The organism is Fructilactobacillus sp. X7R7C1 (genome assembly GCF_059901065.1).
On sequence record NZ_JBWXVF010000002.1, the window covers coordinates 230,687 to 288,357 of the forward strand.

At 37.1% G+C, this 57,671-nt stretch carries 59 protein-coding genes, 1 tRNA gene and 1 pseudogene (2 of these 61 running past the window's edge); 10 read left to right on the forward strand and 51 right to left on the reverse strand.

The features are described from left to right. Both AC6UDC_RS04115 and AC6UDC_RS04120 read right to left on the reverse strand, forming a co-directional pair. On the reverse strand, positions 1 to 10 hold the beginning of the coding sequence (locus AC6UDC_RS04115) for an acetyl-CoA carboxylase (RefSeq protein ID WP_500707076.1). 305 nt of this gene lie to the left of the window's left edge; 10 of the gene's 315 nt are visible here — the first part of the coding sequence; its start codon is at positions 8 to 10; its stop codon lies off the left edge, out of view. Further along, complete coding sequence (locus AC6UDC_RS04120) at positions 3 to 1,301, reverse strand: Y-family DNA polymerase (RefSeq protein WP_500707075.1); 1,299 nt, start codon at positions 1,299 to 1,301, stop codon at positions 3 to 5. The genes AC6UDC_RS04115 and AC6UDC_RS04120 overlap by 8 nt, the downstream gene beginning before the upstream one ends. 128 nt (positions 1,302 to 1,429) lie before the next feature. Between AC6UDC_RS04120 and AC6UDC_RS04125 the strand changes: the two genes are divergently transcribed. Both AC6UDC_RS04125 and AC6UDC_RS04130 read left to right on the forward strand, forming a co-directional pair. Further along, a complete protein-coding gene (locus AC6UDC_RS04125; protein WP_500695590.1) occupies positions 1,430 to 1,879 on the forward strand; it encodes a sunset domain-containing protein in 450 nt (149 codons plus the stop codon). Next, positions 1,876 to 2,658: a DNA/RNA non-specific endonuclease gene (locus AC6UDC_RS04130; protein ID WP_500721469.1), complete on the forward strand. Its 783-nt coding sequence runs from the start codon at positions 1,876 to 1,878 to the stop codon at positions 2,656 to 2,658. The genes AC6UDC_RS04125 and AC6UDC_RS04130 overlap by 4 nt, the downstream gene beginning before the upstream one ends. Positions 2,659 to 2,703: 45 nt before the next feature. Here AC6UDC_RS04130 and pnuC read toward each other — a convergent pair whose 3' ends face one another. Further along, the gene (pnuC, locus tag AC6UDC_RS04135; RefSeq protein WP_500693829.1) at positions 2,704 to 3,468 is read right to left on the reverse strand and encodes a nicotinamide riboside transporter PnuC; all 765 of its coding nucleotides are present in this window, start codon (positions 3,466 to 3,468) and stop codon (positions 2,704 to 2,706) included. A gap of 294 nt (positions 3,469 to 3,762) precedes the next feature. On the opposite strand from pnuC, the gene AC6UDC_RS04140 reads away from it, so the two are divergent. Continuing rightward, a complete protein-coding gene (locus tag AC6UDC_RS04140) occupies positions 3,763 to 4,032 on the forward strand; it encodes a hypothetical protein (RefSeq protein ID WP_500696632.1) in 270 nt (89 codons plus the stop codon). 812 nt (positions 4,033 to 4,844) lie between these two features. On the opposite strand, the gene AC6UDC_RS04145 is transcribed toward AC6UDC_RS04140, so the two are convergent. The 24 genes from AC6UDC_RS04145 to rpsB all read right to left on the reverse strand — a co-directional run bounded on the left by AC6UDC_RS04145 (position 4,845) and on the right by rpsB (position 31,882). After that, positions 4,845 to 5,288 (reverse strand): GNAT family N-acetyltransferase, encoded by a 444-nt coding sequence (locus AC6UDC_RS04145; protein WP_500721473.1) that lies wholly within the window; start codon positions 5,286 to 5,288, stop codon positions 4,845 to 4,847. Positions 5,289 to 5,359: 71 nt separating this feature from the next. Next, positions 5,360 to 7,198, reverse strand: a complete 1,839-nt coding sequence (gene lepA / locus AC6UDC_RS04150) for a translation elongation factor 4 (RefSeq protein WP_500693832.1) — start codon at positions 7,196 to 7,198, stop codon at positions 5,360 to 5,362. A 115-nt stretch (positions 7,199 to 7,313) separates the two neighbouring features. Continuing rightward, a complete protein-coding gene (gene dnaJ, locus AC6UDC_RS04155; protein ID WP_500707071.1) occupies positions 7,314 to 8,459 on the reverse strand; it encodes a molecular chaperone DnaJ in 1,146 nt (381 codons plus the stop codon). 97 nt (positions 8,460 to 8,556) lie between these two features. Beyond that, a complete protein-coding gene (dnaK, locus tag AC6UDC_RS04160; RefSeq protein ID WP_500707070.1) occupies positions 8,557 to 10,416 on the reverse strand; it encodes a molecular chaperone DnaK in 1,860 nt (619 codons plus the stop codon). A gap of 39 nt (positions 10,417 to 10,455) precedes the next feature. Beyond that, entirely contained in the window at positions 10,456 to 11,037 is a 582-nt protein-coding gene (gene grpE, locus AC6UDC_RS04165) for a nucleotide exchange factor GrpE (RefSeq protein WP_500707166.1), read from the reverse strand. Next, positions 11,034 to 12,077 carry a heat-inducible transcriptional repressor HrcA gene (hrcA, locus tag AC6UDC_RS04170; protein WP_500707069.1) on the reverse strand — a complete coding sequence of 348 codons (1,044 nt, stop codon included), beginning with the start codon at positions 12,075 to 12,077 and terminating at the stop codon, positions 11,034 to 11,036. The genes grpE and hrcA overlap by 4 nt, the downstream gene beginning before the upstream one ends. A gap of 90 nt (positions 12,078 to 12,167) precedes the next feature. Then, entirely contained in the window at positions 12,168 to 13,118 is a 951-nt protein-coding gene (gene ribF, locus AC6UDC_RS04175; RefSeq protein WP_500701131.1) for a riboflavin biosynthesis protein RibF, read from the reverse strand. An 8-nt stretch (positions 13,119 to 13,126) separates the two neighbouring features. Beyond that, entirely contained in the window at positions 13,127 to 14,038 is a 912-nt protein-coding gene (gene truB, locus AC6UDC_RS04180; protein ID WP_500695581.1) for a tRNA pseudouridine(55) synthase TruB, read from the reverse strand. A gap of 63 nt (positions 14,039 to 14,101) precedes the next feature. Continuing rightward, complete coding sequence (rbfA, locus tag AC6UDC_RS04185; protein ID WP_500693838.1) at positions 14,102 to 14,455, reverse strand: 30S ribosome-binding factor RbfA; 354 nt, start codon at positions 14,453 to 14,455, stop codon at positions 14,102 to 14,104. Between the two features lie 21 nt (positions 14,456 to 14,476). Next, positions 14,477 to 16,990: a translation initiation factor IF-2 gene (infB, locus tag AC6UDC_RS04190; RefSeq protein ID WP_500721477.1), complete on the reverse strand. Its 2,514-nt coding sequence runs from the start codon at positions 16,988 to 16,990 to the stop codon at positions 14,477 to 14,479. Positions 16,991 to 17,013: 23 nt separating this feature from the next. Further along, a complete protein-coding gene (locus AC6UDC_RS04195) occupies positions 17,014 to 17,313 on the reverse strand; it encodes a L7Ae/L30e/S12e/Gadd45 family ribosomal protein (RefSeq protein ID WP_500693840.1) in 300 nt (99 codons plus the stop codon). After that, entirely contained in the window at positions 17,300 to 17,602 is a 303-nt protein-coding gene (rnpM, locus tag AC6UDC_RS04200; RefSeq protein ID WP_500695579.1) for an RNase P modulator RnpM, read from the reverse strand. Before rnpM ends, AC6UDC_RS04195 begins: the two co-directional genes overlap by 14 nt. 19 nt (positions 17,603 to 17,621) lie before the next feature. Then, positions 17,622 to 18,734, reverse strand: coding sequence for a transcription termination factor NusA (gene nusA, locus AC6UDC_RS04205; RefSeq protein WP_500695578.1), 1,113 nt, complete (start codon positions 18,732 to 18,734; stop codon positions 17,622 to 17,624). A gap of 13 nt (positions 18,735 to 18,747) precedes the next feature. Continuing rightward, entirely contained in the window at positions 18,748 to 19,221 is a 474-nt protein-coding gene (gene rimP, locus AC6UDC_RS04210) for a ribosome maturation factor RimP (RefSeq protein ID WP_500695577.1), read from the reverse strand. Positions 19,222 to 19,338: 117 nt separating this feature from the next. Continuing rightward, on the reverse strand, positions 19,339 to 23,649 hold the full coding sequence (locus AC6UDC_RS04215; RefSeq protein WP_500721479.1) for a PolC-type DNA polymerase III: 4,311 nt from the start codon (positions 23,647 to 23,649) through the stop codon (positions 19,339 to 19,341). 55 nt (positions 23,650 to 23,704) lie between these two features. Continuing rightward, positions 23,705 to 25,411, reverse strand: a complete 1,707-nt coding sequence (locus tag AC6UDC_RS04220) for a proline--tRNA ligase (RefSeq protein ID WP_500721483.1) — start codon at positions 25,409 to 25,411, stop codon at positions 23,705 to 23,707. An 18-nt stretch (positions 25,412 to 25,429) separates the two neighbouring features. Next, positions 25,430 to 26,701: an RIP metalloprotease RseP gene (rseP, locus tag AC6UDC_RS04225; RefSeq protein ID WP_500707063.1), complete on the reverse strand. Its 1,272-nt coding sequence runs from the start codon at positions 26,699 to 26,701 to the stop codon at positions 25,430 to 25,432. A gap of 24 nt (positions 26,702 to 26,725) precedes the next feature. Beyond that, on the reverse strand, positions 26,726 to 27,514 hold the full coding sequence (locus tag AC6UDC_RS04230; protein ID WP_500693847.1) for a phosphatidate cytidylyltransferase: 789 nt from the start codon (positions 27,512 to 27,514) through the stop codon (positions 26,726 to 26,728). 10 nt (positions 27,515 to 27,524) lie between these two features. Beyond that, positions 27,525 to 28,262: an undecaprenyl pyrophosphate synthase gene (gene uppS / locus AC6UDC_RS04235; protein ID WP_500693848.1), complete on the reverse strand. Its 738-nt coding sequence runs from the start codon at positions 28,260 to 28,262 to the stop codon at positions 27,525 to 27,527. A gap of 53 nt (positions 28,263 to 28,315) precedes the next feature. After that, the gene (locus AC6UDC_RS04240; RefSeq protein ID WP_500711068.1) at positions 28,316 to 28,729 is read right to left on the reverse strand and encodes a hypothetical protein; all 414 of its coding nucleotides are present in this window, start codon (positions 28,727 to 28,729) and stop codon (positions 28,316 to 28,318) included. A gap of 20 nt (positions 28,730 to 28,749) precedes the next feature. After that, positions 28,750 to 29,313, reverse strand: coding sequence for a ribosome recycling factor (frr, locus tag AC6UDC_RS04245; RefSeq protein WP_500693850.1), 564 nt, complete (start codon positions 29,311 to 29,313; stop codon positions 28,750 to 28,752). A gap of 1 nt (position 29,314) precedes the next feature. Continuing rightward, positions 29,315 to 30,037 (reverse strand): UMP kinase, encoded by a 723-nt coding sequence (gene pyrH / locus AC6UDC_RS04250; protein WP_500695573.1) that lies wholly within the window; start codon positions 30,035 to 30,037, stop codon positions 29,315 to 29,317. A gap of 127 nt (positions 30,038 to 30,164) precedes the next feature. Continuing rightward, positions 30,165 to 31,046 (reverse strand): translation elongation factor Ts, encoded by an 882-nt coding sequence (gene tsf, locus AC6UDC_RS04255; protein ID WP_500693962.1) that lies wholly within the window; start codon positions 31,044 to 31,046, stop codon positions 30,165 to 30,167. Positions 31,047 to 31,126: 80 nt separating this feature from the next. Then, the gene (rpsB, locus tag AC6UDC_RS04260) at positions 31,127 to 31,882 is read right to left on the reverse strand and encodes a 30S ribosomal protein S2 (RefSeq protein WP_500693852.1); all 756 of its coding nucleotides are present in this window, start codon (positions 31,880 to 31,882) and stop codon (positions 31,127 to 31,129) included. 220 nt (positions 31,883 to 32,102) lie between these two features. Between rpsB and AC6UDC_RS04265 the strand changes: the two genes are divergently transcribed. After that, on the forward strand, positions 32,103 to 32,801 hold the full coding sequence (locus AC6UDC_RS04265; RefSeq protein WP_500696626.1) for an HAD family hydrolase: 699 nt from the start codon (positions 32,103 to 32,105) through the stop codon (positions 32,799 to 32,801). Between the two features lie 41 nt (positions 32,802 to 32,842). On the opposite strand, the gene AC6UDC_RS04270 is transcribed toward AC6UDC_RS04265, so the two are convergent. From AC6UDC_RS04270 to AC6UDC_RS04280, 3 genes are read right to left on the reverse strand one after another with little or no spacing between them, the layout of a single operon-like run. Beyond that, positions 32,843 to 33,844 carry a D-2-hydroxyacid dehydrogenase gene (locus AC6UDC_RS04270; protein ID WP_500693854.1) on the reverse strand — a complete coding sequence of 334 codons (1,002 nt, stop codon included), beginning with the start codon at positions 33,842 to 33,844 and terminating at the stop codon, positions 32,843 to 32,845. A gap of 46 nt (positions 33,845 to 33,890) precedes the next feature. Then, positions 33,891 to 34,172 (reverse strand): GIY-YIG nuclease family protein, encoded by a 282-nt coding sequence (locus AC6UDC_RS04275; RefSeq protein ID WP_500693855.1) that lies wholly within the window; start codon positions 34,170 to 34,172, stop codon positions 33,891 to 33,893. Next, positions 34,162 to 34,902 (reverse strand): tRNA1(Val) (adenine(37)-N6)-methyltransferase, encoded by a 741-nt coding sequence (locus tag AC6UDC_RS04280; RefSeq protein WP_500696625.1) that lies wholly within the window; start codon positions 34,900 to 34,902, stop codon positions 34,162 to 34,164. Before AC6UDC_RS04280 ends, AC6UDC_RS04275 begins: the two co-directional genes overlap by 11 nt. 96 nt (positions 34,903 to 34,998) lie before the next feature. Here AC6UDC_RS04280 and AC6UDC_RS04285 point away from each other — a divergent pair, with 96 nt between their 5' ends. Continuing rightward, a complete protein-coding gene (locus AC6UDC_RS04285) occupies positions 34,999 to 35,643 on the forward strand; it encodes a lysophospholipid acyltransferase family protein (protein WP_500693857.1) in 645 nt (214 codons plus the stop codon). A gap of 12 nt (positions 35,644 to 35,655) precedes the next feature. Here AC6UDC_RS04285 and AC6UDC_RS04290 read toward each other — a convergent pair whose 3' ends face one another. Then, on the reverse strand, positions 35,656 to 35,874 hold the full coding sequence (locus tag AC6UDC_RS04290) for a YneF family protein (protein ID WP_500693858.1): 219 nt from the start codon (positions 35,872 to 35,874) through the stop codon (positions 35,656 to 35,658). A 69-nt stretch (positions 35,875 to 35,943) separates the two neighbouring features. Then, positions 35,944 to 36,195: a DUF896 domain-containing protein gene (locus AC6UDC_RS04295; RefSeq protein ID WP_500707061.1), complete on the reverse strand. Its 252-nt coding sequence runs from the start codon at positions 36,193 to 36,195 to the stop codon at positions 35,944 to 35,946. 147 nt (positions 36,196 to 36,342) lie between these two features. Between AC6UDC_RS04295 and lexA the strand changes: the two genes are divergently transcribed. After that, positions 36,343 to 36,978: a transcriptional repressor LexA gene (lexA, locus tag AC6UDC_RS04300; protein WP_500695572.1), complete on the forward strand. Its 636-nt coding sequence runs from the start codon at positions 36,343 to 36,345 to the stop codon at positions 36,976 to 36,978. A gap of 12 nt (positions 36,979 to 36,990) precedes the next feature. On the opposite strand, the gene AC6UDC_RS04305 is transcribed toward lexA, so the two are convergent. From AC6UDC_RS04305 to AC6UDC_RS04350, 10 genes are all read right to left on the reverse strand, one after another. Next, entirely contained in the window at positions 36,991 to 38,175 is a 1,185-nt protein-coding gene (locus AC6UDC_RS04305; RefSeq protein ID WP_500699432.1) for a hydroxymethylglutaryl-CoA synthase, read from the reverse strand. 46 nt (positions 38,176 to 38,221) lie between these two features. Continuing rightward, positions 38,222 to 39,109 (reverse strand): triphosphoribosyl-dephospho-CoA synthase CitG, encoded by an 888-nt coding sequence (gene citG, locus AC6UDC_RS04310; protein ID WP_500699431.1) that lies wholly within the window; start codon positions 39,107 to 39,109, stop codon positions 38,222 to 38,224. After that, a complete protein-coding gene (gene citX / locus AC6UDC_RS04315; RefSeq protein ID WP_500707060.1) occupies positions 39,102 to 39,644 on the reverse strand; it encodes a citrate lyase holo-[acyl-carrier protein] synthase in 543 nt (180 codons plus the stop codon). The genes citG and citX overlap by 8 nt, the downstream gene beginning before the upstream one ends. Before the next feature lie 60 nt (positions 39,645 to 39,704). After that, a complete protein-coding gene (citF, locus tag AC6UDC_RS04320) occupies positions 39,705 to 41,204 on the reverse strand; it encodes a citrate lyase subunit alpha (protein ID WP_500721572.1) in 1,500 nt (499 codons plus the stop codon). Between the two features lie 28 nt (positions 41,205 to 41,232). Beyond that, the gene (gene citE / locus AC6UDC_RS04325; protein WP_500699429.1) at positions 41,233 to 42,147 is read right to left on the reverse strand and encodes a citrate (pro-3S)-lyase subunit beta; all 915 of its coding nucleotides are present in this window, start codon (positions 42,145 to 42,147) and stop codon (positions 41,233 to 41,235) included. Then, positions 42,147 to 42,440 (reverse strand): citrate lyase acyl carrier protein, encoded by a 294-nt coding sequence (citD, locus tag AC6UDC_RS04330; protein WP_500693865.1) that lies wholly within the window; start codon positions 42,438 to 42,440, stop codon positions 42,147 to 42,149. The genes citE and citD overlap by 1 nt, the downstream gene beginning before the upstream one ends. Beyond that, a complete protein-coding gene (citC, locus tag AC6UDC_RS04335) occupies positions 42,430 to 43,482 on the reverse strand; it encodes a [citrate (pro-3S)-lyase] ligase (protein WP_500693866.1) in 1,053 nt (350 codons plus the stop codon). Before citC ends, citD begins: the two co-directional genes overlap by 11 nt. 24 nt (positions 43,483 to 43,506) lie before the next feature. Then, the gene (locus AC6UDC_RS04340) at positions 43,507 to 44,475 is read right to left on the reverse strand and encodes an AEC family transporter (RefSeq protein ID WP_500693867.1); all 969 of its coding nucleotides are present in this window, start codon (positions 44,473 to 44,475) and stop codon (positions 43,507 to 43,509) included. Positions 44,476 to 44,486: 11 nt separating this feature from the next. Further along, complete coding sequence (locus AC6UDC_RS04345; protein WP_500695567.1) at positions 44,487 to 45,677, reverse strand: NAD(P)-dependent malic enzyme; 1,191 nt, start codon at positions 45,675 to 45,677, stop codon at positions 44,487 to 44,489. A gap of 161 nt (positions 45,678 to 45,838) precedes the next feature. Further along, positions 45,839 to 46,627: an alpha/beta fold hydrolase gene (locus AC6UDC_RS04350; RefSeq protein WP_500707059.1), complete on the reverse strand. Its 789-nt coding sequence runs from the start codon at positions 46,625 to 46,627 to the stop codon at positions 45,839 to 45,841. A gap of 118 nt (positions 46,628 to 46,745) precedes the next feature. On the opposite strand from AC6UDC_RS04350, the gene AC6UDC_RS04355 reads away from it, so the two are divergent. After that, positions 46,746 to 47,003: a hypothetical protein gene (locus tag AC6UDC_RS04355; protein WP_500693870.1), complete on the forward strand. Its 258-nt coding sequence runs from the start codon at positions 46,746 to 46,748 to the stop codon at positions 47,001 to 47,003. Between the two features lie 40 nt (positions 47,004 to 47,043). Here the strand turns inward: AC6UDC_RS04355 and AC6UDC_RS04360 are convergent, their stop codons facing one another. Next, positions 47,044 to 48,411, reverse strand: coding sequence for an FAD-dependent oxidoreductase (locus AC6UDC_RS04360; RefSeq protein WP_500693871.1), 1,368 nt, complete (start codon positions 48,409 to 48,411; stop codon positions 47,044 to 47,046). A gap of 235 nt (positions 48,412 to 48,646) precedes the next feature. Between AC6UDC_RS04360 and arsC the strand changes: the two are divergent. Beyond that, positions 48,647 to 49,064: pseudogene (arsC, locus tag AC6UDC_RS04365) on the forward strand (arsenate reductase (thioredoxin)). A 170-nt stretch (positions 49,065 to 49,234) separates the two neighbouring features. Here the strand turns inward: arsC and AC6UDC_RS04370 are convergent. Then, a complete protein-coding gene (locus AC6UDC_RS04370) occupies positions 49,235 to 49,447 on the reverse strand; it encodes a helix-turn-helix domain-containing protein (RefSeq protein ID WP_500693872.1) in 213 nt (70 codons plus the stop codon). Positions 49,448 to 49,723: 276 nt separating this feature from the next. Between AC6UDC_RS04370 and AC6UDC_RS04375 the strand changes: the two genes are divergently transcribed. Beyond that, positions 49,724 to 50,350, forward strand: a complete 627-nt coding sequence (locus AC6UDC_RS04375) for a helix-turn-helix domain-containing protein (protein WP_500695563.1) — start codon at positions 49,724 to 49,726, stop codon at positions 50,348 to 50,350. Between the two features lie 74 nt (positions 50,351 to 50,424). Here AC6UDC_RS04375 and AC6UDC_RS04380 read toward each other — a convergent pair. From AC6UDC_RS04380 to rnz, 5 genes are all read right to left on the reverse strand, one after another. Next, positions 50,425 to 50,513 (reverse strand) — tRNA-Ser (locus tag AC6UDC_RS04380). Positions 50,514 to 50,585: 72 nt separating this feature from the next. Continuing rightward, positions 50,586 to 51,107, reverse strand: coding sequence for an adenine phosphoribosyltransferase (locus tag AC6UDC_RS04385; RefSeq protein ID WP_500695562.1), 522 nt, complete (start codon positions 51,105 to 51,107; stop codon positions 50,586 to 50,588). A 23-nt stretch (positions 51,108 to 51,130) separates the two neighbouring features. Continuing rightward, complete coding sequence (gene recJ, locus AC6UDC_RS04390) at positions 51,131 to 53,446, reverse strand: single-stranded-DNA-specific exonuclease RecJ (protein ID WP_500707058.1); 2,316 nt, start codon at positions 53,444 to 53,446, stop codon at positions 51,131 to 51,133. Between the two features lie 18 nt (positions 53,447 to 53,464). Next, the gene (locus AC6UDC_RS04395) at positions 53,465 to 53,863 is read right to left on the reverse strand and encodes a LapA family protein (protein WP_500693882.1); all 399 of its coding nucleotides are present in this window, start codon (positions 53,861 to 53,863) and stop codon (positions 53,465 to 53,467) included. Further along, the gene (gene rnz / locus AC6UDC_RS04400; RefSeq protein WP_500695560.1) at positions 53,860 to 54,807 is read right to left on the reverse strand and encodes a ribonuclease Z; all 948 of its coding nucleotides are present in this window, start codon (positions 54,805 to 54,807) and stop codon (positions 53,860 to 53,862) included. Before rnz ends, AC6UDC_RS04395 begins: the two co-directional genes overlap by 4 nt. 106 nt (positions 54,808 to 54,913) lie before the next feature. Between rnz and AC6UDC_RS04405 the strand changes: the two genes are divergently transcribed. Then, the gene (locus AC6UDC_RS04405; protein ID WP_500693884.1) at positions 54,914 to 55,192 is read left to right on the forward strand and encodes a hypothetical protein; all 279 of its coding nucleotides are present in this window, start codon (positions 54,914 to 54,916) and stop codon (positions 55,190 to 55,192) included. A 33-nt stretch (positions 55,193 to 55,225) separates the two neighbouring features. Here the strand turns inward: AC6UDC_RS04405 and obgE are convergent, their stop codons facing one another. Together obgE and uvrC are read right to left on the reverse strand one after the other, a co-directional pair. Beyond that, positions 55,226 to 56,530, reverse strand: coding sequence for a GTPase ObgE (obgE, locus tag AC6UDC_RS04410; RefSeq protein WP_500701151.1), 1,305 nt, complete (start codon positions 56,528 to 56,530; stop codon positions 55,226 to 55,228). An 18-nt stretch (positions 56,531 to 56,548) separates the two neighbouring features. After that, positions 56,549 to 57,671, reverse strand: the 3' portion of a protein-coding gene (gene uvrC, locus AC6UDC_RS04415; protein ID WP_500696613.1) for an excinuclease ABC subunit UvrC. It continues 686 nt past the right edge of the window; only the last 1,123 of its 1,809 coding nucleotides appear in the window; the start codon falls outside the window, past its right edge — the gene reads right to left on this strand; the stop codon is at positions 56,549 to 56,551.

The window sequence follows — 57,671 nt, forward strand, 5'->3', positions numbered from 1 at the left end:
CATTACTCATAAGAATTGCCTCCATTGTGTCCGCCAACCAAATTAGATCTTGAAATTGCGGTAGCACCGACACACAAACTATTGGCATTTAATAAAGCCGTGTTACCAAACCGTTTTCGAATTTGATCACCGGTTTTATTTAACACATTTTGTTTAATCATATTTTGATTATCCTTAAATAGGTTTAATTGTTCTCCGCCCTTATTTGAGAGATGACTGTAGTAAACTCCAATATTTCGCACAACTTCACCGTGCCAGTTCCTTTCAAACAATTCAATTAAATAACGACCAAGGTCATGATCATCATCTGTTGGTTCAACTTTCATTGACTGAGAAAAACCATTGCTACCAGTAAGCTGTTTTATTGAAAAAGAAAAGCCAACCCATAACGTCACACATCCGACTTGTAGTCCATGATTACGAATTCGTGAAGCAACCTGACTCGCAATTTCTCTAATAACAACTTCAATCTCATCCCGTTTAACGTAATCACGTGGAAGTACCTGAGAATTACTGTAACTTTTTTCTTTAGTATGCAGGGGTTGTCTCAAGTTACTTCGATCAATTCCCCATGCAGTGGCAAATAGCTGTAATCCAATGACTCCCATTTTTTCTTTCAACAGATACGGGTTAGCATGCGCCAATTCATATATATTATTAATATGAAGTCGCTTTAGATGGACTTTGGTTCTTTTTCCAATTCCCCAAACATCCGTTAGTCTATTGATATTCCAAATCTTATCAGGAACATCTTCGTAATGAATCTCACCAATCAGGTCGTAATCATGCTTTGCATAAACGTCTAACGCTAGCTTAGCTTGAACGGGATTGTCACCAATCCCAACCGTTGTATACAGTCCTAAACGGCTTCTGACCTCCTCTTGAATTTTAAGAGCCACTTCCCTCAAACTACTACCAAACAATCTCCAAGTATGAGTCATATCCAATAATGACTCGTCAATTGAGTATGGCAAAATGTCATGTTCATCAGTAAATTCAGCAAAAATATCATTAATTTGTAGATTCTTTTTAATGTATAAGTTCATTCGTGGAGGAACAATCAACAACCTTTCATCATCAGGAAGATCACGCTGACGACTAACGTTGCTAATCCCAAATAACTTTTTTGCCATAGGAGAAGCTGCCAGTATTAATCCGCCATTTGTATTAGCTTGTTCCGACATAACCACCAAAATCGAACGAAGTGGATTAAGTCCACGTTTAACACTCTCACAACTTGCATAAAAAGACTTGTTATCAATGAAAAAGTAAACACCATGAGGTTCATCATCATAATTCAAAATATCACCTACCGAACATCTGTTCGTATTAAATATTACTATCTTTCATTTGCTTTGTAAATATAATTTTTTGCTTTTATTTTTTATGATATTCTAATTGTATTAAGTAGAAACGGAGCATAATAACCATGCATCGAATCAAGAAAGCAATAATATTAATCGGCTGTACCTCATTACTGTTCACTACTCCGGCAGTAATTCTGTCTGCTTCAAAATCTAGTAGATCAGAATTAATTTCCCAGAAAAAAGCACTCATTGAACAGAATCAACAACTATCAAAACAAATCAATCATACGGAAAATGATCTAAACAGTAGATATGTATCGATTAACCCAGTCTCAAATGTCAAAACAAACGACTCCGATACCTTAAAAACAAAACCTACACCAAATCATCAAGATCAAAGTAATAGCAATGACATCAATACTTCAAACGCTCAGCGAATCGTTGGAAATAAAAATTCACACATTTATCATGTCCCTGGCCAAACGGGTTACAAAATTAACAGCCAAAACGTCATCTACTTTAATTCGGAGGCAGACGCACAAGCAGCTGGATATCGGAGGGCTAAACGATGAAAAAGTTCCTGCTATTTCCAATCATGGTATTATCCTTATTACTTGCTGGATGTTCACAACAAACCAATTCAAAAGAACATAAAAGCCCCCATGATAATGAAAGTACCCAGCAACTTGAAAAAAGCATTAATCAACTTCAAGGGCAAGTTGATACTAAAAGATCAAAGCTTAAAAAACTTCAATACCAATTGAAGCATGCACCAGATTTAAAATTAAGTGACTTAAATTACGACGGAAATCAAGAAGTAGAAGTTGATCACAATAATCCTAATTTTTCTACTGAAGAATTGCGTAATGAACACCCCTGGTTACGATTTAGTAACCTTGATCATCTTAACCGAGCCACCGATGCTAACGGTATGTTAAACGTTAAAACAATGCCCACTAAGAAACGTGAACCACTTACCTTTAATCCCACTGGATGGCACAATAAACACACCAACAGTGGTTGGTTATATAACCGAAGTCATCTGATTGGTTACCAACTATGTGGTGAAAACAATAATCCCAAAAACTTAATAACTGGGACAAGGACGTTAAATTCCCCATTAATGCTTTATCATGAGGATGATATTGCTACTTATCTAAAAGAAAATCCAAATAACTACGTTAGATATCAGGTCACTCCGATTTATCGAAATAATGAATTATTTAGTCGTGGTGTCCAAATGAGAGCCCAATCAGTCGGAAGTAATCAAATTCACTTTAACGTGTACATTTTTAACGTCGAGCCAGGATACAATATTAATTATCAAACTGGATACAGTACCAAATCATAAAAAAAGGACAGTGACCATCTAGTCACTGTCCTTTCAATTTAAATATTAATGATTGGTTGGTTTCGTATGGAACCATGCAATGTTTTTGTCAAAAAAGCTTAACAAGTCATTACATAAGTACAAAATGTAAGTTAAGAATAACGTCCAATTGGCACCACCCTGATATGCAGTAATGCCCCACAGAATAATCGAGAAAATCCCCTGGGCAAGCCAGAAATAATAAGTATCCCGAAACCTTAAAGTCGTAAGTAAAGCACCAGTAATTCCAATTGTGGCCGCAAAACTATCTACAAAAGGACGAGGGCTATCACTGTATCCATGCTCCCAGGCATATAAAGCTCCTAATACTACAACAAAGAAAAGAGCTGTCAACCCCCAATTCATAAACGTTTTTTTAAGGTTACCCTTAACAGTCAATTTCTTAATATGTTCATCAACATTAGTAGCCCAACTAGGAATTAACAAGACCGGAATATCCAAAAGTACAATGTATGTAGTTTGGAGAATAATATCATTGTAATTCTTAGCAGTGAATGCAACATAGATATAAATCAAAGCACTAATCAAACCAAAAATTCCATTTAATGGTTTCGTATTAGTAATTGAAATGGTAGTAGTAAATCCGAGCATCCCCGCTAACATCGTCATAATCGCAATAAACGAAAGTGGTTGTGTGACAGTTGATCCAGCAATGACTCCCAAACCAAATAGGAGCAACAAATAGCTTTTAAAGCTCCAACCTTTCATCTGATTGACATACCAATTAGGCTTTAATATGTCATAAGCCGCAATGTTGTTTTTCTCTGACATAAATAATCATCCCTTCGACAAATTTGAATTCACTTTTCATCATTACACACTTATAATCTCTAAACAAATTTGCTAACAACCCTAACTTTTATAAATTGGCCCAACATTGGTCCATAAAAAAATTTTTTTATTTTTATAGCTTCATTTTTTATTCGATCATAAGAGAGAAATTGATAAAAAAATTCAAAGTGTGACAAATTAAGATAAATGTATCATTTATAAAATATAAAAGATATTGTAAATGCAAACAAAAAATATGTATAATGAATAATGAAGTATAAAGGAGGAAATAACATGCTAGTAAATGTCCCATTTGCAATCAAAGCCGATGGAGTTCATGATCTTAGAAAAGTTACCGTAAAAATGCCATCTGGTGAAAAAGTAGAATTAGACGCCGTCACCCTTGACGATATTGATCGTGATCATGAACATCTTTTAACCATTACAAAAGACGCTAAACATGAATTGGGAGCTCCTGGTGAAAGTATTTCCTTTGATGAATTCGGTGAAAAGAACTCATTCCCATCAAATAATACGGTTGTGTTCATGGCAATTCCAAAATAAAAAGAAGTACTACCTAACAGATAGTACTTCTTTGGTAAATAAGCATCATAATTATGAGAATTCCCTGGTAAAATTTCGTAAAGTGTGATTAAATATAGAGTGTAGATTAGAGAGGTAATAAATTTCTGTCACATTCTCAACATTCACATCAGCTAAGGCTTTCCACTCCTACTGCTTATTAGTCTTAGACACGTGTGCTCTTTTATTTCATAGATCTTTACTTATTAGATTGTTACTTCTCATAACTATGCTACAGTTCTTGAACCTCTCTAATCGTAGAAAGCACTCTATTTGAGTGCTTTTTTTGTACATTCAAATCCCCTGGCGTGAATTCTTTAATCTTTACCTTACTTTTACAGTATATTATATTAGCTGTTACTAATCAAGTATATAAGTAAAAAATATCAAAATATACTCCTTATAAGAGAACACAAAGACTAATCATAAAGCAATTTTTATCTTATAAAAAATTTTTCTAAGAAATTTTTACAATTATATTGTTTCCCATATCACATATCTTAACACCCATGACAACGGGATTAATAGTGGCAATTCATAATTAAAAACAAAGAACCCTTTCGTTTGATAGTTGGAAAAGTTAGTCATATCACTTCATTAGTGTACTCAATCCAATTGTGTAATCCATAACATTAACTAATGATTTTCATAATCATAATACCGGCATTTCATGAAATTTATTAACAATTAACGGAAAGAATAATATCATTTAAACTAAAAAACCACTATTCTATAATAGTGGTTTTTAGTACTAAATAAAATAATAAATTTTAATTTTTAAAATATCATAATTATTATTTAAAAAGCGGTTCGTGGGCCATATTTACATGTTCAACATTTCCCTCAATGAAAACTTCTCCTTCTGGTCGAAAGCCAAATGAAGCATATAAATTTTCAACGTATTTTTGTGCCTCAATAATAATCTCTTTATGAGGATATTTTTCTTTAATAACCCTCATCACTCTCTGAACTAATTTTGTTCCCAAATGTTTCCCACGTTGTTCGGCAGAAACAGCAATTCTTCCAAAAGTTATATAGTAATCTTGTTTATATATTCGACCATAAGCAATAACGTGATTTTGATCGTTAAGCAAAAAAACATGCCATGCCTTCTTGTCATTATCATCAATATCCTGCAAAGTAATCTTTTGTTCTACTACAAACACCTCGCATCTCAGTTGATAAATATCAAATAATTCGTTCAAAGTTAATTGATCAAATGACTTTACCATCCACATATATTCACTTCCAATCATCAAATTTAACTTATTATAACCCATAATTGTTAGTATCAAAAAAGCGGCAACTACTATTTGTCGCTTTTTTGGTCTTCATCAGTTTGTAAGACAGCCATGAAGGCTTCTTGGGGAATATCAACCTTTCCAACCGCTTTCATCCGCTTTTTCCCACGTTTTTGCTTCTCAAGTAACTTCGCTCTTCGATCAGGGTCACCAGTATGAATTCTAGATGTCACATCTTTTCGATAAGCTTTAATATTAGTCCTAGCAATAATGGTAGCGCCAATTGCTGCTTGAATTGGAATTTCAAAATTTTGTCTTGGGATAATACTCTTGAGTTTTTTAACAATTTCACGACTTCGGCCGGCAGCAAACTGTTTATGGGAAATAAAACTTAAAGCATCGACCTTATCACCGTTCAATAGAATATCCACTTTAACTAGATCACTTTGTCGATACTCAGATAATTCATAGTCAAGTGATGCATAACCATGCGTACTTGATTTTAATTTGTCGAAAAAATTAAAAATAATTTCTGATAAGGGCATTTGATAAATGACATTCACTCTGGCATCGTCTAGATACTCCATCGTGACAAACTGACCACGTCGATCTTGACACATTTCCATCACAGCACCAACATAATCGTTTGGCACCATGATACTAGCCTTAACAAATGGTTCCTTAATATCCTTAATTGCTGATACATCTGGCATTTCAGATGGATTTTCAACTTCAAGTGTACTTCCATCATTTAAATCCACATGATAAGTTACTGACGGAGCCGTAGTAATTAAATCCAGCCCAAACTCGCGTTCCAGACGTTCCTGAACCACGTCCATGTGAAGTAATCCAAGGAACCCACAACGAAATCCAAAGCCCAGTGCTTCAGACGATTCCGGCTCAAATTCAAGTGAAGCATCGTTTAGTTTAAGTTTTTCAAGTGCTTCCCTTAAATCACCAAACTTCGCATTATCAGTTGGATACAATCCAGCATAAACCATGGGAATCATTTCACGGTATCCTGGTAGAGCTTTATCAGTTGGATTGTTTGCGTCAGTAACTGTATCGCCAACTCGCGTTTTAGTGATATCTTTAATGCTGGCAGTAATGTATCCCACATCCCCAGCCATTAAGTACTTTCGTTGAAGTGGCTTCGGCGAGTTAACACCAACTTCTGTGACTTCATATTCACTTCCACTGTTCATCAAGCGAATTTGATCTCCAGGCTTTACGACTCCATCATACAAACGAACACTTAGTACTACGCCACGATAATCATCGTAAACTGAATCAAAAACCAACGCCTTAAGCGGACCCTCAATATTTCCCTTTGGAGCAGGAATCTTTTTAACAATTTCCTCTAATAAGTTCTCAACCCCGAGTCCAGTCTTGGCACTAATCTCAACCGCATCAGAGGTATCCAATCCAATCACATCTTCAATCTCTTTTTTAGTTTTCTCGGGCTCTGCTGAAGGCAAATCAATTTTATTAATGACAGGAATAATTTCAAGATCATCATCCAAAGCCAAATAAACGTTAGCTAAGGTTTGGGCTTGAACTCCTTGAGTGGCATCAACAACCAGTAAAGCACCCTCACAAGCAGCCAGACTTCTAGAAACTTCATAAGAAAAGTCTACGTGTCCGGGAGTATCAATCAAATGAAATACATAATCAATCCCATCCTTACCATGATAAGTTAACTCAACCGCATTTAACTTGATGGTAATTCCACGTTCCCGTTCCAAATCCATATTATCCAAAATTTGATCTTGCATGTCCCTTTTAGAAACAGTGTCAGTCAACTCCAAAATTCGGTCGGCTAAAGTTGACTTACCGTGATCAATATGAGCAACAATAGCAAAATTTCTCGTCCGGCGTTGCTTTTCCTTCATTTTTTTATAATCCACGATATTTTCCTACTTTCATTATTAATTCGTCCAAGTCGTTACTATTATTATAACAACCCGATATATGTATAACAAACAAATAAAGGAGCGGTCTTTAAACCGCTCCTTTATTTGTTTATTTAAAAGCATCTTTCATTTTATCAAAGAAATTCTTGCCTTCTTCAACATTAGTATCACCACTAGCTTCAGCTAAGGCTTGTAAAGCAACTTTTTGTTTAGAGTTAAGTTTCTTTGGCGTCTGAACCTTAACTTTTACCATTTCATCACCATTACCATTTCCATGAAGTTTAGGCGCACCTTTCCCTCTTAAACGGAAGACCGTCCCAGTCTGGGTGCCTGCAGGAATTTTCAAATCAACGTCACCATGAACGGTTTTAACTTTAATTTCTCCACCTAAACCAGCAGTGGCAAATGAAATTGGTTGATCAAAGTAGATAGTAGATCCGTCTCTTCTAAAGTACTTGCTTTGAAGAACTCTAAAGATCACGTACAAGTCACCATAAGGACCGCCATTTTCACCGGCATCACCTTGACCCTGCATGTGCATTTGCTGTCCCTCTTCGACACCAGCAGGGACCGTAACTTCAAGAGAATGTTGTTTCTCAACTTTTCCAGTACCACCGCAGGTTGGGCACTTCTCTTTAATTACTTTTCCAGTGCCGCCACAAACTGGACATGGTTCCTGGGTCTGCATCTGACCGAGCGGGGTATTAACCGTTTTAGTAACATAACCGCTTCCATGACAGTTAGAACAAGTCTCTGGTTTAGTCCCAGGCTTAGCCCCAGTGCCATGGCAGGTCGGACAAGTTTCTTCACGATTATACTTAATGGTCTTTTTAGTCCCAAAAACAGCTTCATCAAATGTAAGTGTCATCTGATATTGCAAATCTCGTCCACGACGCGGTGCAGTTGGGTCAGCTTGACGACGTCTTCCGCCACCACCAAAAATATCATTGAAAATATCAGAAAAGTCACCAAATCCGGCATCTTGTCCGCCTGCACCAGCACCGGCTCCGCCACCAAAGCCTCCAAATCCTTGGGGACCATCAGCTGAACCATACTGGTCATAATTGGCTCGTTTCTTTTTGTCACCTAAAACTTCATATGCTTCGGTTATTTCCTTAAACTTTGCCTCTGCATCTGGAGCTTTATTAATATCTGGATGGTATTTTTTTGATAATTTTCGATAGGCATGCTTAATGTCATCTTCACTGGCGCTTTTGTCCACGCCTAATACTTTGTAATAATCTTTATTAGCCATTAGTTCGCCTCCAAGCTCAAATAATACAACAAAAAGCCAAAGCCCATCAAACTGACTTTAGCTTTTCATCAATTGTTAATAGCCTCAATTGCCACAATTATTTGTTGTCATCATCATGGACTTCATGGTAGTCACCATTAACAGTATTATCATCATTTCCATTAGATGATCCACCGTTAGAGTTATTTCCACCTTGTTGTCCTTGATCAGCTTGGCCTTGGTTTTGTTGATACAATTTAACTGCTAATGCTTGAACCTTTTCGTTCAAAGCATCCTTTTTAGTCTTCATTGCATCAGTATCGCCATCTTCTTTAGCTTTTTTGAGTTCGTCTTCAGCATCCTGAGCGGCTTTAATCTCATCATCTGAAACTTTGCCTTTAACATCTTTCAATGTCTTATCAGTCTGGAAGATCAATTGGTCAACTTCATTATCTAGATCAACCTTGTTCTTCTTTTCCTTGTCGGCATCTTCATTTGCTTCGGCTTCTTTCATCATCTTATCGATTTCGTCGTCTGATAGACCATTGGAATCTTTGATGGTGATTTTTTGTTGTTTTCCAGTTCCCTTATCTTTAGCAGAAACATTTACAATTCCGTTTTTATCGATATCAAAGGTAACTTCGATTTGAGGAACACCTCTTGGTGCTGCAGGAATATCAGTTAATTGGAATCGACCTAATGATTTATCATCAGCGGCCATTGGACGTTCACCTTGCAAAACATGAATGTCAACGGCCGTTTGATTATCAGCAGCAGTTGAGAAAGTCTGTGACTTGGAAGTTGGGATGGTTGTATTTCTATCGATTAACTTAGTGAATACACCACCCATCGTTTCAATACCAAGTGATAGTGGAGTAACATCAAGTAAAACAACATCCTTAACGTCACCAGTAATTACTCCACCCTGAATAGCTGCACCTAAAGCAACAGCTTCATCGGGGTTGATTGAATGACTTGGTTCTTTACCAGTCCACTTTTGAACTTCCTCTTGAACAGCAGGAATTCTAGTTGAACCACCATTAAGAATTACTTGGTCAATATCACTAGCTGAAAGTCCAGCATCCTTCAAAGCATTGTCTAAAGGAGCCTTAGTCTTTTCAACTAAGTCAGAAGTTAATTCGTTAAACTTAGCACGTGTAAGCGTGGTTTGTAAATGAAGCGGACCATTTTCACCAGAAGAAATGAATGGAAGTGAGATTTCAGTTTGAGTTACACCTGACAAGTCTTTCTTAGCTTTTTCAGCAGCGTCTTTCAAACGTTGTAAAGCCATCTTATCTTTCGAAAGGTCAACCCCATTTTCCTTCTTGAAGTTATCGATTAACCAGTCCATGATTCTCTTATCAAAGTCATCCCCACCTAAGTGAGTATCACCATTAGTTGAAAGAACTTGGAAGACACCGTCACCTAATTCAAGGACGGAAACATCAAAAGTACCTCCACCTAAATCATAAACCAAGATTTTTTCATCTTTATCTTTTTTGTCTAAACCATATGCAAGTGAAGCAGCCGTTGGTTCGTTGATAATTCTTTTAACATCAAGCCCAGCAATTTTACCAGCGTCTTTAGTAGCTTGACGTTGTGCATCATTAAAGTAAGCAGGAACGGTAATAACAGCTTCACTAACAGTGTCACCAATGTAATCTTCAGCATAGCCTTTAATGTATTGAAGGATCATAGCTGAAATTTGTTGTGGGGTATATTCTTTTCCGTTTGCCTTTACTTTGTAACCTTGCTCACCCATGTGACTCTTAATTGATACAACAGTATCTGGGTTAGTAATTTCTTGACGCTTAGCAACTTCACCAACTTGAATCTCGCCATCTTTAAAAGCAACTACTGATGGGGTCGTTCTTGATCCCTCTGGGTTGGTAATAATTTTTGGTTCATTACCTTCCATAACGGCTGCAGCTGAATTAGTTGTTCCTAAATCAATTCCAATAACTTTATTACTTGCCATAACTTAAACCTTCTTTTTATATATTTAATAACTATTTAATTACTGTGCCACTACTACCATTGCTGGTCTTAAGACCCGATCAGCAATTTTATAACCGCTTTGAAGTACTGATACTACGGTTCCCTTTGGATGTTCATTACTTGGAGCAACCGTTTGAACAGCTTGATGAAAACTAGGATCAAATTCCACTCCATTAGCATTAATTTCCGAAATATCATTATCCTTCAGAGCTTTTTCAAGATGTTGTTGGACCATTTCGATCCCTTTTTTGAGTTGCTTACCGTTTTCGTCAGAAACGTCAACGTCAAGAGCTCTTTTTAAATCATCCATCACAGGCACAACGTCTTTAGCAAGATCTTGTGCACCATACTTTGCTAAATCAGCACGCTCTTTTTTGTTTCGATTTTGAATGTTCTGAATCTCAGCTTCTGCTCGTAAGTAGTTGTCTTGAACTGAATCTAGTTGTTGATTTAGTTCATCAATCTTTTTTGCAGAATCATCTTTCTCGTCTGTTTTGACTTCTTGCTCTGACTTACTCGATTCATCAACATTTTCCGTTTTATCATCTAAATCTTTACTTTGCTTTTCCTTATCGCTCGCCATTTTGAACCTCCTTTTTATTTATCATAATTATCATAGTATCCATTGATTCGTTTCTGAAGTTCATCTTTAAACGCATCAACTAGACCCAAAACCTTAGGATAAGACATTCTGGTAGGGCCAATTACAGCAATCCTACCAACACCATGAATCCCAACATCATAAGTTCCAGAGATAATACTATAATTTTTCAATAAATCATTTCGTAGCTCAGAACCAATCATAACTGAAATGGGTTTGGATTCATTATCTAAAATTTTTGCCATATTCGAGTTATTTCCAAACATTGAATAAAGTGGCTTAATATTTTTTAGATCGTTCTTATCATCCATTGTATCCAATAAATTCATTCTTCCACTAACAAAGAAATGGTCTTTAAGCGATTTATTAATGACGTATTCAAAGGCTCCAACAAAGTTTTCTGAAGAAGTTAAATAGTGTCTAATTTCGTCAGGAATTGTACTTTTAAGTGCCTCTAAAACTTCCGGAATTGTCTTACCAAAAAGCTTGTCATTAACCAAATTAGTTACTTGAAGTAACTTATCTTCATCAATTTGGTGATTAGTTATAAAGGGCTGACTTTCAACTTGCCCATCATTCATCACCATAATTGCCATCACTTGGTGATCGGCTAACTTAATTAGTTGAAAATGTTGTAAAGTTTCGGTATTAGTCTGTTCTGGACTCAAAGTCATCGCGGTATAATCGGTCAAGCTGGACAAAATATCAGCAGATTGTTTAACAATATCATCAATTTGTTGAAATGTTCCTCCCAGAGCATTATGAATCACACTTTTTTCTTCATTGCCAACCAGTACAGGATTAACCAAATTATCAATGTAATATCGATATCCTTCATTTGAAGGAACTCTTCCAGACGAAGTATGAACTTTTTGAATCAAATTTTGACCACTTAAAACTGCCATCTCATTACGAATGGTAGCCGAACTAACATTCATTGGGAGTTGATCAGCCAAGCGTTTTGATCCAATTGGAACACCATTGTTAGTATAGTCATCAACAATGTACTTTAGAATCATATCTTGTCTCTTTGTGAGCATTCTTACCACCTCTTTTAGCACTCTTTATTATCAAGTGCTAACGTACATTTATACCTTACCAAAGGTATTAAAGAACGTCAAGAAATAAGTTTACTGGTGAGAATTAATGTATTTCTTAAAATAAGATCGGGTGTTACTTTCATCAATTTTTAATTGATCAATCAACGGTTTCCGCCCCTGATATTTGACCTCGTCTCTCATTTTCGATAACCATCTAACTCTGACGTGATTACCATAGATATTTTGATCGAAATCCAAAATATTAATTTCTAAAGTAACTGGATTATCATTTCCAAACGTCTCATTTTTGCCAATTGATGCCATCGCTTTGTACCACGTACCATTAACTTCAAGCTGGACCACATACACCCCAAGTTTGGGCAACTGCTGTTTTGCCGAATACTCAACGTTAGCAGTGGGAAAACCTAATTCACGACCACGAGCAAATCCATGAACAACCACTCCGTCATTTTCGAATTCATATCCCAAAAGATCGTTAACCGTCCGGATGTGTCCCTGTTCAAGATTTCGACGAATCCTAGTAGAACTAACCTTCTTGTCGTCCATTTCATCAGCGGCCACACTGACTACATCAAATCGCTCCCTGGCATATTGAGGGAGTTCTTTCATGCCCGCATTTTGTTCTCCATAAGTATGATCAAATCCTGCTATAACCGTATCAGCATTCAATCCAATCAAATAATTATCAACGAATTCTTGGGGATTTTGATTTTGAAAAGCAAAGTTGTAATTGATGACATAGACCACATCAACCCCCAGTTGCTCAAATAAATGTAATTTACGATTAAGCGGGGTTAAATAACGTTTTTCATTTCCATCCAACTTCTTGTACACTAACGACGGGTGATGATCATAAGTTAAAATTGCCAAAGGAAGTTTTTTTTGTTTAGCAATTTGTTTAGCTTGATTAATCACTTTTTGATGTCCCAGGTGAACTCCATCAAAAAACCCCATGGCAATGACTTGGGGACGATTTTTTTCGTTCTTATCAAGTGGGTATGATAAATAATTGACTTCCATAATTTCCTCTAATCTAAATCAAACATTTTTTTGGGCTTATAATTATTTTCCTGTTCATTTCTATAATACAAAGCTCGATCAATATTATTATACTTTAAAACTATCACTTCATCTTGACAAGCGATCTCATCAATACTTAAAAAACCGCCATTTTGAACACGATTCCACTGCTCTTTATTAATCACAATAGTCTTAAAATCTTTAAGGGCATGTGAAATTGGAAAAACAACTTTATTGATTTGATTAGAATTCATGGCTTCTTTAATATCTTTAAAAGTTACTGTATCGCAAAGATTAAATCCACCACTTTTAGTCCGAGTTAAACTTGACATCACAGCTGGGATGCCAACTTTTTTTCCAAAATCAGTTGCCAAAGTTCTGATATAAGTTCCCTTTCCACACTTCACCTCAAAATTAAAGGTTTGGGTGTGAGTATCACGATTGTAGGAACTCGCATTGATACGAACAAATTGACTAACGTTAATTTGTCTTTTAGGCCGATCAACTTTCATACCAGCACGTGCGTACTCATATAACCTTCTTCCATTCACTTTAACAGCGGAAAACATGGGAGGAATCTGGGTCGAAATCCCCAAAAATGATTTCAAGACTTCGTCAATTTCTTGATCTGTGATTGGCTGAAAATCAAAATTAGTATCAATAATTTCACCATCTAAATCCTCGGTAGTAGTGGAAAAACCTAACGTAATTGACCCACTATAAACCTTCCCTGATTGCATTAAATAATCAACTACTTTAGTGGCATGGCCCAAACAAATCGGTAAAACTCCATCTACATTAGGATCAAGTGTGCCACTATGGCCCACTCTTTTTTGTCCAATAATGTGTCGAATCTTACTCACACAATCAAAGCTCGTCATTCCCCTAGGCTTATACAAAGGGATAATTCCAGTGACCAATTCACTCACTCCTGTACCATATACGCAAAAAAGACCGGAAATAAATATTTCCAGTCAATTTTTTTACTTATTTTTTTTATTTAAATTATCAATCAAACGATCAATCTTACTTCCGTATTGAATGGATCCATCCCGTTCAAAATGAATCTCTGGAGTAACGTAGATACTTAACCGATGACCTAGCTCGCCTCGAATTAAACCAGTTGCTTTATCCAAGCCCTTTTGAACCTTTTCTTGTTCAGACTTCTTGTCAGATAAACTACTGTAATAAATCGTAGCTTGTTGCAAATCACCAGTAACTTCAACACCAGTAATAGTTACTCCTTGAACTCGTGGGTCACGAACACGCTTAAGTAAAATATCGTCGACTTCTTTTTGAATTTCCTGCTGTAGTCTTCCAACACGATATTGTGCCATGACAATCACTCCTTACGGTATCTACTTAGGTTGGACTTCTTTCATGTGGTATGCTTCGACTTTATCTCCAACTTTAATGTCATTATAGTTTTCAATCGTTAAACCACACTCAAAGCCTTGTTTAACCTCTTTAACATCATCTTTAAAACGCTTTAGACTACCAAGCTCTCCATCATAAATCACAACATTATCTCTAATCAGACGAACTTTGCTATCACTTTTTACGTACCCATCAAGAACCATTCCACCAGCAATCGTTCCAACTTTAGAAGCTTTATAAATTTGTCTTACTTCAATATTACCAGTAACTTCTTCTTCATAAGTTGGATCAAGCATGCCTTTCATTGCAGCTTCCACGTCATCAATGGCGTTATAGATAACTTGATAAAGACGAATATCAACCTTATCAGTTTCAGATTGAGCTTTAGCTTGCGGAGTAGGACGGACATTAAAACCAATGATGATGGCATTACTTGCTTCAGCAAGTGCAACATCACTTTCGTTCACCGCACCAACAGAAGCATGAATAACGTTAACCTTAACTCCCTCAACATCGATTTTTTTGAGGCTTCCAGCTAAGGCTTCCACTGATCCTTGTACATCAGCTTTAATAATTACGTTAACCTGTTTCATATCTTCTTGTTTCATTGAATCAAACAAGTTATCAAGAGTAACACGGTTATTTTGCTTCCGTTCTTCGATTTGGGCTTCTTTAGCTCGTTCTTCTCCAGCAGCACGAGCAGTCTTTTCGTCATTAAAGACAACAAAACGATCACCGGCTTCAGGAACATCATTTAACCCCGTAATTTCAACTGGAGTTGACGGTTTAGCATTCTTGATTTCTTTCCCGTTCTCATTAGTCATGGTTCGAACTCGACCAAAAGTGTCACCAACAACGATTGGATCCCCAACGTGCAAAGTTCCTTGTTGAACCAAAAGGGTAGCAACAGGGCCCTTACCCTTATCCAATCTTGCTTCAACGACTGAGCCAGCTCCATTTTGTTTTGGATTAGCCTTAAGTTCAAGCACATCGGACTGAAGTAAGATCATATTTAACAATTCATCAACATTAGTTCCATTTTTAGCAGAAATATCAACAAAAATCGTATCTCCACCAAAATCTTCAGGAACCAATCCATAGTTCATCAATTGCTCTTTAACATGTTGTGGATTGGCATTCGGTTTATCAATTTTATTAACTGCCACAATAATTGGAGTTCCCGCTGCTTTAGCATGATCAATTGCTTCAACAGTCTGTGGCATAACACCATCATCAGCTGCCACTACCAAAACAGTCACATCGGTAATGTCAGCCCCACGAGCTCTCATGGCAGTAAAAGCAGCATGTCCTGGAGTATCAAGGAAGGTAATGGTCTTATCGCCATGTTTTAACTGATAAGCACCGATAGCTTGAGTAATTCCACCGGCTTCACCTGCTGTAATGTGTGAATGACGAAGATAATCTAGTAACGTGGTTTTACCATGATCAACGTGTCCCATGATGGTAACAACGGGTGGACGGCTTTCTTGGTAATCGGTGTTATGCTCTTCTTCATTAAAGAACTTGTCAATATCTGATACATTAACATTTTCTTTTTCTTTAGCTTCGATCCCATAATCGGTGGCAAGAAGTTCAATGGCATCCTTATCCAAGGATTGATTCTGATTAACCATCATTCCCAGCATAAATAATTTTTTAACAATCTCTGCTGGTTCCCGATGCAGTAACTTACCAAGATCCTGCGCATTCATACCATCCTGATAGATTAAAACTTTAGGTAATGGACGACTCTTACGGGTTGGCGCCGCATTCTTTTTGTGATTCTGACGAATTCGTTGATTCTTAGAATACATATTATAACGATTATCGCGACGCTTATTACGCTTCTTGCCCTTTTTATTTTTGTTGCGGTTCAAACTACCACCAAATTTTCCACTTCCGTTATTATGTGGCTTAGAAGTATTATTAACCGGCTTCTTGCTTGCACTATTTGCAGTTGCGGGACGATTACTATTCGCATGGGTCGCACTTTGACTATTATTCGTGTGCGAATGTTGACTATTTTGATGATTGTTGTGATTAAAATGATTACTTGAATTCTGATTCCGGTGCTGACCACTAGTATGAATACCATTGCTATGAGCATTTTCTGGACGCTGATTACTTGTTTGCACATTATTTTGATGTTTATTTACTTGTTTATGTTCAGAATTACTTGGTCGATGCTGATTGTTAGAATGATTGCTTCTACCAAAATGATTGTTATTCTGACCATTTTCATGTTTTGCAGTATTGTGACCATTACTTCCGTTATGGGAGTCAGCAGTCTTTTTTGCTGGAGCATGCCGTTGTTCACTTCCACTGGTCGCTTTCTGACTATTCTTAAGCGCGCCTCGGACGGTCTTCTCCTGATTTGAATCAAGCGATGACATATGGTTTTTAACCGTAAAACCATTTGACTTAGCAGTGTCAATCACACGTTTACTAGGTATATTAAGCTCTTTGGCTAATTCATAAATTCTTTTTTTGGCCATATAATCACACTCCTTTACTTGTATTATTTTAATTCTTTAAATTTTTTCGAAAATCCTTTATCCTTAATCGCTACGATTGATCGTTTCATCCCAATCGCGTCGCTAAGATCATCTTTAAGCATACCAGTATTAACTGGAACTTCATAGAATTTACTTTTATCGAGAAACTTCTTTTTGGTACTTGCACCACAGTCTGATGCAATAAACAGGTAATTAATCTGTCCCTTTTTAATTGCATTCAAGACAATCCCCTCACCTGAGATTATTTTACCAGCTCGTCTTGCAATTCCCAATAAGTTTAAGACTTTATTATAATTTGTCATTATCAATCAATTCCTGTCGAGCCTGCTTATGGTCGACGTAACTAATAAGTTCATCATAAAAATCATTTGTTAAAGTTACATCAAAAACTTGATCAAGGATTTTATCCCGCTTGGCTTTTTTGGCAATTGTTACGTCAATTTTTACGTAAGCTCCTCGACCAGATTTTTTCCCAGTTGGATCGACTGACACATTACCCTCTTTATCACGAACAATTCTTACTAATTGTCGTTTAGGTGCCATTTCACCCGACACCACATCTTTTCGCATTGGCACTTTTCTTTTTCTCATAACAGTACCTCCTCAAAAATTATTCCTCGTTTTCGTCTTCATTTGATGAAACATCATCAGTAGAATGATTATCTTCACTGTCACTTTCGTCAGTGCCATCCATTTCTGATTCGGATTTAATGTCAATCTTGTATCCAGTCAGTCTAGCGGCTAACCGTGCGTTCTGACCACGTTTCCCAATTGCTAACGACAACTGGTCGTCTGGAACAACAACGGTGCAAGAACGATCGTCTCCATCTTTAAAAATAACGTCAATAACGTCAGCGGGTTTCAATGCATTGGCAATGTACTCAGCTGGATTCTCATCCCATTGGACAATGTCCATATTTTCTCCACCAAGTTCATTTACAATTGTTTGCACTCTGGTTCCTCTAGGTCCAACACTAGTTCCCACTGGATCAATATCAGAACTATTAGAACGAACAGCCACCTTAGCACGGTCGCCGGCCTCCCTTGCAATCGAGACAATTTCAACTGTTCCATCATAAATTTCGGGAACTTCTTGTTCAAAGAGTCGTTTTAGCATTCCAGGTGCAGTTCGACTTACAAAAATTTGTGGTCCCTTTGAGGAATTTTCAACGTTTGTAACATACACTTTTAACTTGTCCTGTGGACGATAAGTTTCATTTGGCATCTGATCATTTTTAGCCATCACGGCCTCAACTTGACCAAGGTTCATATACACAAAACGACTATCTTGACGTTCTACTTCAGCAGTTACAAGTTCATCTTGATACTTACTGTACTTGTCATAAACGGTCTCACGTTCAGCTTCACGAACCCTTTGAGTAATAACTTGTTTAGCGGTTTGGGCAGCAATTCTTCCGAAGTTCTTTGGTGTAACTTCAAACTTAATTTCGTCACCAAGCTCGTACCCTTTATTAATCTTTAAAGCTTCATCCAAGCTAACTTCTAACCGTTGATCCTCAACCTTATCAACTACTTTTTTAACAGCGTAAACATGAATACTTCCAGTTTTTTCGTCGAAGTTAACTTCGACGTTCTGAGCCTGATCAAAGTTACGTTTGTAAGCCGAAGACAATGCTGCTTCTAAGGCATCGATCACAACCTCTTTTTTTACGCCCTTTTCTTTTTCAAGTTGATCAAGCGCACTTACTAATTCTTTACTCATTTTAATCTCCTAACTAAAATTCAATTGCTAATCTAGCTTTTGAAATTAATTTTCGCGGAATTTCAAGTTCACTAATTCGCGTTTTATCTTTAATTGCTAACGTTAATTTATCATCATCAACACTTTTGAGGGTTCCCTCAAAAGACTTTTTTCCATTGAGTTTTTGATATAAAGAAACGTGGATATAATCACCAATTGCATTTTGATAATCAGACTCCCGTTTTAATGGCCGTTCGGCACCTGGCGAAGACACCTCTAAGAAGTATGGTTCGTCAAATGGATCTGGATCCAATTCATCAAGTTTTTCACTTAACTGATCACTAACCAAAACACAGTCATCCAAACTAATTCCTTGGTCTTTATCAATATAAACTCGCAAATACCAGCTTCCACCCTCTTGAACATACTCAATGTCATAAAGGTAAAAATTGTTATCATCTAAAATCGGTTGAACGGTTTTAGTAACTCTATCAATAACTTCGCTCAAATACTTTACCTCCTAAAAAATACCAATAAAAAGAGCGAGCATCCCTGCTCACTCATCAGAAGAGTTTATTATTACTGATATAACTATACCATATAACCCAAATAATATCAAAAAGCCCTAGATATCAAACAGACTTAACTGATTTTCATCGGGTAATTCACTTAAGACTCCATTTTGGGTCATAAATTCAATAATGGTTTTAGAAACTTTACCACGTTTAGCAAGATCTTCCTTTGAAATAAATGGCTTATCTTCTCGAGCCGCCACGATTTGTTTAGCAACGTTTAAACCTAATCCAGGAATTGCTCGAAATGGTGCGATTAATTTTTTACCATCAATTAACCACTCAGAAGCGTCCGAGCGATTAATGTCGACCATCTCAAATTCATAGCCCCGCTCCAACATTTCATTGGCAATTTCCAAAACAGTCAAAAGATTTTTCTCTTTAGTGGATGCTTCGGTCCCTTTATCGTTGATTGCCTTAATGCTTGATTTAACTGCTTCTTTTCCATGACTCATAGCCACAATGTCAAAATCATCAGCCCGAACAGAAAAGTAAGCGGCATAGTAAACGAGTGGAAAATAGACTTTAAAGTAAGCCACTCTTAGTGCCATTAACACATAAGCAGCCGCATGAGCTCGCGGAAACATATACTTAATCTTTAAACAAGAATCAATGTACCACTGCGGAACACCAACGTCTGTCATTTTATCCTGCCACTCATCCTTAATTCCACGACCATGTCTAACTTGTTCCATGACCTGAAATGAGGTTTCTGAATCTAACCCCCAGTTAATCAAGTCGGTCATGATATTATCACGACATCCAATCACATTCGCAATGGTAGCCGTCCCATCCTTAATCAGTTCTTCAGCATTTCCTAACCAAACATCGGTCCCGTGTGACAACCCAGAGATTTGCAATAATTCAGAAAAATTACTTGGTTTAGTTTCTTCAAGCATTCCCCGCACAAAACGCGTCCCAAATTCAGGAATTCCAAGTGTCCCTGTCTTTGAAAAAATTTGTTCAGGACTCACACCAAGAATCTTAGGACTAGCAAACAATGACATCACACCCGGATCATCCATTGGAATCGTTGTCGGATCAACTCCTGATAAATCTTGAAGCATTCTGATCATCGTTGGATCATCATGTCCCAAAATATCAATTTTTAAAATATTATCATGGATGGAATGAAAGTCAAAATGAGTCGTTTTCCATGCCGCATTTTGATCTTCGGCCGGATACTGAATGGGAGTAAAATCATAAATATCCATGTAGTCTGGCACAACAATGATTCCAGCTGGATGTTGTCCCGTTGTTCTTTTAACGCCAGTAGCACCCTTAGATAATCGATCAATCTCCGCATTTCGAAAACGTTTGCCGGTGTCCCGTTCATAAGCCTTTACGTATCCGTAAGCTGTTTTATCAGCAACGGTTCCAATTGTTCCGGCCCGATATACATTCTTTTCACCGAACAGAACCTTGGTATAATTATGCGCAATTGGCTGGTAGTCTCCAGAAAAGTTTAAATCAATATCCGGGACCTTATTTCCCTTAAATCCTAAGAAAGTTTCAAAGGGGATGTTGTGCCCATCACCAACCATAACTGTTCCACACTTTGGACACTTTTTATGTGGTAAATCAAATCCAGAACTATATTCACCTTTAGTGAAAAATTGCGAGTACTGACATTTAGGACAACGATAATGGGGAGGAAGTGGATTAACTTCAGTAATTCCAGACATAGTGGCAACTAAACTCGATCCAACTGAGCCCCTAGAACCTACTAAATATCCATCCTTGTTACTTTTAGAAACTAATCTTTGAGCAATTAAATAAATAACAGAGAAGCCGTTTCCAATGATACTTTTCAGTTCCTTATCAAGACGCTTCTGGACAATTTCAGGAAGCGGATTGCCATACAAACGATGCGCTGTATTCATCGTTCGATCTCTAATTTCGTCCTTAGCACCCTCCATTTTTGGTGTATACAACTTGTCTTTTAAGGGTTTTACATCATCAATTTCGGAAGCAATTTTATTAGTATTATCAACTACAATTTCTTCAGCTTTATCTTCACCCAGAAAATTAAAATCTTTCAACATTTCATCAGTGGTCCGAAAATGGAGATCGGGTAATTCTTGGCGATTCAGTGGGTTAGCTCCACCTTGAGAATTAATCAAGATCTTACGATAAATATAATCATGAGGATCAAGATAGTGAGCGTCACCAGTTGCTACTAACGGAATATCTAGCTCATGGGCAATTTCATACATATTACTAATAATTTCTTGTAACTTACCCCGATCACTAATTAATCCCTGATCGATTAGTGGCTGATACGCTGCTTGAGGTTGAACTTCAAGATAATCGTAAAACTTAGCCTTATCAAGCGCCTCTTTTTTACCCTTTTGCATCATCGCCGTAAACACTTCACCGCTTGAACAGGCCGATCCAATCAATAGGCCATCCCGAAACTTCTTAAGCTGACTCCTAGGAATTCGAGGAACCCGATAATAATAATCAACATGAGCAAGTGACACCAGTTTAAACAGATTCTTTAAACCAGCTTGAGTTTTCGCCAGGATAATCGCATGGAATGGACGAGCATGCTTATAAGCATCATGTTCCTCCATATGATCATTAAGCTGATCGTGATACTGAATGTTATATTTATCTTCAGCCTCTTTTAAAAAAAGATAATTTAAATGACCAGTTGATTCTGCATCATAAATCGCACGGTGATGGTGCTCTAATGAAACGTCAAACTTTTTAGCTAACGTGTTTAATCGATAACTCTTAAAATTAGGATACAGAAAACGTGCCAACGTCAAAGTATCAATAATTGGATTACTAATCCGACTCATGTCATGGCGTTCGTAACCAGTATTCATGAACCCAATATCAAAAGTAACGTTATGTCCTACAATGATTGCATCACCACAAAACTCACGGAACAACTTAAAGACTTCTTCTTCAGACTTAGAACCAGCCACCATATCATTGGTAATTGAAGTTAAATTGGTAGTTTGTTCAGACAATGGGAAACCAGGATCAATAAACTCCTCAAACTGTTCAATCACATTGTTATTTTGCATCTTTACAGCCGAAAGTTCGATAACCTTATCGTAAATTGCTGATAAACCAGTGGTTTCAACGTCAAAGACAACGTATGTAGCATCCTTTAAAGCAACATGTTTATCGTTATAAGCAATTGGTTCACCATCATCAACGACATTTGCTTCCATTCCATAAATCATTTTAATATCGTTATCAACTGCAGCATGATAGGCATCCGGAAAGGCTTGCACGTCGTCGTGATCAGTAATGGCAATTGCGGGATGACCCCATTTTTTGGCGCGACTAACATAATCACTAATCGAATTAGTAGCGTCCATCTGGCTCATGTTAGAGTGTAAGTGCAGCTCAACCCTTTTTTTATTTTCAGGGGCAGTATCTTTTCTTTCTTCGTGTTTAATTGGATTAATATCATAAGCATTAAGTGTCAATTCATGAGAGTAGTTATCTTCTTGAATGCTTCCACGGACTTTAACCCAATCTCCTACATTTAATGATGCAAATTCTTGTTCTTCGTCATCATTTTTGGAGAATTTTTTAACAACAATTGACGAAGAATAATCAGTAACCTTTAAAATCATCAATTGGCGGCCAGATCGTAATGATCGAATTTCTTTATCAAAAACATATCCACTAACCACGGCGGAACGTTCCTCTTCGGTTATGTCCACCATCTTAGTAATATCAACATCATCTTTGATTTTCTTTCCAATCATTTTAGAATGCTTACTTGGATGTGATTTGCCTGAGGAATTCTTTAGAGCCTGCATCGCCTTTTGAGCCAACTCAACGTCACGTTGTTGTTTCTTTTTCTTTAAATCATCTATTTTTTCTTGAGATGCTGTAGTATCAATCATGGTATGAATGGAAAATTTAGGAAATCCAACTCTTTGATAAGTTGATTCAATTGGTCCCAAAGCATTACCATTTAAAAAATCTTTGACGATTTCATTTTCAGCAAGAAAGGTAACTCGGTCATCAATCAGTTTTGGTAAATTATTATTACATAATTCATGCGTTAAATTTGAAGTAATTCCAGCGTGATTTACAACCCATTGCCAATAGTCACCAAGCTTACGATTATCAAAACCACTATTCTTAGTTTTAATCTCGAAATCTACCTTAGCAATCCCATCGAAGGCCACACCCAAATGATGAACAAATTCTATAAACTTTTCGTAAGGCATAATCTCTGGTAGTACCAAATGAAAATGCCATCGATTTGATTTCTGATGGACATCGATTTTGTCAATTTCAGCATTTTGAAAGTAAGATTGATCAGCTGAATCTTCTAATTTAATTTGCTGAAGTAATTTACTAAATAATTCTTTTTTATTTAAACTCACTTTGATCCTCTCTTTCATTAGTTTAAAAAAGACCAGTTAAAACCTGGTCTTTAATTTAAATCTCTTTAGACAAAATATCAATTGTATTACTTAAATCATCTTGTTTAGTCTCAATCGTTTCGCCAGTTTTACGAATTTTAACTTCTACAATTCCTTCATCCGCCTTTTTGCCGATTGTAACCCGAATTGGAATTCCAATAAGATCAGAATCAGCAAACTTAACCCCGGCACGTTCCTTACGATCATCAACCAAAACAGATAGTCCTTTTGATTCCAATTCTTTTTCAATTGAAGATGTCATCTCTAATTGCTCATCATTTTTAACATTCGTTGGGATAACATGAACATCATATGGAGCAATTTCTTTTGGCCAAACTAATCCATTTTGATCAGCTTGCTGCTCTGAAATTGCCGACAACAAACGACTGACACCAATTCCATATGAGCCCATGACAACCGGGATATTACGACCATTCTGATCGAGAATATCAGCACCCAATGTTTTGGAATATCGTGTTCCCAATTTGAAAATATGACCAATTTCAATTCCCTTGGTAAACTTCAATACTCCGCTACCATCAGGAGAAATGTCTCCTTCTTTAACTAAATGAAAATCCCCAAAGTCTTTTACTTGGTAATCACGGTCATAATTAACGTTTTTATAATGCTTCCCGTTTTTGTTAGCCCCGGTAACACCATTACTAATACCTTTAACATACTGATCAGCATAAACAGAAACGTCATCTGGAACATTAATTGGTCCAACCGATCCAGGTTTAACGTCTAAGTATTTAGAAACCTCAGTTGGGATAGCAAGTTCTGCCGAATCAGCATCAAAATAATTCTTAACCTTTGTTGGATTAATTTTTTGGTCTCCCCGAATCAAAATCATTACTGGCTTACCATCAACGATATAAAGTAAACTTTTAATAATCTGATCTTTTTCAACATCAAAGAACTTACTAACTTGATTAATGTTATTAACATCTGGAGTGTCAACTAATTCCAAATCATTTAATTCTTGATGTCCCTTTTGATCAACAAACATATTCGTCGCCATCTCCAGATTAGCAGCATAATCACTATCATCCGAATAGACAATCGTATCTTCACCAACCGCAGCAGGAGCAGAAAATTCTTTTGAATCGGAGCCACCCATTGACCCAGAATCACCAATGATGGTCCGATAATTTAACCCAATCCGGTCAAAAATTCTCTGAAACGCTGCTTCCATTTGTTTATAAATCTTATCCAAATCATCATCATCTTCAGAAAAGGAATAGACATCGAGCATAATAAACTCTCGACTACGCAACAATCCATAACGTGGCCGATCTTCATCACGATACTTAGGTTGAATTTGATATAAAATTAAAGGAAGCTTTTTATATGATTTGATATTATTTTTAATTAGATCTGTAAAAGTTTCTTCATGTGTAGGACCCAAAATAAAATCCGTATCATGTCGATTTTTAAATTTAAATAGTTCGGGACCATAAGTGTCATATCTACCCGAATCTTTCCATAATTTAGCTGGAATAACTGTGGGCATCAACATTTCTGCTGCATCGGTTTTATCTAATTCTTCACGAACAATTTTTTTGATGTTTTCAAGCACGCGATATGCCAGTGGTAAATATGCATACATACCTGCCGAAACCTGCCTAACGAATCCAGATCGAACTAGCATTTTATGACTAAGAGCTTCAGCTCCCGCTGGATCTTGTTTTAAAGTTGGTATCAATAATTTTGACTGTTTCATTTTATAACCCCTAAAGTTTTATCGAATAAAGTATCGCTCAATATCATTCCAAGTTACCAGTACCATCAATACTATCAGAATGGCAAAACCAATGAGCGTAATGATCGTTTCCGTTTTTTCCGAAACTGGTTTTCTTCTAATTGCTTCCACAATATTTAATAATATTTTACCACCATCCAAGGCTGGAATTGGTAACACATTTACAATGGCTAAATTAATGGATAAAAATGCTAAAAAGCTCAACAGTCCTAAAAAACCGCCCTTGGATGCGTTAGACGTCTCCGCAAAAATGGCAACTGGACCACCTAAGTCATTTAAAGAAAAATGGGTAAACATTGAACCCAACACACCAAACAATTCAGTTGTCATATCCCAGGTTCGAGTAAATCCAGAAAACAACTTAGCTGAAAAACTAGTGTCCATCGCCTGCTGAACTCCAATCATACCAACTTTTTGCTTCTGAATGGTTTTGGCTTCAGTCGTCATTGAAATATTTTTAACTTTTCCATCATGCTTAACCGTTAAAGTTACTTTTTTATCTGGGCGCTTCTGAATCAACGTGCCGATATCATTCCACGTGTTGGTTTTGTGACCATCAACAGCCAAAATATTACTATTATTTTGCAGACCAGCTTTTTTCGCAATTGAAACTTGTGGCGACAGGTTAACCTTGTTTGAGTTATTAGGAACTCCACCTTGCATGAAGGACAAAAGCATAAATGCCAAAATTGCCAAGACAACGTTGTTAAAAATTCCCGCGCAATTTACCAAAAGTCGTTTATACAAAGGTGCTGACTGAAATTGAACGTCAACCGGCGCGATTTGAACCTCGATCCCATCTTTTTCAATAATAGTAGCATCGTGATCAACAGAAAACTTTTTTTTCTCAGAATCATCACCATTTTCGTATCCTTCAATCCAGAGACCCCTTTCTAGATCGGATCCCGACACATCTAGTGGTATTCCTTGAAACAGTTGGCTTTTATTACTCAAATCAATTCTAGTAACAACACCTTTGCTATTAGTTTGAAGCCGAACTGGAGTCCCTGGCTGAATTTCTTCATCCTCATCATCACTACTTCCAGCCATTCGAACATATCCACCAATAGGCAGTAATCGTAGTGTATAAGTCGTGTGATTATGTCGATAGTAAAACAACTTGGGACCCATTCCAATCGAAAATTCACGGACCATGATTCCTGACATTTTAGCCACGATAAAATGACCAAATTCATGAACAAAAACTAATATTCCAAAAATGATTATGAAACTAATGATTGTAATTAACAATAAAGACCCAGTCCCTTCCAGATATTACACAATTCCAAATAAATGTAGTAGTGGTAGAACAAATAATAAACTATCGAATCGATCTAATATTCCACCGTGGCCTGGCAAAATCTTGCCGGAATCCTTAACTCCATAATAACGCTTTAAAGCTGACTCAACTAAATCACCAAATTGACCAAAAATGGAAAGAACAATCGTAATAAAGAACATACTTACAGTACCAATCCCATCAATTGGGAAAAAGCAGACAAAGATTGTACACAAAATGGCTGCTAGTGCTGTACCGCCAATCGATCCCTCCCAAGTCTTATTAGGAGAAATATGAGGTGCCAATTTGTGCTTTCCAAATGCCCTTCCAAAAAAGTAGGCACCAGAATCAGTTAACCACACAATAAACAGAGCGTACAACAGGGTTGTTAATCCATCAGTCCGGGCTTCAATAAAGTAATGAAATCCAAACCCAATGTACAAAATTGCCAAGGTAAAGACCCCAGCGTCATCAAAATTGAACTTATTTTTAGAAAATACGGTAAATAACATCAATAACATTATTAAAATGTAAATTGCAAATGGAGGCTTAATCCACAATGGTAAAAATGATAACCAGTTTGTCGGGATAATCATAGCAATTGTCGCAACAAACGCAATTAGTGTCTCTGGAGACACTAAAAGTCGTTTTTTCATAATAAAAATTTCTGCTAGAGCAATCAAACCTAACACGATAGCGGCTAAATCAATCCATATTCCACCAGCAATGATAATCGGTATAAAAATAATCAAAGCAATAACCGCTGTGATAATTCTCTGCTTCATAATAAATCTCCTATTTTGCGTCCAAACCACCAAATCGACGGTGACGCTGTTGAAATTGTATAATTGTTTTTTCTAGATCGGCAGGTGTGAAATCAGGCCAGTACTGATCAACAAACTCTAATTCACTGTACGCAATTTGCCATAACAAAAAATTAGAAATCCGTTCTTCACCACTAGTTCGAATCAATAAATCAGGATCAGAATATTCACCCAAAAAAGCGGTCATCAAATGATCTGAAATTGTCTGATCAGAAATTTCATCAACATTTATATTACCCCTTTTTACATTTTGCGCAATTTCCTTAACGCCACGCACAATCTCGTCACGACTACCGTAATTTAAAGCAAAATTCAAAACCATCCCGGTACAATCCTTAGTATCATCAATTGCGTCATAAACTGCTTTTTGGGTTCTTTTAGGTAATCCAGAAATGTCACCAATTGTCGTAACCTTAACATTATGTTTAATGAGGCTCGGAACAAAATCATCAAAAAATTTAGCTGGCAAACTCATCAAGTAGCCAACTTCCTTTGCGGGTCGCTTCCAGTTTTCAGTAGAGAATGCGTATAACGTTAATACTTTAACCCCAAGATTACTTGCTTTGGTAGTAATATCTTTTACTACTTCCATTCCGCGCTTATGGCCAGCAATTCTAGGTAAGTGTCTTTTTTTTGCCCAGCGCCCGTTTCCATCCATAATTATTGCAATATGATTAGGAATGTTTTTTATATCCAGTTCGTTAGTCATTTGAGTACCTCAATACTTTTACATAAATAAAGGATGAGAGAATCCTCATCCTTTTACTTTACTAATTTCCATTCTCCACGACCTGCGTCAACCAAAGTATTAAAATACTTTAAAATCTTATTAGCGTCTTCTGGGCTCTGTTCCCCGAGTTGATTCAATCCCTCACCCGTTGGGATTGGCTCTGACAGATCTGTAATCTCGTTTCCATTCTCAATCGTCGCTTTTGAGAAAGCAATAATCCAGTCATTTTCGATCAAGGGAGAAACTACAAAAAATAAGTTAAAGTCATCATTAATATAAGCGGGCATCACGTACACATTATCTTGAATTTTCTGTAATTGATTACCATCATAGTCCAATGCACGCAGGTTTCCTTCGTTAACTGGCTGTTTCAAACGAAATGCCATGTGATCAAACTCAGGTGTGCCCGGTGTTACTTCTTTTTCCTTATCATTATCATCAGCCATTAGAAAAACTCCCCATTTTATTAACCATTAAGAATCTCGTCTTCCTTTTTCGAAATAATGTCTTCCACTTCAGAAATTGACTTATCAGTGATTTTTTGAATTTTGTCCTCCAAATTATGAGACTCGTCATCCGTAAAATCACCATCTTTGTTACCACGTTTGGCAGCGTCCATGCCGTCACGACGAACATTTCTAACTGCTACTTTACTTTCTTCACCAGTTGCTTTAACTTTTTTCGCAATTTCTTTTCGACGATCTTCTGTCAACTGTGGGATCACAATTCGAATATTGTCACCATCATTCATCGGATTAATTCCAAGGTCAGCCTCTAAAATACCATGCTCAATGTCCTTTAACGAACTCTTATCATAAGGTGTAATTAAAATTACACGCGGTTCTGGAATTGAGATTGAAGCTACCTGATTTAATGGCGTTGATGCCCCATAGTAGTTAACTCTAACCGGACTTAATAAACTAGCATTAGCACTACCAGCTCTGATGTTTCCAAGTTCCCGCTGTAAGGCTTCCTCTGCTTTCTTCATTTTTGACTTAGTTGTGTCAATAATTTCATTTGAACTAGGCATATTATTTTCCTTCCACGATTGTTCCAATTTTGTCACCTTGAACAACCTTCTTGATATTGCCAGGCTTATTTAAATTGAATACCACTAACGGAATATTATTATCCATCGAAAGTGAACTTGCAGTAGTATCCATAACATGTAAGCCTTTGTTAATGATATCCATTTGCGTTAATTTCTCATACTTTTTAGCATTGGGATCGGTTTTAGGATCAGCTGAGTAAATTCCGTCAACTCCGTTTTTTGCCATTAAAATGGCATCAGCGTCAATTTCAGCAGCACGGAGGACTGCCGTAGTATCAGTTGAAAAGTACGGATTACCAGTACCTCCAGAAAAAATCACAATTCGTCCCTTCTCTAAGTGGCGAACTGCTTTACGCCGAATGTAGGGTTCTGCAATTTGCTTCATTTCAATCGATGTTTGAAGCCTAGTCGGAACATCCACTGATTCAAGGTTATCCTGTAAGGCTAAACCGTTCATAATGGTCGAAAGCATCCCAATATAATCGGCTTGGGATCTTTCCATTCCCATTTCTTCACCAGCTTCACCACGCCACATGTTTCCACCACCGACAACGATGGCAATTTGAATCCCTAAGTTATAAACATCTCTAATTTCTTCAGCAATCGTCTTGATAACGGGGGGATTAATTCCAAATCCTTTATCACCAGCAAGAGCTTCACCGCTTAACTTTAAAACGATCCGTTTGTACTTTAAATCTGCCATCAGATTTCCTCCAACAATATAAATTAACTACGATAATTTTAGCATATATTAACGTATAACAACAGTGCCCTGAAGTTAGGTATAACAAAAAAGCCAGTGCATTTAACACTGACTTTTTGCTGAAATATTATTGATTCATTTGTTGTTTAACTTCATCAGCAAAACTTTGAGTATCTTGTTCAATACCTTCACCAACTTCATATCGAACAAAGCCTTTTAGTTTACCATTATTTGATTCAACATATTGTTGAACAGACATATCAGGATCCTTAACAAAAGGTTGATCAGCTAAACTAATTTGAGCTAAGAATTTCTTTAAACGCCCATCAACCATCTTTTCAACGATCTTTTCAGGTTTACCCTCACTTAGAGCTTCCTTTTTAAGAACTTCACGTTCATGCTGCAACCGATCTGAAGGAATTTCATCTTGAGTTAAGAATTCTGGGTTTTCAGCAGCAACATGCATGGCAACATCCTTAGCAGTATTGTCATCTCCACCTTGAAGTTCAACCAAAGCACCAATTTCTCCACCATTATGAAGATAAAAGCCAAAACTATCATCATCATTTTTATTAAAGGTCTTGAAACGACGCAATTTGATTTTTTCACCAGTAACTTGGGTAGTATTAATGATGGCATCTTCGACGGTTCCATCGTTTAATTCAAGTTTCATTGCTGCATCTAAATCTTTAGGCTGATTTAAAGCAATTGCATCAGCAACAGCATCAATCAAATCCTTAAAGTCATCATTGCTGGCAACAAAGTCCGTTTGCGAGTTAATTTCAACGATCGCAGCCTTGTTATCATGAACAGCAACTCGAGTGAGGCCACTGGCAGCCACCTTTCCACTCTTCTTTTCAGCCTTTGCAACCCCATTTTCTCTAAGAATATCAATGGCTTTCTTTTCATCACCATCGGCGGCAACTAAAGCCTTCTTAGCATCCATCATACCAGCACTAGTCTTGTCACGTAACTCTTTAACTTGTTTAGCAGTTACTTTTGCCATAATTGTGATCTCCTTTGTTTTAATAAAAAACTGACTTAAATTAGGCCAAAAGGGTCTAAACAAAAGTCAGCCTATCACTTTAATTATTTAGTTTCTTCGGATTTTTCATCTTTTTGGTCAGCATTTTTATCAAAATCTTTTTCGCTAACTTCATCTTCACCCTGTTTACCCTCAATAATAGCATCAGCCATTGTTGAAGTAATCAATCTGATGGCACGAATTGCATCATCATTAGAAGGAATAACATAATCAATTCCATCAGGATCAGTATTAGTATCTACCATTGCTACAACCGGAATATTAAGCTTTTGAGCTTCATGCAAAGCAATTTGTTCCTTATGTGGATCAACGATGAACATTACATCCGGAATCTTAGGCATATCTTCGATACCGCCTAAGAATCTTTCAAGTTTGTCGGTTTGCTTCTTAAGCAAAGCAACTTCCTTCTTTGGTAAACGTTCAAAAGTACCATCTTGAGCCATCTTTTTAAGTTTCTTCAAGTACTTAATTCGTTTTTGAATCGTGTTCCAGTTGGTAAGAGTACCACCTAACCAACGATGGTTAACGTAGTAAACACCAGCACGTTTTGCTTCTTCTTCAATTGAATCTTGAGCTTGTTTCTTAGTACCAACAAAAAGAATTACAGCATCATTTGCTGCTTCATCCTTCATAAAGTTGTAAGCACGGTCAATGCACTTAACCGTCTTTTGTAAATCGATGATATAAATACCATTACGTTCAGTAAAAATGTATTTCTTCATCTTAGGATTCCAACGACGAGTTTGGTGACCGAAATGAACACCAGCCTCAAGTAATTGTTTCATTGTAACTACAGCCATAATTAGCCTCCATATAAAAGTTTTTTCCTCCCTAGAATTATGCAAGGAACTCAAATGAGCACCGCCTTACAAAACCTTCTAGGTGTGTATTGGTAATTAACACCAAGGATTAGTATACAAAATATCAACGTAAATAACAATAATATTTTGAGATTTAATCAAATCTTGCGTATAATATTAAAAATGTGTTACGGTTCTATGTATCTGAGGAGGAGTTTAAATGATAAAAGCTGTCGTATTTGACGTCGACGACACATTGTATGATCAAAAGCGGGTTTCAGAAGAGGCCTTTTTTAAGACGTTCCCTAATCATCCAATTATTGACTCAGCTACTTCATTTAAAAATTTTCAAATTCAAAGTCCCTTAGTTTATTCCAATATAATGTCTGGAACTTACAAGCAAAATGAACTAGTTTATCAAAACATCAAAAATGGTGTTAACGATCTTGATCCGGATAAAGAAGAAATTAAACATTTTAAGAAAAACTATCTAACTTGTATTAAAGAAATTTCATCTTATCACGATCTTTTAAAGACAATCCAAATGTTGTCAAATGATTTAAAAATTGGAATTATTGCTAACGGATCCAGTCAATTCTTAAATAACGAACTAAAGATCCTTGGATTAGATGATTACATTGATCCTAATTACATCATTGCTTCAGAGTCAGTTGGCATGTTAAAACCGGATCCTAAAATTTTTACCGTTATGAATCATAGATTAGATGTAAGACCATCCGAAGTAGCTTACATTGGCGATTCATTTACTGGTGACATCATTTCAGCCAAGCGAGCTGGTTGGCATGCCTTTTGGTTCAATCACCGCAAAAGGTCTGTTCCAGAAACAAACTTCGTTCCTGACCAAACAGTAACTTCTCAAACTGAACTTTGTGAACTTTTAAAGGCTCTATCAAAATAAAAAGCGCACTTCATATGAAGTGCGCTTTTTATTTTGATTTCCTATTTAACTTCAACTGAGTTATCGGACTTACCGTTTTTAATCAATTGAACGTTTGAATCGAGTGCAATTTGAACCATGTTCTTAACCGCAGGCTTCGTGTAAAATGCAATGTGTGGAGTGATTAAAACATTATCCCGTTTCATCAAGTTCTTCAGTCTGTCATCTGGGATCTTATCAAAACTTCCAAAATCAACATTGAAAATACCCACTTCGTTTTCGTACACATCAAGAGCAGCTCCTGAGATCTTGCCACTGTCAAGGCCACGAATCAAAGCATCAGTATCAATCAAACTTCCACGGGCAGCATTGATAATTTTGATTCCATCTTTCATTTGCGCAATTGAATCATCATTAATCATATGATCATTTTCTTTTAATGCTGGGGCATGAAGCGTTATAATATCAGAATTTGCATACAATTCTTCAGGGGTATCAACGTAAATTCCCTCTTTTTTGAGCTCAGGGTTTGGATAAGGGTCATAAGCAATCACTTTGGCACCAAAACCTTGAAGGATTTTAACAACTTGGCGTCCGATTCTTCCAGTAGCATAGACACCAACGGTTTGTTTGTTCATTTCGTCAGCAATATCTGGAGCCCAGGTCATGTTACCATGGCGTTCCTTATCTTCAAACTTTTTAGTATGACGAAGTAACCGCATCATTTCTGTAACCGCTAATTCAGCAATAGCAGCTGGTGAATAAGCTGGAACGTTAGTGACATTAATGCCATCACGTTTAACAGCGTCGGCATCAACATTATCCACCCCGACGTTTCGAAGTGAAAGTGATTTAATGCCAAAACTAGCTAATTTGTCTAAAATATCAGCAGTATAAGGCTTTTGCTGGTATGCAACCACACCATCAAATCCCTTTGCTTCGTCGACAGTGTCATTATCCAATAATTTTGATTCTGCTTTTACTTCAATGTCTGGATGAGCTTTATCCCATTGTTCTAAGTATGGTCGTTCATCGTCTCTAATTCCATATGCAATGATTTTCATAACTTAGTCCCCCTTTTCTTTTCACCATAATTATAACACCCAACCACTAATTACCCCAAAGAGTCGAGTCAATTCCATGGCTAATTAGAAAAAATTCTTTTTTTCTCCGAGTTTGATGCTTAAAAGCGTATTCTGCTTTCATGGCACTCCTTTTATCATTAAATTTTTCGTAGTACAGTAGCTTTAAAGGTCGCCTAGTTTTAGTATATTTGGCCCCTTTCCCAGCTTGATGAACCGCTAATCTACGATAAACGTCATCGGTAAACCCACCGTAAAACGTCCCGTCACAACAAAGTAAGACATACATATAGTAACTTTTACTTTCCATACAACATCTTTTTAACCTCTTTTGAATAACTACCATGGTCATAAACCGTAATCGGGTAATCGACTTTTAAACCAGCATTTTTTCCATCTTTAATTGCAGATACCAAAATCATGTTAGAATTCTTTCCCTCTTTAGGGTAAATAAATTGAATTTGCTTCATTGCTAGTCGAAAGTTAGTCATTAAGTTCATTAATTCATGTAGGCGATCAGGACGATAAACCATGTAAAGTTTCCCACCAGTTTTTAAAAGCTCACTACTAGTTTTAATAACGCTTTTCAAATTAGTTTTTACTTCGTGTCTTGCAATCGCTAAATATTCATTCGGATTTTTTTTACTAGTCGGAAGATTTGAAAAATACGGAGGGTTAACCGTAATAGTATCAACCTCATCTTTGCCAAAAATTGTGGTAGCATTAGCTAAATCATCATTATAAACGGATATCTGATCCTCTAAGCCGTTCAGTTGAACACTCCTAGTTGCCATATCACTTAGACGTGATTGAATCTCGACTTCGGCAATCTTACCATGTGTTTTTTTGCTTAAAAACAAACCAACGGCACCATTACCAGCACATAAATCAACCAAAAGACTATTCTTACTGATCTTAGGCTGAGCAAAATTAGCAAGCATTACGGCATCCAAAGAAAATGAAAACACACTTGGACTTTGAATGACTTTAATGTCCTGACTGTAGAGTTGGTCAATTCGTTCATCACCAATCAAGTTCACCTAGTTCACCACCATTTTTTAAATTTAACTTGTCACTTTTACCGTTAATAATATACTATTAAATTATACATCTTAAAAAAAGGAGCTTAAAATCTTTTGTGGTACTCGTTTTTATTTACAGTTGGCCAATTCATTTTAAGAATTATAAATGGACCAATGAATGTGATGCACAAGAATCGTATCCCAGACGGAAATTACGTGTTAATTGCTCCCCACCGGAGTTGGTTTGATATGATTCTAATTGCAACGGTAATTCGCCCTAAACAGTTGTGTTTCATGGCTAAAAAAGAACTATTCAAAAATCCAATGCTGGGATGGTTTTTGCGGCACGTCAACGTATTTTCGGTTGATCGTTCAAATCCAGGAATTTCAGCAATTAAAATTCCAGTTAGAACACTGAGAAAAACCAATCTATCACTCATGATGTTCCCGTCTGGTACGAGGCATTCCAAAAAACTCAAGGGCGGTGCAGCACTGATTGCCCAACTAGCTGGAGTGCCCCTGGTACCAGTTGTTTATCAGGGGCCATTGACCCTCAAAGAAGTTTTCAAACGCCAGAAAGTTTCAATTAACTTTGGTGATCCAATTTATATCAACAAAAAAGAAAGATTGGATGATAAGAATCAAAAATTAATTGAAAATCAAATGCAAGCCGCCTTTGACAAGCTCGATGATGAAATTAATCCCAACTACGTGTACATTGATGAATCAAAACCGCATAATAAAAAAACGTCGAAGTAATTCGACGTTTTTTTAATTTTGATGATGTTTCATTGCGTTCATCATTTGGTTAAGTTTCTTTTGTGATGGCTTTTGTCCCATCTGAAGCATCATCGCTTTAAGTTGTTCCTGGTTGATTGGTGGATTATCCTTCAAATACTTTTCCATGTACTTACGAGCACCGAAGAAGCCAATTAGTGCACCAGCTAGTAAAGCCAAAATCACTATTAAAATCCAGATCCATGTAGACAAATCATTGACCTCCCTTCAAGCCTTTTATTATTATTTTACACAATTAGCAAGGTTTTGAAAAGATTGGAATCAATCGTCTCGCAAATTTTTCTTTCGCTGAGATTCCTTGACTTTGTCTGAAGTAATTTCGTTCCCTTTTTTATCATAGACCTTAGTCATTTCAATCTGACTTTTAAAATTAGCCTTGAAACGATCTAAGTACTCTTTTCGTAACTTCTTCTGTTCTTCTTTTTCGTCTTCAGATAAACCTTCGTTTTTTGATTTTTTAGATAATTCGTTAATTCTTGGAATGAGTTTTTCTAATTCTTTATCTTCAGCCATGTTAACCTCTCCCTTCATCTGATATCATAATATCACGAAATAAAGCGTGAAAACAAGGATTTGTACACGAACAAACGTTTGCAAAATTCCGTTTTTGTGGTATTCTTATTTTAGCTAAAAACCAATTAGAAAGCACAGAGGTGCCTTATGTCGCAAGCATCACAAACAAAACAACATGATATTCTCGAATACATTTGGAAACAAGTTCGTGATCAAGGATACCCACCAACCGTTCGAGAAATCGGAGAACACGTTGGATTATCGTCAACTTCAACGGTCCATGGTCATCTCGCTCGTTTGGAAAAGAAGGGCTATATCATCAAGGATCCAACTAAGCCGCGCGCCCTTGAAGTTACTTCTGATGGAATGAACTATCTTGGTGTTTCTCAAGAATCAAAGCCGGACGAGATGCCTTTACTTGGAACCGTTGCTGCCGGAGAACCAATTCTTGCGGTTCAAGACGCAACTGATTATTTCCCGATTCCAACCGCACTCCAACGAAGTTCTGATTCACTCTTCATGCTTACCATTAGTGGTACAAGTATGATCAATATCGGAATTTTAGACGGTGATCAGGTAATTGTAAAACGCCAAAATACCGCTGAAAATGGTGATATTGTTATCGCCATGAACGACGAAAACGAAGCCACCTGCAAACGATTCTTTAAAGAAAGTGACCATTTCAGACTCCAACCCGAAAATGATGACATGGCACCAATTATTTTAAAAAACGTAGTCATCTTAGGTAAAGTTGTCGGTTTATATCGAATCGGCATTAAATAAAAACCATTCACTTCAAAGTGAATGGTTTTTTTCTTGATTTAAATACTGACGTTTACCTTCTTTAACACCAGAAAAGACAAATTTAGCAGGATCATTACTTAGATCCAATTCATAATTATCATCCAAAAGACTAGGCAAACCATTGAATATTTGTTCATACTCTTCAATTGATAATTTCTTTCGACTGTCTAACAGATTATTCATTAACTGTCTCCGATTTTGATCCCTAAAGTGATCTTGTAGCATTCCGGTATAAAACTCTCCTTGAGCCCCAGAACCATAACTAAACACACCAATTTGGTCTCCTACCCTTAAATCTGAAGAATTATCCAGAAGTGAAAGAAGACTCAAATATAGTGACCCGGTATACAAATTGCCAACTCGTTTACTGTAAACCCGACTAGCTTCAAATTCTCTTAACAATTTTTCCTGTTCCTTAACTGAAACTTCAGGAAGGACTTGGCGTAATGCTTTTAACCCCATCTTAGTGTATGGCAAGTGAAAAACGATCGCCTTTAAATCATTAAAAGTAAGATCATGTTTTTTTAAATAATCATGAACCGTTTCATTAAAAAATTTTTCATAAATATCGTTGGAGTAGTGTCCATCCACAACCGCCTCAGTCTTTCCGATTGGCCGCCAAAAATCCATAATGTCTTGAGAATAAACACTACTATCATCGCTTAAAGTCATAATACGTGGATTATTCGACACCGTCATGGCAACCGCTCCACCACCTTGTGTAACTTCGCCAGCAGTTTGAACCCCGTATCTAGCAATATCAGAACCAATCACTAAAGCTTGCTTATCAGGATGCAAATGAACATAGTCTTTAGCCATCTGTAATCCCGCAGTCGCTCCATAGCAGGCTTGTTTAATTTCAAATGCTCGTGCGTGTGAACTCAGTTTTAACAGATTTTGAACATAAATTGCCCCAGACTTAGAGTTATCAATTCCACTTTCTGACCCAAAAATAATTAAATCAATCTTATCTCGATTTTCTTGACTTACAATTTGGTCCGAAGCATTGGCTGCCAACGTAACAGAATCTTGGGTGGAGGGAATGACAGCTTGTTGAGTTTGTCCGATCCCAATTAAATACTTGTTTGGATCTTCATCACGCGCTTTGGCTAAATCCACCATATCAATAAAATAAGTTGGGGTATAAAAGCCAATTTTATCAATTCCAACTTTCACTAATACCACTCCATTTTCAATTTAATTTTCTAAACGTCACTAATGTTTAAAAATGATCAGTTATCTTACCAAAAAAGATGGTTAAAATTAATAAATCAGCTGAACCACCTAAGCTTAAATCTTGATTATCAAAGTTTTCACACATTTTTTCCAGTTGTTCTTTAACTAGAGCGGAATTAAAAGCTTCAGTGTTTAAAATTGAAGTAACCTGCCTGTGTACCTTTTCAACGATTTCAGGCGATCCAGCACGTTTAATCAAATTACTATCTTGACTATGAGCAACAATGTTAAGTAACGCTCGAAGGATCTTTTCATTTTTATTTCCATTAAAAGCGACCAAAGCTGGCAAGCCATGACCTGTCACAGTTTTGAATCCAGCCTCGGCTTCTCCACGAATTCCTGTCATCCCATATTCTAAAAATTGGTGCTCACCAGCGGTTAATTTGCTAGCAGATTTTCTTCTCACCTGCGAAAAGTCTGATTTAACGATTCCAGCAGTCATAGCTTTTTCTACATTAATTATATCTCCAAGTGTAAAGGAAGCTTTGGACTGAGAAAGATAGCCTAGTGCTGCAACAATAATTCCCATTACGAAGATTGCACCCTTATGGGTATTGACACCGTTAGTCTCCCTAAACATGTTTTTTTCAGCTTTAATTCCATCAGGTCGAATCAACTTCAATAATTGACTTAAGTCATCACTTAAAAAATTTTGTCCTCGTAAAAAAGCGGTTTCAAAATAAGGACGCATTGTAATAATGCTGTCAATGAATGTAAAGACATCCATATCAGGATGAGATTTATGAGAAACTGGATCAACCAATCCTGGTTTTGGATTAGAAACAACTTCATCTAACATTGATTCCATCACAGCGTTAACGGTTTTATTTTTTTGACAAATTTTAACTTTCCAATCCATTACCGCATTATTCATATCCGACATTCCTAAAATATATCTCGCTAATTTTTCGTTGCAAATCAGACACGGAATGAGTACGGTTTCTAGCGCATTCTTTAGCATTTCGATCACAAATCAGACATCTTCTGGGTCTCATTTTGACATCAGTCCGGGAGTAATGAGAATGATTATGATCCATTACGTCAATATCAAACAAACGTCCTAAACGATCATGATCTTCAAAATGAATTGCTCGTTTCTTCAAAACAAGCCCATCACCATCAACCACCAAAAACCGTTCTTTTCCCGCATCAGTGTTCCACCCCATTTTATCGATAATTTTCATATTGTACAACTGTGTTTTAAAGAATCGCTTATATCCAACATCAAATAAGTTCATGATTTGCGGGTTGTTCTTGATGGGACCCGGAATATTTAACTTGATTGACACAATCGTATCCATTGGATACTGCTCCTTTAATCGAGCCTGCAAGTGTGCCCGTCTGTCTTTGTTAGCAAGTACAGCTGGGATCCCCTGCACTTTCCCAGTTAAAAAAATATTATCTTCCAACTTATCAAACTCCTTAAAAAAACGGCTCCATCTGCCTTACAGATAGCACCGTCTTTAAAATTAATCTTTTACTTGTCGAATTGAATCAATGATCGTTCCGTCCCGATACTCAACCAATCCAACCGTCTTATCAGTATACTTCAGTGGTTCTTCTTTGCCAACGATCTTTTCAGCTTTTTCGGCTAATTCTTGGATGCTGTAAACATGCAAACTCGGAACATCCTTAAATTGCTTAATCAGGTCTGGACGATTAGGATTAACGGCGATTCCAAACTCGGTTACTAAGACATCAATCGATTGCCCTGGAGTAACAGCTGTACTAATATGATCTACCACCGTTGGAATGCGACCTCGTACCAGTGGAGCACAGATGATTGTCATCTTAGATGTAGCAGCATCCTGATGTCCACCAACCGCTCCTCTAATTACGCCATCAGAACCAGTTAACACGTTAACGTTAAAATCAGTATCAATTTCCAAGGCACTTAAAACCGCAATGTCTAACTGAGCGACCATTGATCCTTTATTATCAGGATCAGCATACCATGACGCATCAATTTCCTGTTGGTTTTTGTTGTTCTTCATTGAATCAGCAGCGGCTTTATCAAAGTCTTGAACATCCATTAACTTATCAACTAATCCCTCTTCAAGCAAATCAACCATTGGTTTAGTAATTCCACCCAAACCAAACGAGGCATGAAGATGATTATCAAGCATTGCTTGTCTTAAGTAACGAGTAACGGCAAGGGCAGCTCCACCAGAACCAGTCTGAAATGAGAAGCCATCTTTAAAGTACGGTGAATTAACAATCACTTGATTGACCGCTCTAGCGATGGTCAAATCTTTTGGATCCTTAGTGAACCGAGTAGCGCCAGAGCCAATTTTATTAGGATCACCAACTTTATCCACCTTAACGACATAATCGACTTGTGTTTGTCGAATTGAGGCAGGGGTGTTGGGATAGTCCACCACATTATCAGTTAATAAAACCACTTTATTAGCATAAGCTGCGTCCATTAACGCATACCCTAGTGAACCAAATGCGGCTGGACCTTCCATCCCGTTAGCATTACCACAACAGTCAGAATTAGGAACCCCTAAAAAGGCAACATCGATTTTGATATCACCGTTTTCAATGGCACGAGCACGGCCTCCATGGGATCTGAAAATCACTGGATTTTTAAGAATTCCATGAGAAACTTCGTCACCCAAGGAACCACGCATTCCGGATGTGGTGATGTTAGTAACGGTTCCATTCTTGATGGCTTTAATTGCCATATCATTCATTACGACGGTCAGTGAAGAAGGTGCTAAAGTTAGATCTTTAATTCCAAGGTCCATGATCGCCTTCATCACAAGATTAAAGATGTAATCACCATTACGTAAATGGTGATGAAATGAGATGGTCATCCCATCCCTCACGTTATCTTTAACAACCTGCTTTAAATCATCCTTTAATTTATCATGTCCATCTTGAACTTGGACTTTAGGAGCCGTTCTTTGAAAGACCGGGTTACCAATCTTAGTAGTTTCAAATGGTTTAAAGTGCAGTTCATTCATTAATTTATCGGGTAAATTACGACCTAATTTATTTTCCAATGTAATGACCCTCCTTATCAATCAAGCCAGAAGCTTTAGCTAGTTTCATAACTCTCTCAGCTCTAAGTGCAACTGGTCTATCAACCATCTGTCCGTTCATTGAGATAACTCCTGAGCCAGCTTTTCTTGCTTTTTCAATCGCAGCAAGTACATTTTCAGCATTCTTAATTTCATCTTCACTTGGGGCATAAACTTGGTTTACCAAAGGAATTTGGCGTGGATTAATAACTGATTTTCCGTCGTAACCCAACTCATGAATATACTCGGTTTCTGCCAAGAATCCCTTCACATTATCAACATCGGTGTAAACCGTATCAAAAGCGGCGATACCAGCTGCTCTAGCAGCATTTAAAATCATATTTCTGGCAAACTGTAGTTCCAAGCCATTTGGATAACGGTGTGTTTTTAAATCCGTTGTGTAATCTTCCGCCGATAAAGCAATCCCAATCATGCGATCAGAGGCTTTAGCAATCTCAAGTACATTCATGACACCTTCAGCGCTCTCAATTGCGGCCATTAAATGAGTGGTTCCAACTGGAATGTTGAACTCCTTTTCAGCGTCAACAACTAGACTCTCCATCTCTTCAACCATTGCCGCACTTTCAGTTTTAGGAATTCTAATAACATCGATGCCAGCCTTAACCATCATTTTGACGTCAGCTTCAAAGAAGTCAGTGTCGAGTCCATTAGTTCTAACAACTAATTCTGCATCACCATAATCAACCGTTTTTAAAGCCTCATAAACTAAGTTTCTTGCAGAATCTTTTTCCGCTAACGAAACTGAGTCTTCAAGATCAAACATGATTGAATCGGCGCCATAGATCCCAGCATCTTTGATCATCCCTGGATTGTTACCTGGAACAAACATCATCGTTCTTCTGAGTCGTTCACCATTTTCAGCCATTATAGTGCCTCCCATGCTGGTTGTTCGCTGTCGCCCATGGCCCGTTGAATTGCGGTAATCGTTCGAGCTTTAATTACGCAATCTAAAGCTCCCTGGTCAACTGCCTTAATATTGACATTATCTAATTCAAATTTGTTAACAACTTCCTTAATGGTAGCAATAATATCATCACCAAACCGTTTCTTAACATCAGATTCAAGATTAATTTGGATTCCGTTAGTACCCTTACTGACTGTGATCTGAATGTCAGAAGATTCCAGCGTTCCATCCATTGCCGTTTTATTAATTCCCATTGATCTTCATTCCCTTCTTAATTCTTTCCTGTAACGAATCCATATGTTTGGTAATAAACTCGTAAGTTGTTTTTGGGACAATCCCTTTAATTGATGTTAACTCACCATTCTTAATGGCCATCCGAACCGTTCGGGCCGAAATCACTTTTCCGGCTTCATCCTGATCTCGTTTAATAACTTTAACTTTGACTTCAGGCGGGAGAACCTTTTCTAAAATTTGATTATAGATTGAGGTCGTTTTGGAATTTGGCTCCGTTCCAAGAAACCGAACGTTAATGCCAAGATCTTTGGCAATCCAATCTTTAAAGATTAATGCATCAATGGTTGTCTGATACCGCACCTTGTCTGCTTGCGCCCCCAAAAAATACGAAGGAAAAGTGGCATAACTTACTAAGTAATCGCCACCCGGAACAACCATCACATTCTTTAAGTCAGAAACGCCCTCTTGAACAAGTTTTAATCGTTCTTGTGACGTAAACAGTGATTTATCAGTACTTACAACAAATACGTAAACGTTATCACTAACTTCTGACGCTTTTTCAACCAAATATCTATGACCATCGGTAAAAGGATTAGCATTCATGACAATCCCGGCATTATTATCAGCTTTATTAACTTTAGGCAGACTTTTAAGATAATCAGTAATACTATAATCACCGGTCTCTAAAAAGGCCGCATCATCACTTTGAACGAGTTCCTTAAACCCAACGTGTTCGAAACTTTCCGCATACATTGGCTTTGTAAAGACAAAGACATGAAAGACTCCACGTTGTCCCAAACTTGTTAAAAGATTCGAAATTACCTTGTTAAAATAAACCCCATTTTCAGTGTACTTATGACAAACACCAATGTACTTCAAAATGTTTCCAGAATATGAACCAGTACCAACTAATTTATTCCCATCAAAAAGTCCAACGGTATAATCTAAGGGATCAACCTCATCACCAGAAAAATTGGCGATGCCAAGTGATTTCAAAAAATCTCTCCACTGATTAAATTGGTCAGGAACCTCTAAATTAATTTCTCTAGTCTCAATATTCATATCCTCAATAATCTCCCGTTTCTACTAACCCATGATTAACATAATAATCGGAATTACGATGATAAAGAGAACTGACGTAGATACAACCACGTTTGTAGCAAACTTAACGTCACCATGATAAGTTTGTGCCAAAATTGGCAGAACTGCAAGTGAAGGCGTAGCAGCTTGAACAATCAAAGTCTTGGAGAATGTTGGAACCATTGATGCTCCGAGTTTGAACCCAACAAAAATAATTGCAGCCATGACTAATGGTGAAATCACGAAACGGCCTGCTAAAGTCAAAATGACATCTTTATCAAAATGCATGTTTCTAAGACCAAATGATCTCAACATAATTCCAATATAGATTAATGCAAGTGGAGTAACCAGTGCCCCCAAATCAGTTAAGGTTGTTTGGACAAAATTAACCAATAAATGTTCCTGAAGCCATGGAATATACAAAAATGGAATGGCAACAATGAATCCCCATAATGGAGCCGGAATCAAATGGTGCCAATCAAATTTAGCTTTGGAACCATCTTTAGCGGTTGGATCGTCTGCAGCAATTACCCAAACACCTAAAGTCCAAATAATGATCGTATTTACAATATAGTAAACAAGTAAATAAGGGACTGATATCTCACCAAATAAAGCAACGTTTAAGGGCATTCCAATAAAAACGGTATTAGCACCGTTAATACCGGTCATCATCAGTCCTCTTCGACCCTTTTTAACTCTAAATAACTTAACTTCAATCCATGAAATAACGTAGCCTAAAAGGATAGCAAGCACAACATAGATTAATCCAGTTGACAAATTAGCTAGTTGTTCTGGATGAAAATATTTAAGCATTGCCACAAAAATAGAACATGGTAAAGCAACTTTCATAATAATCTTTGAGATTGAACCGGAAAATGATTCTTTAAACCATCCAAGTCCTTGTGTTACATAACCAACTGCAATCATAATTACAATCGCTAGCACACTCTGGATTGATGTAATAAATATTGCCATAATTGTACCTCTTATCCTTTTTCACCATATTTTATAATTGAATTTGTGACCGTTTTAACAACATTTTCATCAAAAACCCCAGGGACAATTTTATCTGGAGTAGGATCAGGAATCATGCTGGCTAACGCGTCAGCAACGACTTCCTCAATTTGGTATGTAACCTTTTTAATTCCACTCTTTAAAAGTCCTTTGAACAGACCTGGGAAAACCAAAATATTATTAACTTGATTTGGATACTTACTAGATCCAGTCGCAATCACTTTAGCACCACCAGCTTTAGCGTCTTGTGGAAGAATTTCCGGAACTGGATTAGCAAGCGCAAAGACAATCGGATCCTTTGCCATTCTTTTAACTTGACTAGTACTTAAAACATTAGCATCTGACAGACCGATAAAAACATCCTGATCATCAATTACATCATCCAGAGTTTGTCCTTCTTTTCCGTTCAAGGATTGGGCAAGTCCAGTTTGATATGAATTATAGTTCTCACTATCTGGCTTAACCACGCCATCGATATCAACCAAAGTAATATTTTTAATGCCAACGTGCTCCAGCAACGAGGCAGTAGCGACACCAGATGCTCCAACCCCATTGACGACGATCTTTAAATCTTTCAACTCTTTACCAACTACTTTACTAGCGTTGATTAATCCGGCCAAAACTACAATAGCAGTTCCCTCTTGGTCGTCATGATAGACCGGAATATCTAATGTTTTACTCAAGATATCCTCTAACTCAAAGCATTTTGGTGCCGCAATGTCCTCCAAATGGATCCCAGCAAAGGTATCTTGAATACTTTTAATGTGAGTGGCCATTTTCTTGGCATCTTCCTGATCAATGGCAACTGGTAACGCATTAACATTGGCCAAGTCTTTATATAACAAAGCCTTCCCTTCAACAACCGGAAGCCCTGCAGCTGGTCCGATGTTACCTAATCCTAGAACTGCTGAACCATCAGTAACAACAGCAAGCAACTTTCCACTCATTGTGTACTTGTCCTTTAAACTAGGGTCTTTTTCAATGGCCTTGGAAATCTTAGCAACACCAGGTGTGTAAGCCTCACTAAGTTCTTCACGGTTTTTTACAGGAAATTCTGATTCCATTTCTAGCATTCCCGTGTGCTTTTCATGAATGGAATAAATATTATCAGCCACGTAAACCCCTCCAATTGTTTTTATTTTCACGCAGACACGATTGCTCATATCCGCTTACATTGTGATTATATTAACCAAAGTGCGTAAAGTCAACCAAGTTAACACTCTTTAACAAACCCAAATAAAAAACGACCTCATTAAAGTGAGACCGCTATTAAAAGGTTAAGTCTAATAATTCACACGATGATATTTCTTACCATTGTGATTTATTATATTCTTTTCACAAACTTCAACAAAATATCGTTAAACACATCTGGCTGTTCAGCCATAATAATATGCCCCGCATCTTCAACAATCTGATAATGACCATTATGAGCCATCCCAGCTGCAACTTTTGCAAAGTGATAATCAAAAAATGGTGATTTTCTTCCCGCTATAATCATCAATGGAACCTTTAAATCACTCAAAATGTCACGCCAATCTTGAAAAGCATGATCCACTAACAACGAATAGTTTAAGTCGGCGTCATATGGATACTCCTGTTTTAACGATTGAATCTTACTATATAAAAGATCATTAATTTTACTATAAGTCGAACGTCCAAATGGCTGCTTCAAAAATTCAGGAAAATCACTCCAGTCTAAAGCCTTAAATCCGTATGGCCATGATCGATCCGCAATCATCTTAGGGCTCTGATCAACGTCTACAATGGCCTTAATTCCCTTGTCAGTAAACAAAGAAACGTACGCAAACATGGTTGCTGCTCCCATTGAATTCCCAAGCAAGATTGGTTCCTTTAATTTTAGTTCCTTCTGAATCTCATATAAATCCATCGCATGGCGCGACATCCGTTCATCCTTACTAGTACGCTCAGACATCCCCTGATTTCTAGCATCCACGTTAATAACCCTGAAACCGCTTTCGACTAATTTTTGGACAGTAAGGGTCCAAATCTCTTTATAGCCCCCAATTCCGGTAAGAATCATCACGGGTTGATTGCTTTTATTTCCCTCATCATCATAGTCTAATTCCACATTATCAGAAGTATAAAATTTCATTATCGCTTCACCATTTTCTTTAAGATTTATTTTATATGTTAGCACTTCTCTTACTACTAGATTCGTACCAATACCAAAAATTAATTGGTAGTATAATAACTACGAAAGAAGGGATGATATGAAACGGATTACTTTAACATTTCCAGCACCTGGAAATTCAGATACTAAAACCATTAAAGTTAACGATGACAATCAGTACGTCATGAAATTAACTACCTTAGATAATCTGGCTCCAGATGGCCATTCACTTGAAATTGAATTTCTTCCTAAGACCAGTGAAGATTTTCCAGAACGAGGTACTACCATTTATCTAAATGGTTTTGATAAAACGTTCAAATTGTCAAATGGTGATATTCTAGTAGCAAAAAGTATGTAATAAAAAGGGTCTGTTGATTAAGTCAACGGACCCTTTGGTTTTATTTGTGATCTAACTTATCTTGTGCTTTTTGAGCTGCGACGTTCATGATATTCCATGGACGGTCAAAACCTGGTTGGAAGAAGAAGTCAGCATATGCCAAGTCATCAACAGTCATGTGTTGTTGAATTGCTAATGAAATGGTATTGATATTAGCAGTTACATCTCGTTTAGACATGATTTGAGCACCCTCAACTTCACGAGTCTTTGGATCAAAAGTTAACTTGAAGTAGACTTCTGCATTCAACTTATCATCATGAACAAACGGAGGAACCGCAGTGTCAACAACAAAGACGGATTCAACGTCAACGCCAGCTTTTTCAGCAGTAACGTCCTTAAATCCAGTTGAGGCAAACTTGTAATCAAAAACATGAAGTGCTGATGAACCAGAAACTTCAGTAGTCTTACGCTTCTCATCGTTCAGGTTCATGGCAGCTGAGCGACCTTGACGTCTAGCGTTAGAAGCTAAAGCAATGATTTGCTTCTTGCCAGTGGGTGCGAAAGTAACCTCGGTAGAATCACCAACGGCAAAAATATCAGGTTGATTGGTTCTTTGATATTCATCGGTCTTAATCATGCCCTTTTCGTCAAGATCAACTTTACCTTTAAGCCAATCGGTAGCAGGACGAATTCCGGCAGTTTCAATCACTAGATCAGCATCCCATTGGTCACCATTAGTTGAAATAACTGAAGAAACGTTTTCATCATCATCACCAACGTATTCTTTAACACTTTGGTTCAATGACAATTTTACGCCGTTCTTTTTAAGCTCAGCTTCAAGAATTTTAGTAAACTCTGGATCCAAGTAAGTAGGAAGAATGGTTTTACCAGTATCAACTAAGGTAACGTGCTTGCCAGCTTTAGCGAATGATTCAGCTGCTTCAATCCCAATGTATCCACAACCAACAACCGTGACGTTGTTGATACCTGGAGTAACTTCAGCTTCCTTCAATTTAATGGCCCAATCACGTCCACGCATTGCGTAGATATTACCTAATTCCTTCCCTGGAACTGGAAGTTGGAATGGATTAGCACCAACACTTAAAATTAATTTATCATATTTTTCAGTGCTCTCTTTACCATCGTTAACGTTTAAAGCGGTTAGCGTGTGAGCCTCAGGATCAATATCAGTGATTTCAGTATTAATGTGGACATTTACACCTAATTTTTCCATGCCTTCTGGAGTTGCATAACTTACAGAGTTAACATCTTTTACGACGTTTTGAAGATATAATTCAATTCCACAAGATAGAAAAGATACAAAGTCTCCCTTTTCGTACCATTCGATGTCAGCATCAGGAAAATCTTTTAAAACTCCTCTGACAGCTTCGAATCCACCATGAGATGATCCAATTACAGCTACTTTCATATCTGCTTCCTCCTTCAATTTTTAAATTGTCGTTCTCTATGAACATTTTTATAGTACCACGCAATTACCTAATGAGACTACAAAATGTTCAATATTTAATAAATTATTTGCACACAATTTGATTGAACTACCCATAAGTCAAGCAATTAATAACCGATAAGATAAGTTACTAATAGTATCCATAGTCATCATCTTTTGGTATCATGACGTATAAATTATTAAGGGATGAATTAAAATGAAAAAAATTTATTTTTTGTGTACGGGAAACTCGTGCCGAAGCCAAATGGCGGAAGGATTTGCCAAAAAAATATTTCCCGCAAAACTGGCAAATAAAAAGTGCGGGAGTAAAAACTCATGGTTTAAATCCAGTTGCGGTTAAGGTGATGAAAGAACGTGGAATTGATATTTCTCAAAACACATCCAAGCTAATTGATAAAAGTTATTTAGTTAAGTGTGATTTAATCGTTACGCTTTGCGGAGACGCTAAAGATAAGTGTCCAGTTACCCCACAATCAGTTGCAAAAATTCACTGGCCACTTAAAGATCCTGCACAATTTAAGGGATCCAAATCAGAAGTAATTGAAACTTTTAGAAACGTCCGCAATCAGATTGACCAATTAGTAAAACAATTGTCAGTTGATGAGACTAAATAAACTAATTATTACACGACAAAGACCTAGATCAACTACTGCAACTGATCTAGGCCTTATTAAATCTTACGATCACTACACATACTAATACTAATTACAAACGTGAAAACAAGTAGTATTAATACATTTAGTTTATCTTACTGCTCTTTTATCACATAGATAACAAATGAAGATTACGAAACTTTGATATCTAGGTACTTAAAAATTTGCTTCCTAATTCTTTGAGATTTAGGACTCATCTCACCATGAATTGCCCGATTTAATTCAACTGGTGAGACATCAACAATTTTTGACATATCAACTTGAGTCAAGTCCTTGTTAATTAAAGCAACTTTGATCTTTTTAAATACTCTTTGAGCATTACGTTCCAATTCAACGTTAGCCATTATTGATCCCTCCTTTCACAATTTATTAATTAAGTTATTGACTATGTCTATCCTTTGGAATAAAATGTAAATATGATGAAAATAATGGACTGTATTTAAACTATTTTCTTCGTGGGAACTAGTTTAGATACTTTTAACCATTGATATTATTCTGGACTGACTGATCAATTACTTAACTAAATTAATTATCAATCATATAAAATAAAATGTCAATGATTTTCTCTATTATTTGAAATAACTTTTTTAACCACCAATTTCAGAAAAGGAGAAACAATTTTGACAACAATTGAACGAATAAAGAGACTTTCAAGAATGCGTGGATGGTCACTTCAGTTAGTGGCCCAGAAGGCTGGGATTGGGATTAACAATATTTATACTTGGAACAAGAAAACTCCTAGTACAAAAAGCCTTGGAAAAGTCGCCAAAGTACTTGGCGTGTCGATCGATTACCTATTAGGAAATACTAATCAACTTAACTATCACAATGATAGTACAAGTGCTAAATCAAAAACTAATGAGACAATTGATCTTCCTCTCATTGGCAGCATTGCTTGCGGAAAACCAATCTTTGCTGAACAGAACGTTACCGCGTACTTTCCAACTTTAAAAGAAGGACTGCCAAGTGGTGAGAATTTCTGGTTAAAATGTGACGGAGACTCAATGGCTCCTACCATTCAAAACGGATCGTACGTTTTAATCCATTATCAACCAGAGGTGGAGAATGGTGAAATTGCCGCTGTCCTATTAAACGATAACGACGAAGCTACTCTTAAAAGGATTAGTACTCAAAAAGACCAAACCGTCTTAGTTCCTGATAATAAGGAGTACCCACCGATTATCTTGAATAAAGATAATCCAGGCAAAATCATTGGAAAAGCAATTCGGATGCAATCTGAATTATAAAAGCTCAATAACACAAAAAGACTATCAAAACTTGTAATTTTGGTAGTCTTTTTGTTTTGTAATACTACTTATAAAGGCGAGTACAGGATTTGAACCTGCGCGCCGGCTATAAACCGGTTCGCCGGATTTCGAGTCCGGTGCATTACCACTCTGCCAACTCGCCAAAATTAACACCACTTAAGTATAATCATAAAAGAACCGATAATCAACTTGAGAAGTGTTTTTAATTTAAAACTTAATCATATTTAATCAGACTGAGAATATCATAGTCTTTAATCTTATCGCGACCCTTTAAGTCCATTAATTCGACAATAAAAGCCGTTCCAACTACTACTCCACCAAGATCTTTGACTAACTCAATGGTAGCTTCAATGGTACCACCTGTAGCTAGCAAATCATCAGTCACAAGAACTCTCTGACCAGGTTTAATCGCATCATCATGCAAATAAAGTGATGACTGACCGTATTCCAAACCATATGTAGCTTTGACAGTTTTACCAGGTAACTTCCCTTTTTTTCTTGCAGGAGCAAATCCAATTCCAAGTTCATATGCAACGGGACATCCAACAATAAAGCCACGCGCTTCGGGACCAACAATCATATCAATGTTCTTACCCTTGGCATAGTTGACAATTTCGTCAGTAGCTTGACGATATGCTTCGCCACTTTCTAGTAATGGAGAAATATCTCGAAAAGTTACACCTGGCTCTGGAAAATTAGGATAACTTGCTACATAATCCTTTAAATTAAGGACCATAAAAAATACTTCCTTTCTTATTATCAGTTCCCAATCTTATTAATTATTTTCACCAAATCACTTGGGGAAACGTTAAAAAGAGCATCTTCCACCTTTAATTGCTCTTCTCGCAATTGGTACGTGGGAGAAGTTGACAAGCTTTGCTTGTTTGGATTACTGATACCATTCAAAATTCCATCCCGAATGGTGATAAATCCCAGTTCATTAAATACCTGCAACATGAAAACCAGAATATTGGTTGGAACCTGCAAATGGTTTGCAACCTCACCAACATTCTTTGAAATTTGCACATTTTTATTAGTTTCAACGAACTTAAATAGTTTAGCATACTGTGAACGTTCTGGCATCCCTAAATTTAAAATATGATTCTTTTTATATAAATACAATATAATTTCAGGATTTTGGAAATGATTAACAACGCTTTTTAATTCACCAAGTGTTTCAGGACAATCAACAAGATAAACTACCCCATTCGTAATATCTTTTTTAACACCCGAAGCAAGCATAGCTTTAGAATTTTTACCAACATATGATTTTAATTGTTGATACAAGTTACGATGAAAGAAAATATACGTTCCCTCATTTACAAACATTGACTTAGTTAAGGTAGTGGTCCGTTTGTCAATAACAACGGTTCCGTCAACTTTAAGATCATCAACCATCAACTGAAGATTAGTACGACCTTTCCACTCATTTTCATTCAAGGTCGCTGCTACGTTAATATTAGCTGACAATTTAGAAACTTTAGTAGCAACATCACCCATCCCAAAGTCAATTGCAGAAATCCGTGAATGATTGCCAACAGCTTGAAATTTAAGGTGATCATGGGCTTTCCCAATTGCCTGAACATTAGTTAAAGCAATCGGATCAACATCAAATCGGGGGCATTCATTATCAGTCCCAAATGGACTCAAAGTTTGAATTTGTTGAAATAACTTTTGATCAATTTCATCTGGAGTAACTTTAAAATCAATTTTTAAAGTTGGCTTTTGTGATAAATCAACCTGCTGTTTTGCTGCTGACCGTTCAAACCGCTCAGCTAGTGTTTTTAAATTATCAGCTGGAACCGTTAATCCAACTGCCATCGCATGTCCACCAAATGCATCCATCAGATCGCGTTCACTATCTAAGGCTTTAAAAAGATCAAATCCTTTGACACTTCTTCCGGATCCCTTGGCAATCTTATTTTGGTCATCAACACTGACAACAACCGTCGGCTTATGAAATTTATCTTTAACTCGACTAGCTGCAATACCTAAAACCCCAGTATGCCAATCCTTTCCCACAATTAAAAGGGTTTCTCTCTTCTTATTCTCAGGTGAATCAGCTTGAGCGATTGCCTCGTCCGTAATTGAACTAACCAGTAACTTCCTCTGATCATTTTTTTGCTCAGTCTTCTTAGCTAGTTCATTAGCTTGATCGTCGTCAACCGTAGTAAGCAAATCAACTCCCATATTGGCGTCACCCATCCGTCCAAGTGCATTCAATCTAGGAGCAATGTTAAACCCAATGTCCTGTTCATCAACTTTTTCCAAATCAATCCCAGATCGTTTAATAAGGGCTTTTAATCCAGGTCGAACCGTCAAATGAATGACATTTAATCCAAACTGAACGAGTGCCCGATTCTCTCCGGTTAACGATACTAAGTCAGCAACCGTCCCGATTGCGGCTAAATCTAGTTTATCTTGAGGAATTTCATCCATTAATGCCGTCGCCAACTTAAAAGCTACTCCAGCTCCAGAAAGATACTGAAACGGATATTTAGGATCGCCCAACTGAGCGTGAACGATTGCATAGGCGTTTGGCAACTTCTCTGGTAATTCGTGATGATCGGTAATAATCACATCACAACTTAATTTATTAGCTGCCTCAATTGCATCAAAGCCAGCAACTCCATTATCAACAGTAACAATTAACGAAGTTCCACTATCAATAATTTTTTGAAAGGCCTTCACATTTGGACCGTATCCATCTTTAAACCGATTAGGAATATAATAATGAACCTCTGCCCCCATCTCAACTAACGTTTCATATAAAATGGCGGTACTAGTAAGCCCGTCAGCATCATAATCCCCATAAACAGTAATTTGTTCACCGTTTTCAACTGCCAACTCAATCCGATCAACCGCTTTTTGCATATCATGCATTAAAAAGGGATCGTTTAAGTCACTAGTATCCGGGTTTAAGTAATGTTGAATCTTATCGATATTATCATAACCACGTTCAAACAGTAAGCTAACAACTAACGGTTCAAGTCCCAAATCATTAGCTAGTTGATTAACAGCATCTTGGTTAAGATTATTTTGTTTTAGTTCCCAATTATACTTTGAAGAAAGCAAATATGGATCCTCTTTTCACTATTTTTCGTTGTCCTTTTGCTGTTTATTAATTACATCTTCAACGTTTCGATTATCTTGATTAACCTTTTGTTTACTAATTGAATTCTTTAACTGCATCTTTAGAGAATCAATTTGTTTATTTAAATCATTAATTTGTCCCTTTAATCCATCAATGGTTTTCTGTGAATCACGATTTTCTTTTTTCCGTTTGGAACCATTTTTAAATGAACTGATCATTGATAATAAGAACATGATTAAAGCCCCAATTAGTAATGTCAATAATAAGACTAAGATTAACGGCATTTTAACCGTCGTAAAACCAAAATTAATCTCCGCACTTCCCATATTTAACAAAACAAAAATAGCGACAATCACAATCAAGACCATGCTTAAAATCATTGAAACTTGCTTTTTCATTGGGCATTCTCCTCTCCCTTATTAAAGGGAATATCAATAAAATCAAAATCTTTAACTACCTTGGTATTTGGAAAAACTTGTTGAGCCTGCCTCTGTAACTCATGAGCCATTTTAGCAGTATACCTTGCAGAAATGTGCGTTAATAATAATCGTTTTACGTTGGCATCCCTGGCGGTATTAGCAGCCTGGATGTTCGTAGAATGATAGTAATTGTGAGCTAATTTTGCTTCGCCCTTTCCAAAAGTACTTTCATGAACTAAAATGTCAGCATTTTGCGCTAACTTATTGATGGTATCAACTTTTCTCGTATCCCCTAAAATGGTAACAATTCTCCCCTTTTGGGAATTACCAATGTAGTCCTTGCCATTAATGACTCTCCCGTCACTAAGTTTAACCGTCTTACCTTCCTTAAGCTTTCCGTACAGTGGACCAGACGGAATATTATCCTCCTGCAATTTATCAACAAGCAGTTCACCCGGATGATCATGTTCAACAATTCGAAAACCCCAACTTTGAACTTGATGATCAAGCTTTTCCGCATAAACTGTAAACTTTTTACCGTCAAAAATCTTACCAGGCTGGTCCAGCTCTACGTATTTTATTTTATACCCTAACTTAGTCTGCGTCACTTGCAAACTAGTCTGAACGTAATTTTTGATTCCAAAGGGGCCATAAATGGTAACCGGATCATCTCCGCCTTGAAACGAACGACTTGATAATAATCCCGGAAGACCATAGATATGATCACCATGAAGGTGGGTAATAAAAATCTTATTAATTTTTCGCGGTTTTAACGTTGATCGCAAGATTTGTTGTTGAGTACCTTCCCCCGCATCAAACAACCACACGGAATTAATCTCATCCAACAATCTTAAAGCGACACTAGAAACGTTTCGAAACTTACCAGGAACTCCCGCACCAGTTCCAAAAAACTCTAATTGCATATCCTATCGTTCCTTTTTGACACTCAAATTTTTACACTCGTGAAGAATTACTATACAATTGTAGCATACCACATTAGCAATAATAAGCTGAATCTAGGTGATAACTTTGAGATTAAACGAATTTTACGTCTCATCCGAAGATTTAAATAATTCATATAAAATATACGTTGAAATTAATAAGGTTATTTTACCAGTTTTTGACATTGAATTTTCGCAAAATAAAATTTTATTAGTACCAAGCAAAAACAAACGGTCACTAACCTTGAATCAATTTAATACCCGGACAAGAGAACTTGATGATCATCTATCACTTTTTTGTAAAACAATTGAAACTCCAAAACTATTCGGTTATCGTTTAAAAAATGATGAGCTTATTTTTGGATAATAAAAGACGATACCACAAGTATCGTCTTTTATATTATTCAACATATGAAAAGGTAAAGTCCGAAATTGATACCAGATCGCCATTCTTAGCGCCGGCATCCCGTAGTGCTTGATCAACACCCATTCCACGTAATTTTCGAGCTAATCTTAACACACCTTGTTCATGTTCGGTATTGGCCATTTGAATTACTCGTTCAATCTGATGTCCAGACAGAACCCAAGTTCCATCTTCATCTTTTGTCAAAGTAAACGGCTTTTCATCCTCATCGGGACGGTAAATGACTTCCTTAGAATCATTAAGCTCGTTAGCACCCACAATTGGAAACTTTGGCGCCTTATCAAGTTCACTACTCGTTTCTCGAATGAGATCATTAAGCCCTGAATGAGTAATGGAAGAAATGGGAATAATTTTGCCATTAACGTGGTCATTATGTTCAGCTAATTCACGTTTAAACAACTTAAGATTTTCAGCTGAATCCGGCATATCCATTTTAGAAGCAACGATGATTTGGGGACGTTTCAAAAGACTTTTATCAAAATTAGCCAGTTCATGATTGATTTTTTCATAGTCATCATACGGATCACGTCCCTCAACTCCACTCATATCAACAACATGAAGGATAACTCGAGTTCTTTGAATGTGTCTTAAAAATTCAAAACCTAATCCCACACCCTTGGAAGCTCCCTCAATCAGTCCAGGCAAATCAGCAATCACAAAGTCACTTCCATCATGATTTCGTACAATCCCCAGATTAGGAACAATGGTCGTAAAGTGGTATTGAGCTACTTTTGGTTTTGATGAAGTAATTGCACTTAATAGCGTGGATTTACCAGCCGATGGAAAACCGACTAAACCAACATCAGCTAATAACCTTAACTGAAGTTCGATCTCCATTTCTTGACCTGGTTCCCCATTTTCAGCAATTTCTGGCGCAGAATTTTTAGGGGTGGCAAAGTGAACGTTTCCTCTTCCTCCACGACCACCCTTTACAACTACAACTTCATCGTTTGCTTTAGTCAAATCCGCAATTGGCTCGCCGGTCTCTGAGTTATAAATCGTGGTGCCATCGGGGACATGTACTACCAAATCCGGTGCACTTGCACCCGTCATCTTTTTGTTAGCACCATTCCCACCGTTTTTGGCTTTAAATTGTTTTTTATACTTAAAATCCATTAAAGTTGACATTCCAGTATCAACTTTGAAAACAACATTACCACCATGGCCACCATCACCACCAGAAGGTCCACCATTTGGTACATATTTTTCCCGACGAAATCCGACCATTCCGTCTCCACCTTTACCGGCCTTAACTTTAAATTTTACTTGATCTACAAACATAATTTCTCCATTTTCATATTAGTTTTTCATCATCTTGGCCACTGGTGCAACGTTCTCAAAGGTCAATTTTACCGTCTGAGCAACTTTCTTTGAAATACCGACTGCTTGAATGTCTTCGACACTAGCATCTGCAATGTTTTTGGTGGAACCGAATTTTCGCAAAAGTTTATTTCTAGTTTTGGGTCCCACTCCTCTAATACTATCTAACCTAGAAGTCATCGAATTCTTATTATGGAGTTGATGATGATAGTTAATTGCAAAGCGATGCACTTCGTCTTGAACCCTTTGAACTAGATAAAAGGCCTGGCTTTTCGGATTTAAATTAACGTGATGATCATTACTTCCGTAAAGCAAATCAGCCGTCTTATGTTTCTCATTTTTCACCATTCCAGCTACTGGAATGTGCAGATTAAGTTCATTTTCCAAAACATCAGTAACGGCATTCATCTGAATCTCGCCTCCGTCCATTAGGATCAAATCTGGCATTTCAGCGTGTTCCTTTAATAACCGTGTGTAGCGCCTTCTAATCACTTCGCGCGTGCTGGCAGCTTCATCGGCATGATCAACGGTTCTTAACTTATATTTTCGGTACTTCTTCTTATTCGGTTTCCCATCTTCAAATACTACCATAGCAGAAACCAAATCAGCACCCGAAATATGAGAATGATCAAAAGCTTCGATTCGTTCGAGATGACCAATTCCTAAAGCGTCGCCCAATTCATCCATTGCTCCGGTAGTCTTTTTGCGATCCATTTCCATTAACTTAAACTGTTCGTTTAAAACCAATCGCGCATTATGCTCTGCCATGTCCAAAAGGGCTTTCTTCTGACCACGTTGAGGGGTTCTAACTGGCACTCCGATCATCTTCGAAAGAACATCATGGTCGATTGAGTTAGGTACCAAAATTTCTTTGGGTGGAATCCGATCAGAATCGTTATAAAATTGAACGATATAGCTAGTCATCTCTTCATTGGCGGTACTGATAATCGGAAACAATTTTTTCTCACGTTTCATCAAACGTGCCTGCCGAATAAAGAAAACTTGTACAGAAAGCCATCCCTTATCAGCATAAAAATTAAACACATCTCGTGGGGTATTGTCATGTGAAATGATTTTTTGTTTCTCAACGGTCGCATCAATG

Excerpts from the sequence above, each read along its gene's own strand:
- dnaJ (WP_500707071.1), bottom strand. The coding sequence starts at position 8,459 with ATGGCTAATAAAGATTATTACAAAGTATTAGGCGTGGACAAAAGCGCC.
- AC6UDC_RS04345 (WP_500695567.1), bottom strand. The coding sequence starts at position 45,677 with ATGAGCAATCGTGTCTGCGTGAAAATAAAAACAATTGGAGGGGTTTAC.
- AC6UDC_RS04340 (WP_500693867.1), bottom strand. The coding sequence starts at position 44,475 with ATGGCAATATTTATTACATCAATCCAGAGTGTGCTAGCGATTGTAATT.
- pnuC (WP_500693829.1), bottom strand. The coding sequence starts at position 3,468 with ATGTCAGAGAAAAACAACATTGCGGCTTATGACATATTAAAGCCTAAT.
- citE (WP_500699429.1), bottom strand. The coding sequence starts at position 42,147 with ATGGCTGAAAATGGTGAACGACTCAGAAGAACGATGATGTTTGTTCCA.
- citD (WP_500693865.1), bottom strand. The coding sequence starts at position 42,440 with ATGGGAATTAATAAAACGGCAATGGATGGAACGCTGGAATCTTCTGAC.
- AC6UDC_RS04195 (WP_500693840.1), bottom strand. The coding sequence starts at position 17,313 with ATGACAAATTATAATAAAGTCTTAAACTTATTGGGAATTGCAAGACGA.
- AC6UDC_RS04395 (WP_500693882.1), bottom strand. The coding sequence starts at position 53,863 with ATGAAAAAGCAAGTTTCAATGATTTTAAGCATGGTCTTGATTGTGATT.
- obgE (WP_500701151.1), bottom strand. The coding sequence starts at position 56,530 with ATGTTTGTAGATCAAGTAAAATTTAAAGTTAAGGCCGGTAAAGGTGGA.
- uppS (WP_500693848.1), bottom strand. The coding sequence starts at position 28,262 with ATGACTAACGAACTGGATATAAAAAACATTCCTAATCATATTGCAATA.
- AC6UDC_RS04145 (WP_500721473.1), bottom strand. The coding sequence starts at position 5,288 with ATGTGGATGGTAAAGTCATTTGATCAATTAACTTTGAACGAATTATTT.
- AC6UDC_RS04355 (WP_500693870.1), top strand. The coding sequence starts at position 46,746 with ATGAAACGGATTACTTTAACATTTCCAGCACCTGGAAATTCAGATACT.
- nusA (WP_500695578.1), bottom strand. The coding sequence starts at position 18,734 with ATGAGTAAAGAATTAGTAAGTGCGCTTGATCAACTTGAAAAAGAAAAG.
- AC6UDC_RS04360 (WP_500693871.1), bottom strand. The coding sequence starts at position 48,411 with ATGAAAGTAGCTGTAATTGGATCATCTCATGGTGGATTCGAAGCTGTC.
- citF (WP_500721572.1), bottom strand. The coding sequence starts at position 41,204 with ATGAATGAACTGCACTTTAAACCATTTGAAACTACTAAGATTGGTAAC.
- AC6UDC_RS04130 (WP_500721469.1), top strand. The coding sequence starts at position 1,876 with ATGAAAAAGTTCCTGCTATTTCCAATCATGGTATTATCCTTATTACTT.
- AC6UDC_RS04220 (WP_500721483.1), bottom strand. The coding sequence starts at position 25,411 with ATGAAACAGTCAAAATTATTGATACCAACTTTAAAACAAGATCCAGCG.
- citG (WP_500699431.1), bottom strand. The coding sequence starts at position 39,109 with ATGAATAATGCGGTAATGGATTGGAAAGTTAAAATTTGTCAAAAAAAT.
- pyrH (WP_500695573.1), bottom strand. The coding sequence starts at position 30,037 with ATGGCAGATTTAAAGTACAAACGGATCGTTTTAAAGTTAAGCGGTGAA.
- AC6UDC_RS04230 (WP_500693847.1), bottom strand. The coding sequence starts at position 27,514 with ATGAAGCAGAGAATTATCACAGCGGTTATTGCTTTGATTATTTTTATA.
- AC6UDC_RS04125 (WP_500695590.1), top strand. The coding sequence starts at position 1,430 with ATGCATCGAATCAAGAAAGCAATAATATTAATCGGCTGTACCTCATTA.
- AC6UDC_RS04370 (WP_500693872.1), bottom strand. The coding sequence starts at position 49,447 with ATGGCTAACGTTGAATTGGAACGTAATGCTCAAAGAGTATTTAAAAAG.
- rnpM (WP_500695579.1), bottom strand. The coding sequence starts at position 17,602 with ATGAGAAAAAGAAAAGTGCCAATGCGAAAAGATGTGGTGTCGGGTGAA.
- AC6UDC_RS04240 (WP_500711068.1), bottom strand. The coding sequence starts at position 28,729 with ATGGCTGATGATAATGATAAGGAAAAAGAAGTAACACCGGGCACACCT.
- frr (WP_500693850.1), bottom strand. The coding sequence starts at position 29,313 with ATGCCTAGTTCAAATGAAATTATTGACACAACTAAGTCAAAAATGAAG.
- AC6UDC_RS04295 (WP_500707061.1), bottom strand. The coding sequence starts at position 36,195 with ATGGCTGAAGATAAAGAATTAGAAAAACTCATTCCAAGAATTAACGAA.
- rpsB (WP_500693852.1), bottom strand. The coding sequence starts at position 31,882 with ATGGCTGTAGTTACAATGAAACAATTACTTGAGGCTGGTGTTCATTTC.
- dnaK (WP_500707070.1), bottom strand. The coding sequence starts at position 10,416 with ATGGCAAGTAATAAAGTTATTGGAATTGATTTAGGAACAACTAATTCA.
- rbfA (WP_500693838.1), bottom strand. The coding sequence starts at position 14,455 with ATGGCACAATATCGTGTTGGAAGACTACAGCAGGAAATTCAAAAAGAA.
- AC6UDC_RS04275 (WP_500693855.1), bottom strand. The coding sequence starts at position 34,172 with ATGGAAAGTAAAAGTTACTATATGTATGTCTTACTTTGTTGTGACGGG.
- lexA (WP_500695572.1), top strand. The coding sequence starts at position 36,343 with ATGTCGCAAGCATCACAAACAAAACAACATGATATTCTCGAATACATT.
- infB (WP_500721477.1), bottom strand. The coding sequence starts at position 16,990 with ATGGCCAAAAAAAGAATTTATGAATTAGCCAAAGAGCTTAATATACCT.
- AC6UDC_RS04350 (WP_500707059.1), bottom strand. The coding sequence starts at position 46,627 with ATGAAATTTTATACTTCTGATAATGTGGAATTAGACTATGATGATGAG.
- rnz (WP_500695560.1), bottom strand. The coding sequence starts at position 54,807 with ATGCAATTAGAGTTTTTTGGAACTGGTGCGGGAGTTCCTGGTAAGTTT.
- AC6UDC_RS04270 (WP_500693854.1), bottom strand. The coding sequence starts at position 33,844 with ATGAAAATCATTGCATATGGAATTAGAGACGATGAACGACCATACTTA.
- AC6UDC_RS04385 (WP_500695562.1), bottom strand. The coding sequence starts at position 51,107 with ATGGTCCTTAATTTAAAGGATTATGTAGCAAGTTATCCTAATTTTCCA.
- citC (WP_500693866.1), bottom strand. The coding sequence starts at position 43,482 with ATGAATATTGAGACTAGAGAAATTAATTTAGAGGTTCCTGACCAATTT.
- AC6UDC_RS04140 (WP_500696632.1), top strand. The coding sequence starts at position 3,763 with ATGCTAGTAAATGTCCCATTTGCAATCAAAGCCGATGGAGTTCATGAT.
- ribF (WP_500701131.1), bottom strand. The coding sequence starts at position 13,118 with ATGGAAGTCAATTATTTATCATACCCACTTGATAAGAACGAAAAAAAT.
- AC6UDC_RS04265 (WP_500696626.1), top strand. The coding sequence starts at position 32,103 with ATGATAAAAGCTGTCGTATTTGACGTCGACGACACATTGTATGATCAA.
- hrcA (WP_500707069.1), bottom strand. The coding sequence starts at position 12,077 with ATGCTCACAAAGAGACAAGATATGATTCTAAAGTACATTGTTGATGAC.